Origin of the sequence: Flagellimonas amoyensis (assembly GCF_003058265.1) — a bacterium.
Classification (GTDB): Bacteria; Bacteroidota; Bacteroidia; order Flavobacteriales; family Flavobacteriaceae; genus Flagellimonas; species Flagellimonas amoyensis.
Genome location: NZ_QBUK01000006.1, coordinates 115,343 through 173,013 on the forward strand (window position 1 = coordinate 115,343; position 57,671 = coordinate 173,013).

57 protein-coding genes and 1 tRNA gene (2 of these 58 running past the window's edge) are annotated in these 57,671 nt (G+C 46.6%); 28 read left to right on the forward strand and 30 right to left on the reverse strand.

Annotated features, from left to right (window positions below; genetic code table 11):
* The 6 genes in view from nqrF to DB398_RS09970 are tightly spaced (at most 11 nt apart) and all read right to left on the reverse strand, a layout consistent with a single transcriptional unit that may run on beyond the window.
* Positions 1-1,263, reverse strand: the 5' portion of a protein-coding gene (gene nqrF / locus DB398_RS09945; RefSeq protein WP_108424241.1) for an NADH:ubiquinone reductase (Na(+)-transporting) subunit F. The gene continues 48 nt to the left of window position 1, outside the view; the window shows 1,263 of its 1,311 coding nt (coding positions 1-1,263); it begins with the start codon at positions 1,261-1,263; the stop codon falls past the left edge of the window.
* 2 nt (positions 1,264-1,265) lie between these two features.
* The gene (gene nqrE / locus DB398_RS09950) at positions 1,266-2,006 is read right to left on the reverse strand and encodes an NADH:ubiquinone reductase (Na(+)-transporting) subunit E (RefSeq protein ID WP_108424242.1); all 741 of its coding nucleotides are present in this window, start codon (positions 2,004-2,006) and stop codon (positions 1,266-1,268) included.
* An 11-nt stretch (positions 2,007-2,017) separates the two neighbouring features.
* A complete protein-coding gene (locus DB398_RS09955; protein ID WP_108424243.1) occupies positions 2,018-2,665 on the reverse strand; it encodes an NADH:ubiquinone reductase (Na(+)-transporting) subunit D in 648 nt (215 codons plus the stop codon).
* A 1-nt stretch (position 2,666) separates the two neighbouring features.
* Entirely contained in the window at positions 2,667-3,416 is a 750-nt protein-coding gene (locus tag DB398_RS09960; protein ID WP_108424244.1) for a Na(+)-translocating NADH-quinone reductase subunit C, read from the reverse strand.
* A 5-nt stretch (positions 3,417-3,421) separates the two neighbouring features.
* Complete coding sequence (locus DB398_RS09965; RefSeq protein ID WP_108424245.1) at positions 3,422-4,678, reverse strand: NADH:ubiquinone reductase (Na(+)-transporting) subunit B; 1,257 nt, start codon at positions 4,676-4,678, stop codon at positions 3,422-3,424.
* Position 4,679: 1 nt separating this feature from the next.
* On the reverse strand, positions 4,680-6,032 hold the full coding sequence (locus DB398_RS09970; RefSeq protein ID WP_108424246.1) for a Na(+)-translocating NADH-quinone reductase subunit A: 1,353 nt from the start codon (positions 6,030-6,032) through the stop codon (positions 4,680-4,682).
* 151 nt (positions 6,033-6,183) lie between these two features.
* Between DB398_RS09970 and DB398_RS09975 the strand changes: the two genes are divergently transcribed.
* From DB398_RS09975 to DB398_RS18630, 6 genes are all read left to right on the forward strand, one after another.
* Complete coding sequence (locus DB398_RS09975; RefSeq protein ID WP_108424247.1) at positions 6,184-7,428, forward strand: type IX secretion system plug protein; 1,245 nt, start codon at positions 6,184-6,186, stop codon at positions 7,426-7,428.
* 36 nt (positions 7,429-7,464) lie between these two features.
* Entirely contained in the window at positions 7,465-8,715 is a 1,251-nt protein-coding gene (locus DB398_RS09980) for a DUF3667 domain-containing protein (protein WP_108424248.1), read from the forward strand.
* 3 nt (positions 8,716-8,718) lie between these two features.
* Positions 8,719-9,105: a Co2+/Mg2+ efflux protein ApaG gene (apaG, locus tag DB398_RS09985; RefSeq protein ID WP_108424249.1), complete on the forward strand. Its 387-nt coding sequence runs from the start codon at positions 8,719-8,721 to the stop codon at positions 9,103-9,105.
* A gap of 87 nt (positions 9,106-9,192) precedes the next feature.
* Positions 9,193-10,821 carry an L-glutamate gamma-semialdehyde dehydrogenase gene (pruA, locus tag DB398_RS09990; protein ID WP_108424250.1) on the forward strand — a complete coding sequence of 543 codons (1,629 nt, stop codon included), beginning with the start codon at positions 9,193-9,195 and terminating at the stop codon, positions 10,819-10,821.
* 276 nt (positions 10,822-11,097) lie between these two features.
* Positions 11,098-11,862, forward strand: coding sequence for a creatininase family protein (locus DB398_RS09995; RefSeq protein WP_108424251.1), 765 nt, complete (start codon positions 11,098-11,100; stop codon positions 11,860-11,862).
* Positions 11,863-11,986: 124 nt separating this feature from the next.
* Complete coding sequence (locus tag DB398_RS18630; protein ID WP_262497742.1) at positions 11,987-12,109, forward strand: hypothetical protein; 123 nt, start codon at positions 11,987-11,989, stop codon at positions 12,107-12,109.
* Here DB398_RS18630 and rsmG read toward each other — a convergent pair.
* Complete coding sequence (rsmG, locus tag DB398_RS10000) at positions 12,106-12,747, reverse strand: 16S rRNA (guanine(527)-N(7))-methyltransferase RsmG (RefSeq protein ID WP_108424252.1); 642 nt, start codon at positions 12,745-12,747, stop codon at positions 12,106-12,108. The two genes, DB398_RS18630 and rsmG, sit on opposite strands and share 4 nt — an antisense overlap.
* Positions 12,748-12,862: 115 nt before the next feature.
* On the opposite strand from rsmG, the gene DB398_RS10005 reads away from it, so the two are divergent.
* Positions 12,863-13,966 carry a fatty acid desaturase family protein gene (locus DB398_RS10005; protein WP_108424253.1) on the forward strand — a complete coding sequence of 368 codons (1,104 nt, stop codon included), beginning with the start codon at positions 12,863-12,865 and terminating at the stop codon, positions 13,964-13,966.
* A gap of 14 nt (positions 13,967-13,980) precedes the next feature.
* Entirely contained in the window at positions 13,981-15,168 is a 1,188-nt protein-coding gene (locus DB398_RS10010; RefSeq protein ID WP_108424254.1) for a pyridoxal phosphate-dependent aminotransferase, read from the forward strand.
* A 153-nt stretch (positions 15,169-15,321) separates the two neighbouring features.
* Here DB398_RS10010 and DB398_RS10015 read toward each other — a convergent pair whose 3' ends face one another.
* Positions 15,322-16,812 (reverse strand): TrkH family potassium uptake protein, encoded by a 1,491-nt coding sequence (locus tag DB398_RS10015; RefSeq protein ID WP_108424255.1) that lies wholly within the window; start codon positions 16,810-16,812, stop codon positions 15,322-15,324.
* Positions 16,812-18,161, reverse strand: a complete 1,350-nt coding sequence (trkA, locus tag DB398_RS10020) for a Trk system potassium transporter TrkA (protein WP_108424256.1) — start codon at positions 18,159-18,161, stop codon at positions 16,812-16,814. Before trkA ends, DB398_RS10015 begins: the two co-directional genes overlap by 1 nt.
* Before the next feature lie 185 nt (positions 18,162-18,346).
* On the opposite strand from trkA, the gene ubiE reads away from it, so the two are divergent.
* Together ubiE and porT are read left to right on the forward strand one after the other, a co-directional pair.
* On the forward strand, positions 18,347-19,075 hold the full coding sequence (gene ubiE, locus DB398_RS10025; protein ID WP_108424392.1) for a bifunctional demethylmenaquinone methyltransferase/2-methoxy-6-polyprenyl-1,4-benzoquinol methylase UbiE: 729 nt from the start codon (positions 18,347-18,349) through the stop codon (positions 19,073-19,075).
* A gap of 4 nt (positions 19,076-19,079) precedes the next feature.
* Complete coding sequence (gene porT, locus DB398_RS10030) at positions 19,080-19,778, forward strand: type IX secretion/gliding motility protein PorT/SprT (RefSeq protein ID WP_108424393.1); 699 nt, start codon at positions 19,080-19,082, stop codon at positions 19,776-19,778.
* 65 nt (positions 19,779-19,843) lie between these two features.
* On the opposite strand, the gene DB398_RS10035 is transcribed toward porT, so the two are convergent.
* On the reverse strand, positions 19,844-20,560 hold the full coding sequence (locus DB398_RS10035; RefSeq protein ID WP_108424257.1) for a TrmH family RNA methyltransferase: 717 nt from the start codon (positions 20,558-20,560) through the stop codon (positions 19,844-19,846).
* A 24-nt stretch (positions 20,561-20,584) separates the two neighbouring features.
* Between DB398_RS10035 and tamL the strand changes: the two genes are divergently transcribed.
* The 10 genes from tamL to DB398_RS10090 all read left to right on the forward strand — a co-directional run bounded on the left by tamL (position 20,585) and on the right by DB398_RS10090 (position 31,853).
* Positions 20,585-23,173 carry a translocation and assembly module lipoprotein TamL gene (tamL, locus tag DB398_RS10040; protein WP_108424258.1) on the forward strand — a complete coding sequence of 863 codons (2,589 nt, stop codon included), beginning with the start codon at positions 20,585-20,587 and terminating at the stop codon, positions 23,171-23,173.
* A 54-nt stretch (positions 23,174-23,227) separates the two neighbouring features.
* Complete coding sequence (gene fbaA, locus DB398_RS10045) at positions 23,228-24,295, forward strand: class II fructose-bisphosphate aldolase (RefSeq protein WP_108424259.1); 1,068 nt, start codon at positions 23,228-23,230, stop codon at positions 24,293-24,295.
* Positions 24,296-24,319: 24 nt separating this feature from the next.
* Entirely contained in the window at positions 24,320-25,180 is an 861-nt protein-coding gene (gene accD / locus DB398_RS10050) for an acetyl-CoA carboxylase, carboxyltransferase subunit beta (protein ID WP_108424260.1), read from the forward strand.
* Positions 25,181-25,277: 97 nt separating this feature from the next.
* Positions 25,278-25,547 (forward strand): 30S ribosomal protein S15, encoded by a 270-nt coding sequence (rpsO, locus tag DB398_RS10055; protein WP_108424261.1) that lies wholly within the window; start codon positions 25,278-25,280, stop codon positions 25,545-25,547.
* 219 nt (positions 25,548-25,766) lie between these two features.
* A complete protein-coding gene (locus tag DB398_RS10065; RefSeq protein WP_108424263.1) occupies positions 25,767-28,019 on the forward strand; it encodes a polyribonucleotide nucleotidyltransferase in 2,253 nt (750 codons plus the stop codon).
* 166 nt (positions 28,020-28,185) lie between these two features.
* Entirely contained in the window at positions 28,186-29,049 is an 864-nt protein-coding gene (locus tag DB398_RS10070) for a sigma-70 family RNA polymerase sigma factor (RefSeq protein WP_072878578.1), read from the forward strand.
* A gap of 187 nt (positions 29,050-29,236) precedes the next feature.
* Entirely contained in the window at positions 29,237-29,896 is a 660-nt protein-coding gene (gene rpe, locus DB398_RS10075; protein WP_108424264.1) for a ribulose-phosphate 3-epimerase, read from the forward strand.
* A complete protein-coding gene (locus DB398_RS10080; protein ID WP_108424265.1) occupies positions 29,896-30,870 on the forward strand; it encodes a YpdA family putative bacillithiol disulfide reductase in 975 nt (324 codons plus the stop codon). The genes rpe and DB398_RS10080 overlap by 1 nt, the downstream gene beginning before the upstream one ends.
* A gap of 152 nt (positions 30,871-31,022) precedes the next feature.
* Positions 31,023-31,400, forward strand: coding sequence for a nuclear transport factor 2 family protein (locus tag DB398_RS10085; protein WP_108424394.1), 378 nt, complete (start codon positions 31,023-31,025; stop codon positions 31,398-31,400).
* An 84-nt stretch (positions 31,401-31,484) separates the two neighbouring features.
* Complete coding sequence (locus tag DB398_RS10090; protein ID WP_108424266.1) at positions 31,485-31,853, forward strand: DMT family protein; 369 nt, start codon at positions 31,485-31,487, stop codon at positions 31,851-31,853.
* A gap of 10 nt (positions 31,854-31,863) precedes the next feature.
* Here the strand turns inward: DB398_RS10090 and DB398_RS10095 are convergent, their stop codons facing one another.
* From DB398_RS10095 to DB398_RS10115, 5 genes are all read right to left on the reverse strand, one after another.
* A complete protein-coding gene (locus tag DB398_RS10095; RefSeq protein WP_108424267.1) occupies positions 31,864-32,907 on the reverse strand; it encodes an ATP-grasp domain-containing protein in 1,044 nt (347 codons plus the stop codon).
* Between the two features lie 3 nt (positions 32,908-32,910).
* On the reverse strand, positions 32,911-33,630 hold the full coding sequence (locus DB398_RS10100; RefSeq protein ID WP_108424268.1) for an NRDE family protein: 720 nt from the start codon (positions 33,628-33,630) through the stop codon (positions 32,911-32,913).
* Positions 33,618-34,103 carry a hypothetical protein gene (locus DB398_RS10105; protein WP_108424269.1) on the reverse strand — a complete coding sequence of 162 codons (486 nt, stop codon included), beginning with the start codon at positions 34,101-34,103 and terminating at the stop codon, positions 33,618-33,620. The genes DB398_RS10100 and DB398_RS10105 overlap by 13 nt, the downstream gene beginning before the upstream one ends.
* A 2-nt stretch (positions 34,104-34,105) precedes the next feature.
* On the reverse strand, positions 34,106-34,759 hold the full coding sequence (locus DB398_RS10110; protein ID WP_108424270.1) for a LysE family transporter: 654 nt from the start codon (positions 34,757-34,759) through the stop codon (positions 34,106-34,108).
* A gap of 85 nt (positions 34,760-34,844) precedes the next feature.
* Complete coding sequence (locus DB398_RS10115) at positions 34,845-35,291, reverse strand: YHS domain-containing (seleno)protein (protein WP_108424271.1); 447 nt, start codon at positions 35,289-35,291, stop codon at positions 34,845-34,847.
* A 320-nt stretch (positions 35,292-35,611) separates the two neighbouring features.
* Here DB398_RS10115 and DB398_RS18450 point away from each other — a divergent pair, with 320 nt between their 5' ends.
* From DB398_RS18450 to DB398_RS10140, 4 genes are all read left to right on the forward strand, one after another.
* Positions 35,612-36,199, forward strand: coding sequence for a hypothetical protein (locus DB398_RS18450; RefSeq protein WP_199913381.1), 588 nt, complete (start codon positions 35,612-35,614; stop codon positions 36,197-36,199).
* Positions 36,200-36,441: 242 nt separating this feature from the next.
* Positions 36,442-37,182, forward strand: coding sequence for a collagen-like protein (locus tag DB398_RS10130; protein ID WP_108424274.1), 741 nt, complete (start codon positions 36,442-36,444; stop codon positions 37,180-37,182).
* Positions 37,183-37,332: 150 nt separating this feature from the next.
* Positions 37,333-37,911, forward strand: a complete 579-nt coding sequence (locus DB398_RS10135) for a collagen-like protein (RefSeq protein WP_108424275.1) — start codon at positions 37,333-37,335, stop codon at positions 37,909-37,911.
* Positions 37,912-37,987: 76 nt separating this feature from the next.
* The gene (locus DB398_RS10140; protein WP_108424276.1) at positions 37,988-38,563 is read left to right on the forward strand and encodes a collagen-like protein; all 576 of its coding nucleotides are present in this window, start codon (positions 37,988-37,990) and stop codon (positions 38,561-38,563) included.
* A 128-nt stretch (positions 38,564-38,691) separates the two neighbouring features.
* Here the strand turns inward: DB398_RS10140 and DB398_RS10145 are convergent.
* The 15 genes from DB398_RS10145 to mraZ all read right to left on the reverse strand — a co-directional run bounded on the left by DB398_RS10145 (position 38,692) and on the right by mraZ (position 54,811).
* Positions 38,692-38,765, reverse strand: a tRNA-Arg gene (locus tag DB398_RS10145).
* An 11-nt stretch (positions 38,766-38,776) separates the two neighbouring features.
* Positions 38,777-39,229, reverse strand: a complete 453-nt coding sequence (locus DB398_RS10150; protein WP_108424395.1) for a GatB/YqeY domain-containing protein — start codon at positions 39,227-39,229, stop codon at positions 38,777-38,779.
* Positions 39,230-39,330: 101 nt separating this feature from the next.
* The gene (gene ftsZ, locus DB398_RS10155) at positions 39,331-41,313 is read right to left on the reverse strand and encodes a cell division protein FtsZ (protein ID WP_108424277.1); all 1,983 of its coding nucleotides are present in this window, start codon (positions 41,311-41,313) and stop codon (positions 39,331-39,333) included.
* 29 nt (positions 41,314-41,342) lie between these two features.
* Positions 41,343-42,677 carry a cell division protein FtsA gene (gene ftsA, locus DB398_RS10160; protein WP_108424278.1) on the reverse strand — a complete coding sequence of 445 codons (1,335 nt, stop codon included), beginning with the start codon at positions 42,675-42,677 and terminating at the stop codon, positions 41,343-41,345.
* 3 nt (positions 42,678-42,680) lie between these two features.
* Positions 42,681-43,400 carry a cell division protein FtsQ/DivIB gene (locus DB398_RS10165; protein ID WP_108424279.1) on the reverse strand — a complete coding sequence of 240 codons (720 nt, stop codon included), beginning with the start codon at positions 43,398-43,400 and terminating at the stop codon, positions 42,681-42,683.
* Entirely contained in the window at positions 43,390-44,739 is a 1,350-nt protein-coding gene (gene murC, locus DB398_RS10170) for a UDP-N-acetylmuramate--L-alanine ligase (protein WP_108424280.1), read from the reverse strand. Before murC ends, DB398_RS10165 begins: the two co-directional genes overlap by 11 nt.
* Positions 44,736-45,824 (reverse strand): undecaprenyldiphospho-muramoylpentapeptide beta-N-acetylglucosaminyltransferase, encoded by a 1,089-nt coding sequence (gene murG / locus DB398_RS10175; RefSeq protein ID WP_108424281.1) that lies wholly within the window; start codon positions 45,822-45,824, stop codon positions 44,736-44,738. Before murG ends, murC begins: the two co-directional genes overlap by 4 nt.
* Positions 45,811-47,016 carry an FtsW/RodA/SpoVE family cell cycle protein gene (locus tag DB398_RS10180; protein ID WP_108424282.1) on the reverse strand — a complete coding sequence of 402 codons (1,206 nt, stop codon included), beginning with the start codon at positions 47,014-47,016 and terminating at the stop codon, positions 45,811-45,813. Before DB398_RS10180 ends, murG begins: the two co-directional genes overlap by 14 nt.
* A gap of 3 nt (positions 47,017-47,019) precedes the next feature.
* On the reverse strand, positions 47,020-48,357 hold the full coding sequence (murD, locus tag DB398_RS10185) for a UDP-N-acetylmuramoyl-L-alanine--D-glutamate ligase (RefSeq protein ID WP_108424283.1): 1,338 nt from the start codon (positions 48,355-48,357) through the stop codon (positions 47,020-47,022).
* Entirely contained in the window at positions 48,358-49,578 is a 1,221-nt protein-coding gene (gene mraY, locus DB398_RS10190; RefSeq protein WP_108424284.1) for a phospho-N-acetylmuramoyl-pentapeptide-transferase, read from the reverse strand.
* Positions 49,579-49,668: 90 nt separating this feature from the next.
* Positions 49,669-51,132 (reverse strand): UDP-N-acetylmuramoyl-L-alanyl-D-glutamate--2,6-diaminopimelate ligase, encoded by a 1,464-nt coding sequence (locus DB398_RS10195; protein WP_108424285.1) that lies wholly within the window; start codon positions 51,130-51,132, stop codon positions 49,669-49,671.
* A complete protein-coding gene (locus DB398_RS10200; protein ID WP_108424286.1) occupies positions 51,129-53,138 on the reverse strand; it encodes a penicillin-binding protein in 2,010 nt (669 codons plus the stop codon). The genes DB398_RS10195 and DB398_RS10200 overlap by 4 nt, the downstream gene beginning before the upstream one ends.
* Complete coding sequence (locus DB398_RS10205; protein WP_108424287.1) at positions 53,138-53,455, reverse strand: FtsL-like putative cell division protein; 318 nt, start codon at positions 53,453-53,455, stop codon at positions 53,138-53,140. The genes DB398_RS10200 and DB398_RS10205 overlap by 1 nt, the downstream gene beginning before the upstream one ends.
* A gap of 5 nt (positions 53,456-53,460) precedes the next feature.
* Positions 53,461-54,363, reverse strand: coding sequence for a 16S rRNA (cytosine(1402)-N(4))-methyltransferase RsmH (rsmH, locus tag DB398_RS10210; RefSeq protein ID WP_108424288.1), 903 nt, complete (start codon positions 54,361-54,363; stop codon positions 53,461-53,463).
* Positions 54,356-54,811: a division/cell wall cluster transcriptional repressor MraZ gene (gene mraZ, locus DB398_RS10215; RefSeq protein ID WP_108424289.1), complete on the reverse strand. Its 456-nt coding sequence runs from the start codon at positions 54,809-54,811 to the stop codon at positions 54,356-54,358. The genes rsmH and mraZ overlap by 8 nt, the downstream gene beginning before the upstream one ends.
* Before the next feature lie 266 nt (positions 54,812-55,077).
* On the opposite strand from mraZ, the gene DB398_RS10220 reads away from it, so the two are divergent.
* The 4 genes from DB398_RS10220 to DB398_RS10235 form a co-directional block, all read left to right on the forward strand.
* Positions 55,078-55,842, forward strand: a complete 765-nt coding sequence (locus DB398_RS10220; protein ID WP_108424290.1) for an alpha/beta fold hydrolase — start codon at positions 55,078-55,080, stop codon at positions 55,840-55,842.
* Between the two features lie 106 nt (positions 55,843-55,948).
* The gene (gene yihA, locus DB398_RS10225) at positions 55,949-56,560 is read left to right on the forward strand and encodes a ribosome biogenesis GTP-binding protein YihA/YsxC (RefSeq protein WP_108424291.1); all 612 of its coding nucleotides are present in this window, start codon (positions 55,949-55,951) and stop codon (positions 56,558-56,560) included.
* Positions 56,561-56,621: 61 nt separating this feature from the next.
* On the forward strand, positions 56,622-57,488 hold the full coding sequence (locus DB398_RS10230; RefSeq protein WP_108424292.1) for an AraC family transcriptional regulator: 867 nt from the start codon (positions 56,622-56,624) through the stop codon (positions 57,486-57,488).
* An 89-nt stretch (positions 57,489-57,577) separates the two neighbouring features.
* A protein-coding gene (locus tag DB398_RS10235; protein ID WP_108424293.1) for a pirin family protein crosses the window boundary here: on the forward strand, positions 57,578-57,671 show its start. 635 nt of this gene lie beyond the right edge of the window; the window shows 94 of its 729 coding nt (coding positions 1-94); its start codon is at positions 57,578-57,580; its stop codon lies beyond the right edge, outside the window.

Here is a 57,671-nt window from a genome sequence, read left to right on the forward strand (position 1 = left end):
ATCCTGGCCCATTTTCTCTACTGCCTTGTTCATCAAGGGTGGTCCACAGAAATAAAGCTCAATATCCTCAGGAGCATCGTGGTGGTTCAAATAATTCTCGATAACACAATTGTGGATGAACCCAACGAAACCGTCCCCTGATTCATCATTGATATCTTTCTTCACTTTCCAATTGTCTTCTGGAAGTGGTTCAGAAAGTGCCAAATAAAACTTGAAGTTAGGGAATTCCTTTTCCAATTGCTTGAAGTGATCCAAATAGAACAACTCCCTCTTGGAACGTCCACCGTACCAATAGGTCACCTTTCTGTTGGTCCGTAGGGTCTTGAACAAGTGGTACAAATGCGAACGCATCGGGGCCATACCTGCACCCCCACCTACATAAAGCATTTCAGCTTCGGATTCGTTGATGAAGAATTCACCGAACGGACCTGAAATCACTACAGGGTCACCTGGCTTCAGGCCAAAGATATAAGAGGAAGCAATCCCAGGATTGACATCCATCCATCCATTTTTGGAACGGTCCCATGGTGGCGTCGCGATACGCACGTTCAACATGATCTCCCTTCCTTCGGCAGGGTAAGAGGCCATGGAATAGGCACGCTCCACCGTTTCAGGGTTTTTCATGACCAAGGGCCATAGGTTGAACTTGTCCCATTCGTTCTTGAACTTGTCCGGCGTTTCGTGTTCCTCTGGGTGGGCGGTAATATCGATGTCTGAATATTTCACTTCACATGGAGGTATCTCAATTTGGATATAGCCCCCTGCTTTGTAGTTCATTTCTTCAGGAATCTCTACCACAAACTCCTTGATGAAAGAGGCCACGTTGTAGTTCCTGACCACTGTGGCATTCCATTTCTTGATCCCGAACACCTCTTCAGGAATGGTAATTTCCATATCCTGTTTCACCTTCACCTGACAGGCCAATCTGGCCCCATGCTGCAATTCTCTTTTGGAGAAATGGGGAGTTTCGGTAGGCAATGCCTCACCTCCGCCCGATAGCACATGGCATTCACATTGGATACAGGTTCCACCACCTCCACAAGCGGAAGGCAGGAATATTTTTTGGTTACCCAAAGTGGACAGAAGCGAACTTCCAGAACCTACTTCCACTTTTTTCTCACCGTTGATCGTAATGGTAACAGGACCTGAAGGAGACAATTTTTCCTTTGTAAAAAGCAACAATGCCACCAACAACAACAACAAAACCAAAAAGGCTACTACGGTAATCAGAATGGTACCTCCGGTACTTGCGGCTAAAATCATCTTTACTTGTTTATAACTTCGTTATAGGAGACTGTTTTTTCCTTGTCCTCCAGTTCCTTTTTAATCTCTTTTTCCTCTTTGGCCACGGTAGTGGTAGCGGTCGGCTCCTCAGGTGGCTCATTGTCACCGGTGAGCATCCCACCAAAACTCTGGAAACCGATACCCATCAAACCTGTGATGATAAAAGTGATCCCTAGACCGCGCAATGGTGCCGGCACATTGGAATACCTGATCTTTTCACGGATAGCGGCAATCGCCAAAATGGCCAAGAACCATCCTATCCCTGAACTTACGCCATAATTCAGCGCCAATCCCAAGTTAGGGATCTCACGGGCCTGCATGAACAGGGAACCTCCCAAAATGGCACAGTTCACAGCGATCAGAGGCAAGAAAATACCCAATGAGTTGTATAGGGAAGGTGAAAATTTTTCGACCACGATCTCCACCAATTGCACCATAGTGGCAATGGTAGCGATGAACAGGATGAACGAAAGGAAGCTGAGATTGTAATCTGCATACTCAGGACCCAACCAAACCAAGGCCCCATCCTTCAGTAAATATTGGTCCAACAACCAGTTGAGCGGCACGGTAACACCCAAAACGAATATTACGGCTGCACCCAAACCTACGGCAGTGGACACTTTTTTGGATACGGCCAAATAGGAACACATTCCCAAAAAGACCGCGAACACCATATTGTCTATGAAGATCGACTTAAAAAAAAGTTCTAAATGCTCTATCATGCTTCCTCAGTTTATGCTTCTTCTATTAATGACCTGTTTCTGGAACGTTGTACCCAGATGATGATTCCCACCACAATCAATGCCGCCGGAGGGATGATCATGAAACCATTGTTCTCGTAACCGATGGAGTAAAGGCCCGTTTTGGTCACAGGGTCTCCGAGTACCTTGAACCCGAATAGGGTCCCGGAACCCAAAAGTTCCCTGAAAAAACCGACAATGACCAATATAATCCCGTATCCTGCCGCGTTTCCTATACCATCCAAGAAGGATTTCCAAGGTCCGTTACCCAAGGCAAAGGCCTCGAAACGCCCCATAATGATACAGTTGGTGATGATCAATCCCACAAAGACCGATAGGGTCTTGCTGAGTTCGTAGGCAAAGGCTTTGAGCACTTGGTCCACAATGATCACCAAGGTGGCCACGACCACCAATTGCACAATGATCCTGATCTTTGACGGGATAACGTTCCGCAAAAGCGAAATCGCCACATTTCCCATGGCAAGGACAAACATTACGGATACTGCCATTACCACGGACGCCTTTAGCTCGGCGGTAATTGCCAAAGCGGAGCAGATACCCAATACCTGAATGGTAATGGGGTTATTGTCCGCCAAGGGATCCAATATCAGGTTCGTATCTTTTTTTGATAGTAGCGCCATATTACTTGGTTCTAATAGTTTCTAAATAAGGTTTGTAAAGCTTCAGGCTTTCTTTGATCATGGCGGTGACCCCATTTCCTGTAATGGTGGCCCCGGCCAAAGCATCCACTTGGTTGTCCTCTTTGTCGTTGTTCAAAGGGTCGTTGTTTCCTTTTGCAACGGTCACACCTACATAGCTGTTTCCATCCAAAATGGTTTCCCCTTCAAAATCGTCCATAAAGAAGCGCTGCTTGATATTGGCACCCAACCCTGGCGTCTCACCCTTGTGGTCAAAGTACACTCCTTGCACCTTCATGCTCGAGTCCAAGGATATATAACCCCAGATGGCATCCCAAAGTCCTTTACCGTACATGGGGATGATGTAGTATTCCTTACCATCTTTTTCCCCAACAAGCAAGGGCAATTCGGCACTTTGGCCGCTTTTTACCTTGGCAAGTTCTTTACGAACATCGATCAAGTAGGCATTCTCCTTTTCCTTTGCTTCGGAACCTACTACGACCAATTGTTTTTTGATATACTTGGCAAACTCCGCCTCCACTTCGGTGGTGGGGATAAAATCCACGCTGCCTTCTCCTTCATTGTTATTGACACCCATGGCATACAGGATGTTCTGCTGCTTTTCAAAACGCACATTCTTGTCGATGTTCGGTTTAAGACCCGATGCGAAAAAAGCCAGGACAGAACCCACAATGATTACCATGATCACCGCGAAAATCACGGTATAGCTATTTTTTTCTGTGTTGATGGCCATAATACTTAAGCTGTTTCCGTTTTTAATGAATCAACCTCATCCGAATTTTTTGGATATATGGTGGCTGTCTTCAACCTTTTCAATCTCTTTTTGATGTTACCCCTTACCACATAGTGGTCAATGGTCGGCGCGAACACGTTCATCAGCAAGATGGCCAAGAAAACACCTTCTGGATATCCTGGGTTGAACACCCTGATCATTACGGACAATAGCCCGATAAAGAATCCATAGAACCATTTGCCCCTATTGGTCTGTGAGCCGGTCACGGGATCCGTGGCCATGAACACGATACCGAAGGCCAATCCGCCCACCAATAGATGTTTCCAGAAGTCAAAGCTCATCAATTCGTAGAACTTACTGTATTCGGGCAACCAACCTGCTTCCACAACACCATTGAAAATCAATCCCATGGTCAAGGCCCCTATTACGGCACTTACCATGATACGCCATGATGCTATTTTTGAAAAGATCAGGAACAAGGCACCCAAAAGGATCAACAGTTTGGAGGTTTCCCCAACAGACCCAGGAATGAATCCATAGAACATATCCGATAGGGTATAGCTGATCTCCGAAGCGTTTCCTTGCGCCAAGAAGCCCAATACGGTCTCCCCGGAAATGGCATCAGCCGTACCGGCCCTATCCACAGCTCCGTGCACCCAAACCTTGTCCCCACTCATCCATGTTGGATAGGCAAAGAACAAAAAGGCACGAATGGTCAATGCCGGGTTGAGGATGTTCATCCCTGTACCCCCGAACACTTCTTTTCCGATGACCACACCGAATGCAACGGCAATGGCCAGCATCCAAAGTGGGGTATCCACAGGTACGATCAATGGCACCAACATTCCGGTCACCAAATATCCCTCTTCCACTTCGTGGCCCTTGATCACCGCGAACAAGAACTCAATGGCAAGACCCACACCATAGGATACGATCACCAAAGGAAGTACGGTGACCAATCCCAACCAGAAGTTGTCCCAGGTCAAGAAATGCTCAAAAAGGTCAAAATTTTCCGGAAATCCGTTGATGGCCGAGTAATGCTGGTATCCTGCATTGAACATACCGAACAACAAACAGGGCACCAAGGCCATGATCACGGTATTCATGGTACGTTTCAAATCGTCGGCCGCCCTTACGTGTCCACCACTGTGCGTGGTGTCGTTCGGCGTATAAAGAAAGGTATGCAAGGCGTTGAAGGCAGGAGCCATCTTTTTGCCCTGATACTTTAACTTAAGCTGATGTAATTTTTCTTTCATGCCCATATTATCCAAGTTCTTTTTGCAACAAATCCAAGCCTTCCCTGATTATTTGTTGGTGCGGTTGTTTTGATATGCAGATAAATTCGGTCAACGAGAAATCTTCGGGAGCCACTTCATAGAGGCCCAATTGTTCCATCTCGTCCAGATCCTTCACCATACAGGCCTTTAGCAGTTGAAGCGGGTAGATATCCATAGGGAACACCTCTTCATACTGGCCTGTTACCACAAAAGCCCTGTGCTCACCATTGGTATTGGTGTTCAGGTCGTATTTCTTTTTGGGCATCAACCAAGAAAAAGTCAAGGCCCTAGTGGTAGAAACTTTATTGAAAATTGGCTTGTTCCAACCAAATAGGTCGTAATCATCACCCTCAGGAATCGCCGTCACGGTATTGTTATAAAAGCCCAAATGACCTTCTGTGTGGGTCTTGGTCCCGGTCAGCACATCTCCATTGATCAACCTGAAGCGATCTTCTTTCACACCACTTGCATACAAAAAGGTGGAAATCTCAGCACCTATCTTGGTCGTGTAGTATTTAGGGGATTTGATGATAGATCCTGCAAGGGCGATGGTCCTTTCGGCATTGAACTTCCCGGTCAAGAGCAGTTCACCCAAGATCAAAAGGTCTTGGGGAGATATGGTCCATACCACCTCTCCTTTGTTCACGGGGTCGATCTGGTTGATCTGCGTACCCACCAATCCAGCAGGATGGGGACCCGAAACCTTGTGAAGTTCTATTCCTTTGATATCCACAAAAGGAGATCTGCTGGACCTTCCTATGGATACATGTATCTTACCCGGTGTCAACTTGCCCAAGGCAGTGATCGCCACCTGTAGTTCCTGCTCCTTATCCTTCAGCACATAATCCACATCTGCAGCCAAAGGGGCCGTAGCGTGGGCAGAGATAAAGATGGCCTTGGGGGTCACGTCCGGATCAGCAATGACGTCATAGGGACGCTGCTTGATGAACGGCCAACCACCACATTGCAACAAAAAATTCTTGATTGCAGGAGCCTCGGCAGTGTCCAGATCGGGCACTTTGTTGATCACATAATCCTGCGTTTTGTCCGCAAGGATCTTGAGGGTTAAAATCTTTCTTCTTGCACCACGTACAATCTCCACCAATTCACCGCTCACAGGGGACACAAAGTGCATTTCCTCTTTGTTCTTGTTGTAAAAGAGGGGCTCGCCCGCTTTCACTTCTTCCCCTTGTTTCAACAACATTTTTGGCGTGATTCCGTGGAAATCATCTAGGTTTAGGGCATAAACGTTACTGGTAACGGCTTTGGAAGTAGTCTGCTCTGCTGCCCCGATGAGGTTGATATCCAACCCCTTTCTAATCCGGATGTCTTTAGACATATTGTTGTAGACCTTTTGTTATCAAAATCGGTCGCAAATTTAGCACTTAAAGGATTGTTTTCATAATAATTGTCCATAAAAATGGGATTATATCGACCTAAATTCCTTAGACCCACTTTTTGTTTAACTTTGCCACAAATACGAGCCCTAAATGCGCATTTTGTCCAGACTGTTTTTCCTGCTTTTTTTGGTAGACGGCATTTTTGCCCAAGTGCAGGAAGAGGTAAATCCTCCAGAGAACATCAAGACCATCATTTTCAAGGGTCCCACGGAGGATCAGTTTCCCATTATACAATTAGGGGAATCCATGACCTTGGAGTTTGATGACCTGACCGCCAGCGAACAGGACTATTACTACACCATCATACACTGCGATTACGATTGGACCCCTTCCCAATTATTGAAATCGCAATACCTGTCGGGGGCCGACAACCAGCGCATCATCGACTACGAGAACAGCTACACGACCCTGCAGCCCTACTCCAACTACCGATTGACCATTCCCAATGAGAATGTGGACCTGAAGGTAACCGGCAATTATGTGCTGGAGATCCACAATAGCTATGGGGAACTCCAGTTTTCACGAAGGTTCGTGGTGTACCGCGATGCCGTTACCGTGGCAGGCGTGGTCAAACGCTCCAGGGACTTTAACTATTTGAACGAAAAACAAGTGGTACAGTTCACCATCAACACGGGAAGCTTTCCTGTGGTGAACCCCAAAAACGAAGTAAAGGTGGCCATTCTCCAAAACCATTTTTGGCCCACGGCCCTCTTCAACATAAAGCCCCAATTTACCATTGGTACGGAGCTGGTCTATAAATATGACAAGGAAACCGCTTTTTTTGGCGGGAACGAGTTCCTGAACTTTGACACAAAAGACCTTCGCTCCCCCACTTTTGCCATATCAAGGATAGAAATGGGACAGGTCTACAACCACTACCTGTTCACGAACGAATACCGCCACGACAGACCTTACACCTATTTCCCCGACATCAACGGCGATTTTGTGGTGCGCACCTTGCAGGGCGAGGATGTTTCCAGGGAGGCCGAATATTCCAAGGTGCATTTCAGCCTGCCCTACTCCAACCAAATTGGACTGGACAATGTGTATGTGACCGGAAAGTTCAACAACTATGCCCTCGAAGAGGAAAACAAAATGACCTACAACGAGGAAAGTGGGAAGTTTGAGCTTACACTGATGATGAAACAGGGGTTTTACAATTTCAGGTACGAGGTGGAACGCCAGGACGGTACCGTGGAACCCAACTTTGTGGACGGAAACTTCCACTTTACGGAGAACAATTACCTGATCTTGGTCTATTACAGGGATTTTGGCGATATGTATGACAGTATAATAGGTATAGGCTCCGTCAATTCTGCAACTATCAGCAATTAATTATCTTTAGACCCATAACCCAACCAAAAACCACCCATGGGAAAAAAAGGCAGCTTGATCAGCAAAGGCCGTTATGAACTCAGGTTCCGGGGCGTTGAATGCCTCAACTGTGGCCACCCATTGGACATGAGCGATAGGTACTGCCCCAGCTGCTCACAGGCCAACAGCACCAAAAAACTGACCTTGAGGGATTTTTTTGACGAGTTCATGTCCAGCTTGTTCAATTACGATTCCAAGCTGTTCAAAACCCTTTCCATACTGCTATTGAGGCCCGGTGACATCACCAGGGACTATATCGAAGGAAAAAGGATCACCTACACCAACCCTTTTCGGTTTTTGCTGAGCTTGGCCTTCATCTACTTTTTGATGTTCACTTTCAACAATGAATTTTCAGACCTCGATAAGGCCGCCCGATCTTTCGATGGGAACATCAACGGAAACTCACCTGTTTCCTACAACATAAAGTCAGGGGACGTGACGGTGGACAGTGTGAAATTGAAACAGCAGGCCGAGACCGTTTTGAAATCCCTCGACTCCATTGAGCAGTCCAACTCCAATATTTCTTTTGGCCTGAAAAAGTACGATTCGATACGGAACTCCGACCCTGAATTGGCACGCTCTTTCAGCATGTTGGACTCCCTCTCCCACTTGAAGAACCAAAAACCAAAGGTGAACAAGGATTCGTTGATGGAGGCTAACCCTACCCAATATTTTGACAGCATCAGCAATCCAAAGGGCGTGAATGCCTTTTCGGACAAGGTGGAATTTTTTGTGCACATGATCAAAAAGGACACCCTGTTCTCCTTTGACCAAGCCAAGGAGAAGTACACCATTGAAAGTACGATGTCCAACAAAATGGCCTTCAATGCCTCGAATAATTTTTTGACCATCTTACAACGGCCCAGCATCTTCTTGAAGAACACCATTTCCAAGCTGCCGTTTGTCATTTTCTTCTTCATGCCGCTGTTCACCGTCTTCATTTGGCTGGTGTACATCAGAAAAAAATACACCTACACCGATCATCTTATTTTTAGCTTCCACAATCAGTCTTTGTTGTTTATCTTGCTCATCCTTAGCCTGCTGATCGACATGGCTTTTAACATATCGAGTGCATGGTTCTTTGTATTGGTTTTCAGTATTTACCTCTACAAGGCAATGCGTCGGTTTTATGGGCAGGGAAGGTTTAAAACCATTGTGAAATATCTCTTTCTGAACACTACATTCATGATATTGGCATTCTTCATGGCGCTGTTGTTGTTCACGGGAAGCGTTTTTATCTATAACTAACTTATGTTCACTCAAGTCACCAAAGGGATAAAGGTATCTGTGCAGACCAGTTTTGAGGGCACTTTCTTCAAAAATTACAGGATGCACTATGCCTTCGGATACACCATTACCATAGAAAACCTAAGTAAGGACACGGTGCAGCTCACCGCAAGGCACTGGGACATTTTTGATGCCCTGAAGGATCTCGAAACGGTGGATGGTGAAGGTGTGATCGGCAGAAAGCCGGTCATCAAACCCGGAAAATCCCACACCTATAGTTCAGGGTGCTTGCTGGCATCGCCCATTGGGGCCATGAAGGGCCACTATCATATGGTGAATTTCACCAATTCCCAAGAGTTTGAGGTGGAGATTCCCACGTTCAAGTTCGCTGCCCCCTTCGCCATAAACTAGGCCGCACTTCCTTTCCAAATCGATTTTGCTTTTAGTAACTTTGTTGCCACTGTGTAATAAATATTCTAACAAAAATTAAAAGCAAACATGGGAAAAGGATTTTTTCAAGTTCCAACCGCAGTCAACGAGCCGGTAAAAAGTTACGCCCCGGGTAGTCCGGAGCGCGAAGAAGTATTAAAACAGTACGAGACCTATTACAATGGAAAGGTTGAGGTTCCTCTTTATATTGGCAGTGAAGAGATCAAGACCGGAAACACCAGACCCATGTCCCCTCCGCACGAGCACAAACATGTTGTGGGCCACTATCACCTGGCTGAGAAAAAACATGTGGAACAGGCCATCGCCAATTGTATGGAGTCCAGAAAGGCCTGGGCAGACCTTACCTGGGAACAGCGTGCCGCCATTTTCCTGAAGGCAGCCGAACTCATCGCAGGCCCTTATCGCGCCAAGATGAACGCCGCGACCATGCTGGCCCAATCAAAGAACATCTATCAAGCAGAAATTGATTCCGCTTGCGAAATTGTGGACTTCTTGAGGTTCAACGTGGAATACATGGCGCAGATCTATTCCGAGCAGCCCGAATCGTCCGAAGGGATATGGAACCGTGTGGAATATAGGCCACTGGAAGGCTTTGTGTACGCCATTACCCCGTTCAACTTTACCGCCATTGCCGGAAACCTTCCGGCCAGTGCCGCGATGATGGGCAACGTAGTGGTCTGGAAACCCAGCGACAGCCAAGTGTTTTCCGCCAAGGTCATTGTTGACGTTTTCAAGGAAGCGGGATTGCCCGATGGGGTCATCAATGTGATCTATGGCGATCCGGTGATGATTTCCGACACCTTGTTGGCCAGTCCAGATTTTGCAGGAATCCATTTTACGGGATCCACCCATGTCTTCAAAGAACTTTGGAAACAGATCGGGAACAACATCCACACCTATAAAACGTACCCTAGGATCGTTGGTGAGACCGGAGGAAAGGACTTCATCATAGCACACCCTACCGCCAAGCCCCAACAAGTGGCCACGGCCATTACAAGGGGTGCCTTTGAGTTTCAGGGACAAAAATGTAGTGCGGCCTCCAGGGTCTATCTCCCCAAATCCACAGCAAACGAAATCTTGGATTTGGTGAAAGCGGATGTGAATTCTTTCAACAAACCCGGCTCTCCTGCCGATATGAGCAATTTCATCACCGCGGTGATCCACGAGGGCTCTTTTGACAAACTGGCGAAGTACATCGATCAGGCCAAGGCCGATAAGGATGCCGAGATCGTTGTGGGCGGCGGGTACGACAAATCTGTGGGATACTTTGTGGAACCTACCGTGATCTTGACCACCAATCCAAAGTATGAGACCATGTACACCGAACTTTTCGGACCTGTTGTGACCGTTTATGTGTATGAGGACAAGGATTGGAGCAAAACATTGGAATTGGTGGACGGCACATCCGAATACGGGTTGACCGGTGCCGTGTTAGCCAAAGACCGCTACGCAATTGACGAGGCCACAAAAGCATTGCAGAATGCTGCAGGTAACTTCTACATCAACGATAAGCCTACTGGGGCCGTTGTGGGCCAACAGCCATTTGGTGGCGCAAGGGCATCAGGAACCAATGACAAGGCCGGTTCCATGCAGAACCTGCTTCGTTGGGTTTCCCCTAGGTTGATCAAGGAGACCTTTGTGACACCGGAAAATTATCGTTATCCTTTTTTGGGATAATTAATTTTGCAGTAGATTTTGATGATTGAAGACAAAGGACCGTCAGTTCGAGTTTTTTCACTTTTGAAAAAGTATCGAGAACCAGGTCCGACTCAGTGAAATTTTGATTCTCGACCTGCCTGCCGGCAGGCAGGTACAATTTTTCTTTGCCCTGCCCAGAAAAATCACTCGAATTGACAAATTTCCATCAAAATAAACTTTGCATTTTATTGATTAAATTCATGGCCATTATTCCTTTGGAATAGTGGCTTTTTTTCATCCTTTAAACCCTACAAAATGCCGAGACCCTATATGTTGGCCGAGACCAATTGGAAACATTTGAAAGACGAATCCTTTGATTTGGCCGTCCTTCCTTGGGCCGCCACGGAAGCGCACAACTACCACCTCCCCTATGCCACGGACACCATTGAAGGCACGGCAATCGCCGAGGAATCGGCAAGACTGGCCTGGGAACATGGCAGCAAGGTCGTGGTGCTCCCCACCATTCCTTTTGGGGTGAACACGGGACAATCCGATATTTATTTGGACATGAACCTCAACCCAAGCACCCAATTGGCCATCTTGAAGGACATCGTCAGTGTTTTGGACAGACAGGGCATCCATAAATTCATGATTCTCAACAGTCATGGCGGCAACAATTGGGAGGCACTGGTACGGGAATTGGGGCTTCTCTTCCCCAAAATGTTCATCTGCGTGACCAATTGGTTCAAAATGGTGGAAAAAAAGGACATTTTTGAAAACACCGGTGACCATGCCGATGAAATGGAAACCAGCCTTATCCTTCATTTAGCTCCGGAACTGGTACTTCCCAAAGAGGATTGGGGGGATGGAAAAGAACTCAAAAACAAAATCAAGGCTTTTTCCGAAGGTTGGGCCTGGACCGAACGCCCTTGGTCCAAAATAAGCGCCGATACGGGCGTCGGCGACCCATCCAAAGCGACCGCCGAGAAGGGAAAAATGTTTTTTGACGCCATTTGCACAAAAATGGCCAAGCTGTTCATTGATATTGCCACAGCGGACATGGAAAATCTATATGAATGATTGCTCAATGGGCGCTATTCCACTAAAAACCATCAACCTACCCACAATTTAAATGTAAAATTAACGTTAAGTAATTGTTACTTGAATGTAACTTTAGTAATTTAACGGTTTAAATCATTTAGTCATGAAAGAACGAATCAATGCATGGGGAAATTTGATGATCAAGAAATATGACCGTATGTGGCAATATGCCAAGGACTATTCAAGAAAGTGCAAACGTGTCTACGAACGGATGTACAGCATCTAATGACTTCCCTTGAATTTTTGCGGTAGATAGACCACCTTCTTGGTCTCAAAAAAATCCTCTTCGAAATACTCCTTCAGATCAAAGGTCTGAATGGTGGTGTAATCTTTTAGCTCTTCAGTAAGGTCCCCGCCTTTGAGGTAAAGTATGCCATTTTTCCGCTCGTGCGATGAATCCTTTTTGATCTTGCCTTTGGTCCAGTGCACAAAAGTGGGCATTGCTGCCACGGCCCTGCTCACAATAAAATCATATTGGCCCGGCAAATCTTCTACCCTGGTATGGACGGCAGTAACGTTCTGGAGTTTCAGCCCATCAACTACTTCCTGCACTACTTTCACCTTTTTTCCAATAGCGTCCACCAAGGTGAACTCCACATTGGGGAACAAAATGGCCAACGGTATCCCAGGAAATCCCCCACCGGTCCCTACATCCAATATCTGACTGCCCTCATTGAAGGTCTGGATACGGGCAATACCCAAAGAATGGAGCACATGGCGAAGGTACAGCTCGTCAATGTCCTTTCGGGAAACCACATTGATCTTGGTGTTCCAATCCTTGTACAAAACCTCCAACTCCTTGAAATGCTCCTTTTGCTGATCGGTGAGCGTCGTAAAATATTTGAAAACCAGGTCCGCATTCATATCCCTACTGTTAATTTTGGCAAAATTAATACTTTTAAAGACCTTAACACCGTTCTAACAGGTAGTTGTTGACCTTAAAAGGTCAATATTGGTTACCTTTGTAAAAATTTTTTTTATGGATAAGAATACCGTCCGGTTTTCAAGAAAGGATTCTGCACAGTTTTTTAAGACACTGAACAAAAGAGTGAACGAATACTTCAATGAAAATGACCTCAAAAAAACCGGAAACTGGAAACTTCACCTCAAGACCATAGTGATGTTTGCCGTTTTTTTGACCCCCTACTTTTTAATGTTGACCTTGAACCTCCCTTTTTGGGGCTATCTTTTACTTTCCATCACCATGGGGGTAGGTATGGCCGGTGTGGGCATGAACGTGATGCACGATGGCAACCACGGCTCCTACTCCAACAAGAAATGGGTGAACAAGATTATGGGAAGCAGCATCTATATCTTGGCAGGTAACGTCTACAACTGGCAAGTACAGCACAATGTACTTCACCATACCTACACCAACATCCACGAACACGATGAGGACATGGAAGCGGGTAGGATCCTAAGGTTCTCCAAACATGCCGAGTGGCAAAAGCACCACAGGTTCCAACACTATTACTCCATCTTCCTATATGGGCTGCTTACCTTCAACTGGGCCATCACTACGGATTTTCAACAGATGTACCGCTACATGAAGCGCAAGCTCAGTTATGGAAAACTTCCCAATCCGGTCGTTAACTGGAGTACTTTGGTAATCACCAAGATCATTTATTTGACCATATGGATCGTACTTCCCCTTATTTTTGTGGAAATCGCTTGGTGGCAAGTACTTCTTGGGTTCTTCATTATGCACTACGTGGCCGGTGTGATCCTGAGCGTCGTATTCCAATTGGCACACATTGTGGACCATGCGGACACCCCTCTCCCTGACGAGGAGGGCAACATGAAGAACACTTGGGCCATCCATCAGTTGTTCACCACCGTAAACTTCGGCACCAAGAACAGGATAGTGAACTGGTTCACGGGAGGATTGAACCACCAAGTGGAGCATCACATTTTCCCGAACATCAGCCATATCCACTACACAAAAATTTCCAAAATTGTGAAACAGACGGCCAAGGAGTTTAATTTGCCCTACAACGAATATAAAACTACCAGAAAAGCTATAATTTCGCACTTCAAACATTTGAAGGAACTGGGCAAAAACCCAGCACTTCAGTACCAGTAAAACAAGCATATCACATGAGCAACCATCTATCTGACAGGATCCAGAACATGTCCACGTCAGCAACTTTGGCCATGGCGGCCAAGGCAAGGGAGTTACGAAATGAAGGCAAGGATATTATAGGGTTGAGCTTGGGAGAGCCCGACTTCAACATCCCCGATTTCATAAAAGAGGCCGCAAAGCAGGCCATTGATGAAAATTATAGCAGCTATACCCCAGTGGATGGGTATCCCGAGCTAAAGAAGGCCATCACCCTCAAATTCAAAAGGGACAATGGCTTGGACTATGGACCCAACCAGATCGTGGTTTCCACAGGGGCAAAACAATCCCTCTACAATGTGGCCATGGTGGTGTTGAACCCTGGGGACGAAGTGATTCTTCCTGCGCCGTATTGGGTAAGCTATAGCGATATCGTGAAATTGGCAGAAGGTGTCCCCGTTGAAGTCCCAACCGGCATTGAAACGGATTTCAAAATGACCCCAGAGCAACTGGAAGCCGCCATTACCCCAAAGACCCGCATGTTTTGGTTCAGTTCACCTTGCAACCCCAGTGGTTCGGTGTACAGCAAAGCGGAGTTGGAAGGTTTGGCCGAGGTCCTGAAAAAATACCCGGACATCTATGTGGTATCCGATGAAATCTACGAACATATCAATTTCACCAAAGGTGGACACGTCAGTATTGCCGGAATCGACGGAATGTATGATAGAACCGTGACCGTGAACGGTGTTTCCAAGGCCTTCGCGATGACCGGATGGCGAATTGGATATATTGGAGCTCCAGAGTGGATTGCCAAGGGCTGCAACAAACTACAGGGACAGGTGACCAGTGGTGCAAATTCCATTGCACAGCGCGCCGTGATCACCGCTTTGGAAGCGCCCGTGAGCAAAATCCAGTTTATGATCGATGAGTTCCACAAGCGAAGAGATCTTGTCCTCGAATTGTTGGGCGAAATCGATGGGTTCAAACTCAATGTCCCCGAGGGCGCTTTCTATGTGTTCCCCGATATTTCCGCATTCTTCGGAAAAACATTGAAAGGGACCACCATCAACAGCGCTGAGGATTTTGCGTTGTATTTGTTGGAACATGCCAATGTGGCCACGGTAACTGGCGAAGCATTCGGAAACCCCAACTGCATCCGTATTTCCTATGCGGCTTCGGAAAAAGAATTAAGGGAAGCCATTGCCCGTATCAAGGCTGTGGTGTAATTATAGGGATTTATGCTGAACTCGGTTCAGCATCCTTTCCTTGTTTTGGAAAAATTGAAAATGAAATCCTGAAAACCAGTCCAGGAAAAAAGTTTCGACCAAAACCGAACTTAGTGCAGAAACTTCTTGACAACCTCAAGAGGTTTTTTGTTTTTAGGTCTTTTTCCAGAAATATGGGGTAAGGACAATGAGCACGGTGAACAGTTCCAAACGCCCCAACAACATCAAAAAGCCACACCACCATTTTCCTGCCGAGGGAAGGCTATTGTAATTGCTCACAGGGTTCAGGTCACCGAAGGCCGGGCCCACGTTGCCCAACGAAGAGGCAGCACCTCCAACTGCGGAGATAAAATCAAGGCCCAAAAATCCGAGTACCAAGGAGCCTATGATAAAAAGCAACATATACAGCACGAAGAAGGCGATCACGTTGTACACGATATGCTCGGTAACCGTCTTTTCATTGTAGCGCACAGGAATGATCGCATTGGGGTGCAAGGTCCGTTTGAACTCCAAAATGCCATTTTTGATAATGATCAGGTGGCGCATCACCTTGATGCCCCCTGCCGTAGATCCTGCTGAGCCTCCGAGGAACATCAACCCAAAAAAGAAAACGGTCAAAAAGGGTGTCCATGCGGTAAAATCGGCAGTCACAAAACCTGTTGTGGTGATCACGGCCACTACCTGAAAAAGGGCGTGCCTAAAGGCACTCTCCGCCTCGCCCCAGACCATGGGGTGAAATTCGGACACGGCAACATCAGCCTTAAAATAGACCCCCAATGCCGCCAAAATACTAAAAATCAACACAAAACCCAGGTAATATTTAAACTCCTCATCCTTCAAAATGCGCTGCACCCTTCCCGTGAATGCAAAATAGCTCAATACAAAATTGCTACCCGCCAAAAACATGAAAAGGATGGTGATGTACTGTATGATGGGTTGGTTGTTCCAATAGGCCAAACTGGCATTTTTGGTGGAAAACCCTCCTGTGGACATGGTCGCCAAAGAATGGTTGATGGCATCAAAAAAGGTCATCCCCGCCAGTTTCAACAACAGGGTCTCCAATACAGTATAACCGAAATAGATAAGCCAAAGTCGTTTGGCCGTGTCCGTGATTCTAGGGTGCAGTTTGTCACCGCCCGGACCAGGGGCCTCAGCAGCGAACAACTGCATGCCCCCTATGCCCAACAAGGGCAATATGGCAATCGCCAGCACAATGATCCCCATTCCGCCGATCCAGTGGGTAAGGCTCCGCCAAAGCAAGATTCCTTCGGGGAGGGCCTCAATATCGTCCAAAATGGAGGACCCTGTAGTGGTATAACCTGAAATGGTCTCAAAAAAAGCATCGGTAATGGAAGGGATCGACGCTGAAAAAAGATAGGGCAACATCCCAGAAATGGACATCACGATCCACCCGAAGGTCACCACGATATAGCCCTCTTTTCGTTTCACCTCTTTCTTATGCCCCCTGGTATAGAACATGGCCATGATCCCAAAAAGCATGGTGACAATGGCGGCAAGGGCAATGTCCAAGGTGGCACCATCCTTATATATGGCACTGGCAAAAGCGGCCAAAAGCATGAAAGAGCCGTTACAAAGGAGCAAAAGCCCCATAATATGGATAATGATTCGTGTGTTCAGCCTCATTATAGGAACAGCTTTTCTATCTTGGGTATGGCCTTGGGCAGGCAGCAGACCACCACTTTGTCCCCTTGGGCTATCCTAAAATCACCCAGGGCGATGATGCCCTCTCCATTTCGGATCACCCCTCCTATGCTCGCTTCTCGTGGAAAGTTCAGTTCTTTGATGATCTCCCCGTTCACCAGTGAGGTCGCTTTTACCTCAAACTCCAATATTTCCGCATTGAGGTTGTTGAGGCGGGTCAACGCCAGCACTTCCCCTTTTCGAATGTACCGAAAAATGCTGTTGGCGGCCAACAGTTTTTTATTGATGAGCGTATCCACACCAATGGAATGCGACAACTGGAAATAATCCATGTTCTCCACCAGGGCAATGGTCTTTTTTATCTTTTTGTTCTTGGCCACCAGACAGGACATGATGTTGGTCTCCGAATTTCCGGTGACGGCGATGAAGGCATCCATGGACTCAAGGCTCTCCTCTTCCAAAAGCTCCACATTTCTTCCATCCCCGTTGATGACCAACGCATGGGGAAGTTCATCGGCAATGTCGAACGCCTTTTCCTTGCTCTTCTCTATCAGTTTTACATTGAATTTTTTACTGCACAGGTCCCGTGCGGTCTTGAAACCAACCTTGCTCCCGCCTAAGATCATCACGTTCTTGATCTCCTGTTTCTGCATGCCGGTGAGTTTGTACAGTTCCTCCACCCCTTTGTCCGAAGTGATGAAATAGACCTGATCTCCCTCCTTGAAAACGGTATCCCCACGCGGAATGAGGGTGAATTGGGTGCCCATACGTTGCAACGCAATGGGCATGAAGTGCAGTTCCGGGAAAATACGGGCAGCCTCCTTGACCATTTTACCCACAAAGGGTGCGGTCTTGGGCAGGATAACACCAAACATGGTCAACAGACCCCCTTCAAATTCATAGGTATCGTTAAAGGCCGACTGGTTCAGCATCAACTGTATTTCCATGGCGGCAAGGCGTTCGGGCGAGATAAGCTCATCGATCCCCAACTCCTCAAACTTGAGAATGTCCCGATTGTCCATGAATTCCGTATTGGATATTCGGGCCATGGTCCTTTTGCAACCCAATTGTTTGGCCAACAGGCAAAGGGTAAGGTTCGTGGTTTCCGAGGCCGTGACCCCGATCACCAAATCTGAACCATCCACATCGGCATCCTGCAACACTTGGATGGAAGTGGCATCCCCCCTCAGGACACGAATGTCCAAATGGTTGTCCGCATAGGACAGTTTCTCCTTGTCCGTGTCGATCAATGTAATATCTTGGGCCTCATAGGACAAAAGTTTTGCCAAATGAAAGCCTACCTCACCAGCTCCTGCAATAATGATCCTCATTGATTAGAATAAGATGTGTTTCCAAATAATTCCAACTTGTACGCCACAAAATGGTGATTGAAGTCTAAATGACATACTGTTAACATAATACGGAAAAGTTTCCGCTATTCCTCGGCAAAATTACACAAATATTTTTGTCTTCCTCCCAGATGGCTAAGTTGTATATTTGCCAGCAAATGAAAGCCATGTCAGAAAAAGTGACCCCTTATAAAGAATCCGGTCTTGGAAAAAAAGAGCAGGTAAGGCAAATGTTCGACAACATTTCCGAAGATTATGATGGACTCAACAGGGTGATTTCCTTTGGCACCGATATCAAATGGCGCAAGCGCATTGTCTCCTATTTAAAGGAAAAATCCCCTAAAACCATTCTGGACATCGCAACCGGGACCGGTGACCTTGCCATAGCCCTGGCCCCAACGGGTGCCGAGAAAATCATTGGCCTGGACCTCTCCCCCGGGATGCTGGAAGTGGGCAAGGAAAAGGTTTCGAGAAAAAAACTACAGGACACCATCGAGATGGTGGTGGGCGACAGCGAGAACCTTCCTTTTGAGGACAATTCCTTTGATGCCGTGACGGTGGCCTTCGGGGTCCGAAACTTTGAAAACCTCGAAAAAGGACTGGAAGAAATACGAAGGGTCCTGAAAAAAGGGGGAAACTTGGTCATATTGGAGACTTCGGTACCCACAAAGACCCCGTTCAAGCAAGGATACCGCATCTACACCAAATACATCATGCCCACCATTGGCAAGATCTTCTCCAAAGACCGTTCGGCCTACACCTACCTGAGCGAATCGGCATCAGTTTTTCCACATGGGCAGGCCTTCAACAATATTTTGGCCAAAATTGGGTTTATAGGAATAGAGAACAAACCCCAGACATTGGGAGTAGCCTCCATCTATGTCGCCACAAAATAGTTTGATGAAAAACGTCCTTATCCTGTTTGGGCTGCTGATCCTGGCAAGTCCAAAATCCAATGCACAATTTGGGGAAGACCCCATTCTCAACCTTCAGAACGAGGACAAGAGATTTTTGAACTGGGGGTATTATCTGGGTTTCAACCAATATGATTTTCAGTTCGAGTACAAGGACGATGTGGGCCGGGATGTCTTGGTCGACAAGAGTTTTGGTTTCAATGTAGGTCTGATCGGCGAGTTGCGGATCAACGAATTTCTGGATGCCCGCTTTGAGCCGGGCCTTCTGTATACCGCACGTACCCTAGGATTCCCTGGCTTTACCTCACAGGCCGATGCCATCCGCGAAGTACGCTCCACTTACATCCGCTTTCCCCTTTTGCTGAAGGCCAGTACCAAAAGGATCGGCAACTGGAAACCCTTTATCGTGGGCGGTGTCTACACTTCGATGAACCTTGGGAGCAAAGAAGACAGTCTGGACGACAACAGCAGTGGGGAGTTCCGTATGAAGAAAAACGTCTATGGCTATGAATTGGGCTTCGGCATTGATTTTTACACGGAATATTTCAAGTTCTCGCCTTCCATCAGGGGCGTTTTTGCACTTACAGACGAACTTGTGCCCGACAACGACCCCAACAGTCCATGGACAGGCAACATCAATGCCATGCGGACGCGGGGCATCTTCATCAACTTCACGTTTGAATAAATCTGGATTATTGAATATTATTTAGACTTCAGCAAGTCAAACAATCCAACCATTTAAAAATCCAGCTACCTCCTTATCTCATTCAGAAGTATCGCGGTAGCCGTGGCCACATTCAAGCTTTCGGCAGTGTCGCCACCAAACTGCGGAATGGAAATGCGCTCTGTGACCAACGCACCCACTTCATCGGAAATGCCATTGGCCTCATTGCCCATCACCAAAATACCTTTGGAAGGAAGTGATTTCCCATACACTGGTTCACCATCCATAAAAGCACCAAGAACAGGTTGATCGGCACTTTTTAAAAATTCATGAAGCGGAGTATAAACGATGTTTACCCTTGCTATGGAACCCATAGTGGCCTGAAGCACCTTCGGGTTGTAACAATCCACCGTGTCCTCCGAACATACCAATTGTCCGATCCCAAACCAGTCGCACAAGCGTATGATGGTCCCCAAGTTGCCCGGATCGCGCACGGCATCTAAGGCCACTACCCAGTCCGACACTTCAATTTTTAAGGGTTTGGGCATATGAAAGACCCCCAGCACCCCATTGGGCTGTTTCAAACTGCTCATCTGTTTCAGAATGGCCCCGGAAACAAGTTCCGTTTCCCCAAGTCCACTCCCCTTCCATGTCCCGTCCACAAAAATTTTGAACGGTGCCACGCCTGCCTGTAGCAACTCTTTCACCAACTTTTCCCCTTCCACCACAAATAGGGCGTGTTGAGATCGGTACTTTTTTTGCTTTAGGTTTACAACTAGTTTAATTTGGTTTTTTGTAACCATCTAAATCGTGTATTTTTGACGTCTATGAGGGGTTCTTTAGGTCTAATGGGCAACCGGGCAAAAATAGGACTATTGTTGCTTATGTTGAGCACGATGGGTTGCAATACGCTCAAAAAGGTGGGGGAAGATGAATTATTGCTTACCAAAAACTCCATTTATGTGAACGAGGAGAAAGTCTCCACAAGTGAGATCAAGGGCCTCATCTCCCAAAAACCCAATAGCAGTGTCCTTGGCTACCCCCTTCGGCTGAACCTATACAACCTTGCCAAGGAAAATCCCGATTCTTCCTTCCAAGACTGGTTGCACAGAACGGAAAAAAGGGAAAAACGCCTGAACAATTTCCTGTCCCAAAAGCAGGTGAGCCGATTGCAGGAATCCTTCATCGTAAAAGGTGCGAGTGAATTTCTGGAGCGGGTCGGCGAGCCTCCCGTGGTGATCGACACCGCACTGACCCGAAAGTCGGTTGAGCGGTTGGAGGCCTACTACAACAGCAAGGGGTATTTCAACAACAATGGTTCCTACGAGATCGTGGAGGGCAAAAAAAAGAAAAGGGCCGAAGTGGAGTACAACATGACCCTGAACAAGCCCTACATCATCGATACCGTCCAGAAAAATATCACCTCGCCCGAACTGGACTCCATTTATGACGTTTCCGCCCGACGGAGCTTCGTAAAGAAAGGCGAGCAGTTCGATTTGGACAACTTTACCTTGGAGCGGGAACGACTGACCACCCTTTTCAGGAATTCAGGGGTCTACAATTTTCAGGAAAGCTCCATCAACTATGATATTTTGAGGGATACCATCAAAAGTGCCGATGACCAGCTCATGGACGTACAACTGAACATCAAAAAGTTCAGGAGCACCACCGACAGTTCCGACACCAATGCGCCCTACAGGATAGCCCGCCTCAAAAAAATCAACATCTATGCGGATTATTCCATCAATGGCGACCCGGATTCCTTAAAAACGTTGGATTACGAAAATTATACCATCCATTACAATGACAAACTCAGGTACAGGCCCAAAGCACTCACCGATGCCATTTTCTTTCAAAAAGACAGCATCTACAGGGATTTGGATCGGATCAGGACCTACAGACAGATCACCAACCTGAACACCTTTAAGTATCCCAACATCGAATTCATTGCAGATTCTACCCAAACGGAACTGGTCTCCAATATCTATTTGGCCGCAAAACCCAAATTCTCGTTGAACCTGAATTTTGACGTTACGCATTCCAACATCCAACAAGTGGGAACGGCTTTCAGTACATCGGTGATCACTCGGAATGTATTTGGTGGCGCAGAGACCTTGAACATTTCGGCAAGGGGTTCTATCGGCCTATTGAGCGATGCATCGCTCTCCAACGAGACCTTCACTTCGGAACTTGGTGGGGACATCAACATCACCTTCCCCAGAATCTGGTTCCCTTTCAATACGGAAAAAATAATCCCCGGCTACATGCTGCCGCAGAGCAGGCTATTGGCAGGTACCAATTTCCAGCGGAACATTGGGTTGGACAAACAATCGCTGAATTCCATATTGTCGTACAACTGGTCCCCGACGGACAGGTTGAAGAACAACCTTGAACTATTGAATGTCGAATTTGTGCGCAATGTGAACCCGGACAACTTTTTCAATGTGTACCGCAACACTTTTTCCAACCTCGATAACATTGCGGACGATTTTCAGGACGACCCCCAATACGCTTCCTTCTATGAAACGGTCAACAATGCCAGCGATTCACTCCGCCTGACCATTCCCGAAGGTGCCAACGGATTTGTAAGGGCCGTGCTCGACAATGAAATACCCGTTACTGAAGACCAATTGGACGAGGTGAACAGTATCGCCGAACGCAGAAGACGATTGACGGACAACAACCTCATTTTTGCCAGCAATTTCACCCATACCAAGAATAGCAAATCAGGCATCAACGACAACGATTTTTACCAATACCGCATAAAATTTGAGAGTGCCGGCGCCATGCTATCGCTCATGTCCAACTTCGTCCCCTACAACAAAAATGACAATGGACAGCTATTGGTGTTCGGGGTTCCGTTTTCCCAATACATCAAGTCTGAGTTTGATTATATCCGACATTGGGAGATCGGCGATTCCCAAGTGATCGCGTTCAGGAGCTTTTTGGGGATGGCGGTCCCCTACGGAAATTCGGACAACATCCCTTTTGTACGGAGTTATTTTGCAGGAGGTTCCAATGACAACAGGGCATGGAACGCATACGAATTGGGTCCTGGAAAGACCAGCAACATCAACGATTTCAATGAGGCCAACCTGAAAATGGCCTTTAATGTGGAGTACAGGTTTCCCATAGCCGGGGATGTAAAAGGGGCTTTCTTTGCGGATGCAGGCAACATCTGGAACGTTTTTGACAATGAAAGCAATCCCGATGCCATATTCCAAGGAATCTCGTCATTGGCAGATATCGCGCTGGGCACAGGACTGGGCCTTCGCTATGACTTTACCTATTTTGTGTTCCGTTTGGATGTCGGGTTCAAGACCTATAATCCTGCAAGAGTGGGGTCCGATCGTTGGTTCAACGAATATAACTTCAGAAATGCGGTCCTCAATATCGGGATCAATTATCCTTTCTAGAGCAAATAATTTATTACTTTTGTTCCCTATTTTAACTCGAAACCATCTAAAACTATGTCCCATAACATTAAACCGGGCGTTGCTACCGGTGATGAAGTACAGGCAATTTTTAAACACGCAAAAGAAAACGGTTACGCACTTCCTGCTATCAATGTAGTTGGCTCCAGCACCATTAATTCCGTATTGGAGACCGCGGCCACACTGAACTCCCCCGTCATCATCCAGTTTTCGAACGGTGGTGCACAGTTCAATGCTGGAAAAGGACTTTCCAATGATGGCCAGAAATCGGCCATCCTCGGAGGAGTGGCAGGTGCCAAGCACGTACACCAATTGGCGGAAGCCTATGGGGCAACGGTCATCCTTCACACCGACCACTGTGCCAAGAAATTGTTGCCATGGATCGATGGGCTTTTGGATGCCAGCGAAGAACATTTCAAGGCCACAGGGAAACCTTTGTACAGCTCACACATGATCGATCTTTCCGAAGAACCTTTGGAAGAGAACATCGGACTGTGCAAGGAATACCTGAAGCGAATGAGCAAAATGGGCATGACCTTGGAAATCGAATTGGGGATCACCGGTGGTGAAGAAGACGGAGTGGACAATTCCGATGTTGACGATTCCAAACTCTACACCCAGCCCGAAGAAGTGGCCTATGCCTATGAAGAGCTTTCAAAAATCAGCCATAGGTTCACCATAGCAGCAGCTTTCGGTAACGTTCACGGGGTCTACAAGCCAGGAAACGTGAAACTGACTCCAAAAATCCTGAGAAACTCCCAAGAATACATTTCGGAAAAATACGGTGTGGGACACAACCATATCGATTTTGTTTTCCACGGTGGATCAGGTTCCACTTTGGAAGAGATCAGGGAAGCCATCGGATATGGGGTCATCAAAATGAACATCGATACCGACCTTCAATATGCCTTTTTGGAAGGAGTTAGGGATTATGTACAGAACAAATCGGCCTACCTTCAAGGGCAAATTGGAAACCCCGAAGGAGATGACCAGCCCAATAAAAAATACTACGACCCTAGGGTTTGGTTGAGAGAAGGTGAAAAGACCTTCATCGCCCGCCTGAAAAAAGCTTTTGAAGACCTGAACAACGTGAACACGCTGTAGGTCATCTAACTAAATATTGATTACATGTCGTCTTGGTTTAAAAGAAAGGAAAAAGGAATACAGACCTTAACGGAGGAGAAAAAGGACACCCCAAAGGGGCTTTGGTACAAGTCTCCCACGGGTAAAATTGTTGAATCTGAAGACCTTGCCAAAAACTTCTATGTCAGTCCCGAGGACGATTACCACGTTAGGATCGGCAGCAAGGAATATTTTGAGATCCTTTTTGATGACAACAAGTTCAAGGAACTGGATGCCAACCTAAAGTCGAAGGACCCCCTAAAGTTCGTGGACACCAAAAAATATTCCGAACGCCTGAAGGCCGCGGAGCAAAAGACCGGTTTGAACGATGCCGTCAGGAGTGCCGTGGGCAAATCTATGGGCAAGGAATTGGTGGTTTCCTGTATGGACTTTGCCTTTATCGGGGGCTCCATGGGCAGTGTGGTAGGTGAAAAGATCTCCCGCGCCATTGACGTGGCCATGAAGAAGAAGATCCCGTTCCTGATGATTTCGAAATCCGGAGGTGCCCGTATGATGGAAGCTGCGCTTTCCCTTATGCAGTTGGCAAAGACATCCGCCAAATTGGCCCAGTTGGCCGAGGCCAAGATACCTTACATTTCCTTGTGCACAGACCCTACCACGGGTGGGACCACGGCCTCCTATGCAATGCTGGGGGACATCAACATCTCCGAGCCCGGTGCCTTGATCGGATTTGCAGGACCAAGGGTGGTCAAGGATACCACGGGAAAAGACCTTCCGGATGGTTTCCAGACCGCTGAATTTTTGAAGGAGCATGGATTTTTGGATTTCATCACACACCGTAGAGATTTGAAGAAAAACATCAACCTGTACATTGATTTGATTTCCAATCAACCCATCAGGTCGTAAACGTTCCCATTAAAGTTTCATAGTCCAAAAAAAGAATTATCTTTGCGCGCTGATCGAAAGTCGATCGATACATAAAAATCATTTAAATAATATTGGAATGTATTTAACCAAAGAAGTAAAAGCCGACATTTTCAAGAAACACGGCGGCTCTGAGAGCAACACCGGTTCTACGGAAGGACAGATTGCACTGTTCACGCACCGTATCAACCACTTGACAGAACACCTTAAAAGGAACCACAAGGATTACAACACCGAGCGTTCCTTGGTAAGACTGGTAGGTAAAAGACGTAGTCTTTTGGATTACCTGAAGAAAAAAGATATTGAAAAGTACCGTACTCTTATCAAAGAGTTGGGTATCAGAAAATAAAAATGGAAGGGGAGGCCTTGGCTTCCCCTTTTTATTTTACTGGATTTGCTCCAGTTTTTAAAAGTCCCGACCCAAAAATCGGGCAAACACAAAAAGCTGCTTATAGTTTTTCATTGGTCAGTGCCCTTGGCACACAACAACAACACAACCCGACCGCCCGGACGGCGGTAGACCAAATGTTTAACGCCCAGATCATCAAGATCGGGTAAGATTATTTGTATGATTCCAAAAACTTTTAAAGAGGTCATTGACCTTGGTGACGGTAGGGAGATTTCCATCGAAACCGGAAAATTGGCAAAACAGGCCCACGGTTCTGTAGTTGTCCAATCAGGCAAATGTATGCTGCTATGTACAGTTGTCTCCAATTATCAAGCTTCGGATGTGGACTTTTTGCCACTTACCGTAGATTATCGTGAAAAATTTGCCGCTGCGGGACGTTACCCAGGCGGTTTCTTCAAGCGTGAAGCAAGGCCCAGCGATGGCGAAGTGCTTACCATGCGTTTGGTGGACAGGGTATTGCGCCCATTGTTCCCGAAAGATTACCACTCAGAGACCCAGGTCATGATCCAATTGATGTCCCATGACGAGGACGTTATGCCGGACGCCATGGCTGGATTGGCCGCTTCTGCAGCCATCCAATTGTCCGACATTCCTTTTGAATGTCCCATTTCCGAGGTTCGTGTAGGTAGGATAAACGGTGAGCTCATCATCAACCCTACCATGGCTCAACTGAAGGATTCCGACATTGACATGGTCATCGGAGCTTCCGAAGATTCCGTAATGATGGTGGAAGGTGAAATGGGTGAGATCTCCGAAGAGGAAATGGTCGAAGCCATCAAGTTTGCCCACGAGGCCATCAAGGTACAATGTGCCGCCCAGGTAAAATTGGCCGAGGCCGTTGGCAAAAAAGAGACCAGGGAGTACGAACCCGAAGCTGAGAACGAAAATCTTCAGAAGAAAGTCCACAGCATGGCCTATGACAAGGTCTATGAAGTGGCCAAGGCCGGTTCTTCCAAAAAAGAGCGAAGCGAGTCCTTTGCCACTATCAAGGAAGAGATCAAAGCCTCTTTTTCCGAAGAAGAATTGGAAGAATTTGGTGGATTGGTTTCCAAATACTACCATAAGACCGAAAAAGAAGCCGTTAGGAACCTTACTTTGGAAGAAGGTCTCCGTTTGGACGGAAGGAAAACCACCGACATTCGCCCCATTTGGTGCGAGGTGGATTACTTGCCCTCGGTACACGGTTCATCCATCTTTACCAGAGGGGAAACACAGGCTTTGGCCACGGTGACCTTGGGAACTTCCAGGGAAGCCAACCAAATAGACATGCCATCCTACGAAGGTGAGGAGACATTCTACTTGCACTATAACTTCCCTCCTTTCTCAACAGGAGAGGCAAGACCTATCCGCGGTACATCCCGAAGAGAGGTCGGACACGGTAACTTGGCACAACGCGCACTCAAAGGAATGATCCCTGCGGATTGCCCTTACACCGTTCGTGTGGTTTCCGAAGTATTGGAGTCCAATGGTTCCTCTTCCATGGCCACCGTTTGTTCGGGCACCATGGCGTTGATGGATGCTGGTATTCAGTTGAAAAAACCCGTTTCCGGTATCGCAATGGGATTGATCACCGATACCGAAAGTGGCAAGTATGCCGTTCTTTCGGACATCTTGGGTGATGAGGACCACTTGGGCGATATGGACTTTAAAGTCACCGGTACGGCAGATGGTATCACTGCCTGCCAAATGGACATTAAAGTAAAGGGGCTTTCCTATGAAATCTTGGTAAAGGCATTGATCCAGGCGAAGGATGGTAGGTTGCACATTCTAAAAGAATTGACCGACACCATTGCCGAGCCAAGACCAGAGGTGAAATCCTACGCTCCAAAAATCGTTACCCGAATCATTCCTGGTGAGTTCATCGGTGCACTGATCGGTAAAGGTGGAGAGGTGATCCAAGATCTACAGAAAAGATCCAAGACCACGATTGTTATCAACGAAGATCCCGAAACCGAAGAAGGTATCGTGGAAATTCTGGGTACCGACCAAGATGGCATCGACATGGTATTGGCCAAGATCGATTCGTTGTTGTTCAAACCGGAAGTGGGCAGCGTTTACGAAGTGAAGGTCATCAAAATGTTGGAATTTGGTGCCGTGGTGGAATATACCGAAGCCCCTGGCAACGAAGTATTGCTCCACGTATCCGAATTGGCTTGGGAACGCACTGAGAATGTTGCCGATGCGGTGAGCATGGGAGACGTGTTTGACGTGAAATACTTTGGTATCGACCCAAGGACCAAAAAGGAAAAAGTTTCCAGAAAGGCCTTGTTGCCAAAACCAGAAGGTTACAAAGAAAGACCTCCAAGAGACGATCGTGGTGGTGACCGTGGTGACCGAAGAGGTGGTGGCGACCGCAGAGGTGGTGGTGACCGCAGAGGCGGTGATCGTGACAGAAAGCCCAGAAGGGACTAAGTCCAACTTCCAAATCAGAAAACAAACCCTGGGAAACATTCCCGGGGTTTTTCTTTTTTAGAAAACTTTCACAAAGAAATTTTACCAAATTGTAACTTTTTAAATTTTTCAACGTATAATCTAATGAGCCTCTGCTCACAAACTTAATTTGAAGGGAATTTTTTAGATGAGACAGTTAAAGATTACAAAACAGGTTACCAATAGGGAAACCGCATCGTTGGACAAATATTTGCAGGAAATCGGCAAGGTGGACTTGATCACTGCCGATGAGGAAGTGGAGCTAGCACAACGGATAAAGGCGGGAGATCAGGTAGCCTTGGAAAAATTGACCAAAGCCAACCTCAGGTTCGTCGTTTCCGTGGCCAAACAATACCAAAACCAAGGACTCACCCTTCCCGATTTGATCAATGAAGGGAACTTGGGATTGATCAAGGCCGCACAGCGTTTTGACGAGACCCGTGGATTTAAATTTATTTCATATGCCGTTTGGTGGATCCGTCAGTCCATTCTTCAGGCCTTGGCGGAACAATCCAGGATTGTACGTCTGCCCTTGAACAAAATTGGCTCCATCAACAAGATCAACAAGACCTTTGCTTTCTTGGAGCAAGCGCACGAACGTACCCCATCTGCCGAGGAAATTGCCAAAGAATTGGACATGACCGTGGAAGATGTGAAGCAATCCTTGAAGAATTCGGGTCGTCACGTATCCATGGACGCCCCTCTGATCGATGGTGAGGATTCCAACCTATACGATGTATTGCGAAGTGGGGAGTCCCCTAACCCGGACAAGGAACTTTTGCATGAATCCTTGCGTACGGAAATCGAGCGTGCACTGGAGACCTTGACCCCCAGGGAGGCCGATGTTATCAGGCTTTACTTTGGTTTGGCCGGACAACATTCCATGACCTTGGAAGAGATCGGAGAAACTTTTGACCTCACTAGGGAAAGGGTCCGACAGATCAAGGAAAAGGCCATCCGAAGGCTAAAACACACCTCCAGAAGTAAGATTTTAAAGACATATCTGGGATAAAGTGCTAAAAAAACACAATAAATTACAGTTAAACATACCTTAAATTGTTTTTTTGGCAGGAAAGTTGTAATTTGTGTACCTACAACAGTTAATCATGACTGTTCGTTTTTTGATTGATGAATAAACTCCGGCTGATTACCGGAGTTTTTTCATTTATAGGAACCTTGTAATTGGCTAACTTTGCACCATGGACAAGACAATAATCGCCCCTTCGTTACTAGCCTCTGATTTTGCCAATCTGCAACGCGATATCGAAATGGTGAACCAAAGTGAGGCCGATTGGTTTCATTTGGACATCATGGACGGGATGTTCGTTCCCAATATCTCTTTTGGGATGCCCGTGGTGGAAGCCATTGCCAAGCATGCCAAAAAACCATTGGACACCCATTTGATGATCATGGACCCCGACCGCTATATCAAAACCTTTGCGGAACTGGGTGTGGCACATCTTACTGTGCATTATGAGGTTTGCCCCCATTTGCACAGGACCTTGCAGGCCATAAAGGCAGAGGGCATGAAGGCCGGCGTGGCCATCAACCCACACACGTCCATCAACCTGTTGGAAGATACCATCCAAGATATCGATATTGTGATCGTGATGAGCGTAAACCCCGGTTTTGGGGGACAATCGTTCATTGAGAACACCTATCAAAAGGTGAAAGACCTGAAAAATCTGATCCAACGAAAAAATGCAAATACCCTGATTGAGATCGATGGGGGCGTCAATGCGGCCAACGCCAAGAAATTGGTGGAACACGGTGCCGATGTTTTGGTGGCCGGCAGTTTTGTGTTCAAAAGTGAACATCCGACAGAAACCATCAAAGATCTAAAAGAAAGGACACTATAATGCAGGAGTTTGATGTTGTAATCATTGGGGGCGGCCCCATTGGCATTGCCTGTGGACTGGAGGCCAAAAAGAGAGGCCTCAGCTATATCATCATTGAAAAAGGACCCATTGTCAACTCGCTGTTCAACTACCCCATCAACATGCAGTTTTTTTCTTCTTCGGAAAAACTGGAAATAGATGGTATCCCCTTTATCAGCAAGGAGGCCAAGCCCAAGCGCAATGAGGCCTTGGAATATTACCGAAGGATCGTGACCTCCAATGATCTGGACATCCACCTTTTTGAAAAGGTCAATTCTGTTGAAAAAGAGGGGGATTGGTTCCATTTGAATACCGACAAAGACCAATATAAGGCCAAAAATGTGGTCGTGGCCACTGGTTTTTATGACCTGCCCAACCGCATCAACGTTCCGGGCGAAGACTTGCCCAAGGTATCCCATTATTATAAGGATCCCCATTTTTATGCCAGTCAGAAATTGGCCGTGATCGGGGCCAGCAACTCGGCCATCGATGCCGCTTTGGAATGCTGGCGAAAGGGCGCAGAGGTTACCCTGATCATCCGAGGTCCTGAAGTAGGCCCAAGGGTAAAATATTGGGTGCGTCCGGACATCATCAACCGAATCGAGGAAGGCAGCATCAAGGCCTATTACAACAGCAGTGTTAAAGAAATAACGCCAAGGGAAATCATCATTGACACCCCAGAGGGCGAGATTTCCTTGGAAAACGATTTTGTCCTTGCACTGACCGGCTACATGCCCAATTTCACCTTTTTGGAAAAGCTGGGCATTGCCCTTTCCGACGATGAGAAGCGTCTTCCCTCCTATGATCCCGAGACGATGGAGACGAACATTCCGGGATTGTTCTTGGCCGGGGTGATCTGTGGCGGAATGGAGACCCATAAATGGTTCATCGAAAACTCACGTATCCATGCCCCCATCATCATGGATGCCATTACAAAGAAGACCGCATCTGCTTAACCCATCAATCATGTTGCCATACGCTAAGGTTGTCTACTCTTTTCCAAAGGAAAAGAACGACCCTACATTACCCAAAATGAACCATTAGCGTGTAAAACTGTATTCCTTCAGCATTTTTATCTTTGTTGATACACAACTCCAAAAGTTTTGATATGACCAAGATCATCATTGCGTCCGATTGCGGAAATTCACCGAAAAGAGAATTCCTGAAAAAACTGAACATTGCCTTTGCCAAGGGAGATGTGGCCTACTTGGGCAACTGTGTGACCGAAAGCATCCGCTGGAAAATCATTGGGGACAAGACCTTGGAAGGAAAGGAAGAATTCTTGAAGGAATTGGACACCATGAAAGCCTCCATCGCCTCGGAACTTGTCCTTGACAAAATACTGACCCACGGGAAGGAAGGGGCCGTGAACGGCATCATCAAAATGCAGGATGGCAAGGAATATGCCTTTTCGGACTTCTATGAATTCAACAGTGGTAGGGAGGCCAAAGTGAAGTCCATCACCTCCTATGTAATCAAAATTTAATCCCTGTGTAGTTTCAGGGTATTCAAAAATCAGGGGGATGACTTAACTTTAGCGCCAATAACTCCATCAACTTTGAATACTTTTATGAAAGCACTTGCCACCATCGGGCTTTTGGTTTTGAGCAATACCTTTATGGTGGTTGCTTGGTATGGCCACCTCAAATTCCACGAATGGAAGTGGTTCAACAAACTGGGACTGATCTCCATTGTACTCATCAGTTGGGGAATTGCCCTTTTTGAATACATGTTCCAAGTGCCCGCGAACAAAATTGGGTTTCGGGAAAACGGTGGACCGTTCAGCCTGATTCAATTAAAGGTGATCCAAGAAGTCATCACCCTTGTGGTGTTCGCCATCTTCACCTTGGTGGTCTTCAAGACCGAGACCTTTCGAACCAATCACATCATCTCCTTTATTTTTCTGGTCATGGCTGTGTATTTTATGTTCAAGAAGTAAATTAGCCCATTTAGAGGGTTTCCAGCTGTGCCTGCAATGCTCCATTTTCCCGAAGCATGGCCCTTCCATCCCTGAAACTCAAATAGGAATGCCCTTTTTGGTGGTTGAGCATGCTCACCTCGCACATCATGCCCCAATGCCTCGTGATTTCTTTCCATGCAAACCATAGCGAATGCCCAGGGTCGTAGATATGGGTGGCCTCCCCCCCTGCTCCATTGATTTCTATGGCGCAAAAATTCTTGCCCTCGCAAAGCTCCTCAAAGGTATTGTAGAGGACATCCAACCTACCGTAATGAAAATCCTCCATGGGAACGCAGACCTCATTTATGGTCTTGGTGAGCGCATCGTTCAACCTATGGCTGATGTCCACGAACTTGGCGCCTCTGGTGTGGCTTCCGTAGGGAACCAGGATATGCTCCTGCCCCTTTTCCAAAACAGTGTTTAATTGCTCTCCCAACTTTTCCCTCAATCTGTGCAATTGCAGATGGCTTCTCGGGTTTTTCTTGATGAGTTCCAATACGGTGCTTTTTCCGTCACCAACAACGGATAGAAATTCCTTGGAAACAATTCCCGTTACCTTCCCAAGGGCTTCTCCTGGTTTTCGGATATAAAAAATACCCACTTCCTTAGTATAGGGAATCAGTTCTTGCGCCAAGTAGTGGGAAGGGGTTTTCCTCACATACTCCCTGAACTGCTGCTCATCGTATATTTTTTCCACCCCGAAGGATTTCATACCAATATCGGGCTTGGCAATAAAAGGAAAAGATATGCCCGAAGCCTGTATCCGCCCCAAGGCCACATCGGGCGGTTCATCCTTGGCAAGGAACACCGTATTGGGAATATATTGCCGGGGTATGAGCCCGTAAATGGACATTTTGGATTCCATGGCCATTCCCCCATTTTTCATGCTGGGATTGGCGGCATTGAAAAAGAAAAAGGAGCCTGCCTTTAGGGAATAGTAGAGCCAAACCGGAAACAGTGGATAATAAATGGCCCACAACGGCCAATATTCCCAGTGGGTGAGCTTGTGCCACTTCAATTTTAGGGAAGCCATTCTTTAAACGGTGAGTTGGTTCGATGAAAAAGAGACCTCAAACACCTTATCGTTCAGCAGGTCGATGTGCTTCAGCAAATTTTGTCCTTCCTGTTCCAGTATGGCCTGGGTGACACTGAAGGTCTTTAGTCCAGTTTCACGGTCTATCACAAATCCATTCTCAAAATCCTGGTGGTTGTTGGTATGGAAATCCACCACATCCGAAGCTTCAATAGGGTGGGTCTTTTTTACAAATCCATCGAACAACGAAGCCCGGTGTCCGATAACGGCATCATCATACAAGGTAACAGACGACCAGATATGGCTTTTGGTCTTGTCCAGCGGTCTAAAATATTTTTGTCCACCGTCCCACCTGAATTCCAATAAATGGAAATGGAACAGCACCAAGGTGAAGGGCTCTATATTATGAAGATCCATTTCCGAAAGCAGGGCCACGGGATCTTCGGCACCAATGATGTCCAAAAGGACCAACCCCCGACTTTTTTCATAATCGCCCAAGGGCCTGTGTTTGACAAAGGCTCCGTTCAGCAACACGGCAATGGCCCCATTGTCATTAAGGGCAAACCAAGTGCCCCCGGCCTTGGGATCTTTGGGAAAGAGCACTTTCACGGAACCTAGGGTCTCTTCCTTGGGTTCGTGGGCCAACGGTCGGGAGATATGCTCGTCCCTATTGGAGGTAATGATATACTTATCCCCGGAAGGAACAAAACTTACTGTGCACATGCTTTTCTAAATTGTATGGTAGATGGTGCCACCCCGAAAGATTCAGGGAGCTGCTTTTCCGTAAAATGCTGGATGCCCACTTTGATGAGCGCATGATGGTGAATGGTATGTTCAAGGTTGTACATCACCTCCCTGTGGTAATTGGATTCCAAACAGATATCCTCCCCGCCCAGTTCATAATTGACCTTGATAGGCTTGTTCGGGCGCTCCAACCGGGCCTGGATCCAACTGAGCTGTTCAATGGCAAAGGGTAGTTCCTCTGCAATTTTTAGATTGCGCTCCCGCCGATCATAGGAAACATCGGCGGCCTCATAACCATTGATCAAACAAAGGTACAGCTCAATGATATGGCGGGTATGTTGGCCAATACTGGAGTCGGAGAGTACACTACATGACTGTGCATAGCAGTCCTTCGGCAATCCCAAAAGGATGTGCTTAAACTGCTCAAGGGTATCCAAAGAAGATTTGAACATACTTACTCGATTTTAGGATGAATTCGTTTTTTGATGAATAGGAACATAAGGTAGAAAGAAAATCCAAGGTACAACAACCCCATCAACAGATTTGTAATGGTATGATAGTGGCCATAGTTGCCAAAAAGAAACTTACCCGCAACGATAAAAATCCCCAGCCCGATGAGGGTCCCCAAACCAATGCCCAACATGTAGGGCACATAATGGCTGTTCGAATGCTTTAGGATTCCTTTGTGGTCCAGTGTTTTGTTCCAAGTCAACCAAAAAGGAAACTGCAAGGGGTTCAGTGCGCTCAGCAACAGCCCCAATGCAAAGGTTGATTTTATATGGGAAAAAAAATCCGCTTTGGAACCGGTCACTGGGACACTGCCCATATCCATAAAACTGACCAAGGACAGATAGAGCAAAAAAACTATCCCAAACGGAAGGATATACTTCAGCGCCTTTTCTCCCAAGTGTAACCTTTCATTCCCATAAAGCGTGATCCTGACCACTGAAAGTTCCGCCAAAACCACGGCCACGGCAAACCAAACCGCAGAGACTGGACCTTGAGATGCCGCAATGTCAAAAGCGGTAAGGTTGAGCGTTCCAAAGGGCAAGGCCCCAACGAAGCTGATCAACAAACCATAAAAACAAACTTTTGCGTAATTGGGCATATAGAGGATTGGTTGTCAATGGCGTTCCAAATGCATGGACAGCACAGGAGCAATTTGCTCATTAGACTTGGATTTCTTAGGAATGTTACGGATTCTTGATTTTTTTCCAGTTCTCGTCCGCCTTGGTTCTCAGGTCATTTGGAGATTCATCAAGCCATAAATCCAATGTATTGGTATGGCCCGCGTTGTAGAAGAGGTAAAGTTTTCCTTGCCGGACCTCAAAAGTTTCCGGGTTCACCCTTACCTTTTTTCCAGATACGGCCACCGCATAGGCACAATAACCTCCATATTCAGGTAGATATCTTGTAGGCTCGGCCATGAACGTTTCCAAATGGGATTGGTTCTCAAACTTATATTTAACCCCATCATACTCGGTCGTGAATTGTTTTAGACCTTCCTTGGCCTTGCCTGAAAAATAGGAAACCACGTCATATCCATTGGCGGCATAGCCCTTTTGGGTATTGTAGTCAACGGTCTGTGCTTGGACCAAAGCCCCGATGGTCAAAAAGAGGGTGAAGAATGCTTTTTTCATGTGTGCTTGTCTTTAGTTCCGTAAGCCAATAGGAGAAAATCCAGTGGTTTGGAATTGGGTTAGTCAGAAGGTTTTTTTATTCCTTTCACGGATTTGGGATAAATTCCAAACTGACCAGCTAGATTTCCAAGCTTTGGCACCATCAAAATAGGAATCATTTTTCCACAGGAAATCATTTCCCCTTCTTCAAACCGCCCATCCGTCAACCCAAAACAAGCATCCGTCAATTGAGCCAAAATTCCTCAGGACCATTTGCTAATTTGAAGGTCAAAAAGATTGGTTTTTGATTAAAAATCAATAGCATAACTAACATTCATTTTATGAAAACAACACTCTTGAACATATCAAAAATGTCCCTCCTACTTTTCTTGGGGCTTGGCACTATCCTGATTTCCTGCACTGGTGAAGATGGTAAAGATGGGATCAACGGCGAAATGGGACCTGCTGGTCAGGATGGGAACGCCAATGTAATCGTTTCCGATTGGATGCATATCTCATGGGGTACTGTAAACAGCGATGTACCTCCAACATCTGGACGAATGTATTTCCAAGAAATCCCAGGTATAGACAACATTGAGGATTTCGTGAAAACCGGAGGGGTCATTCTCGTCTATTTAAAACATGGAATTATCCCAAACGGTGGCCTTGTCCATATATCTCTGCTTCCATATCAAGACGGTTCCGATCACTTATATGCCTATATCTCAACAACTACAGCGCCACAAATTTACGTAACTGGGTTGGTTGTGCGTGCAGAATCAAGCGATGTGACCCACTTTGAAAACAATGATGATTTTATGGTCAAATATGTAGTAGTACCCGCCAACATTGCACAAAACAGTGGCATGACCAGTCAAACTGCGAAGGACTTTGACGAGGTTATCACTTTACTTGGGTTGAATCAATAGGTTCAGTGGAATTGTTGTTCAGCATTTTTAAAAAAAAAAGGGGGGTTTTTACCTATCCACAATCACTTCCACTTCTTCAAACCGCCCATCCGTCAACCCAAAACGTGCATCCGTCAATTGGTCCAAAATTACTCAGCACCAGTTTCTAATTTTGGTTTCAGAAATGTATCGTCACAAATCCCAATGCTGATTTTTAAACCAATCTTTCCATTATTATACATACAAACTATATCCATTATATTATGAAAAAAACACTTATACATCTTTCAAAAATGTCCCTTCTCCTTTTGTTGGGGATGGGCATATTCATCGTTTCCTGTTCGGGCGAAGATGGCACAGATGGAATCAACGGAGAAATGGGCATCCAAGGAACTCAAGGTCCACAAGGTGAACCTGGAACGCAAGGAGCACAGGGAGAACCCGGAACCCAAGGAGAACAAGGTCCCCAGGGAGAGCAGGGGGCTCAAGGTGAACAGGGGCCGCAAGGTGAGCAAGGAGCACAAGGCGAACCAGGAGCGCAAGGAGATCCTGGACAAGATGGGAGTGCCAATGTCATTGTTTCCGATTGGATGCACATCGTTTGGGATAATGTAGACAATTCTGTTCCTCCTACCTGGGGAGAAATGATTATCGAGGAGATTCCCGGCATCGATGACATCACTGCTTTTTTGGATACCGGGGGAGTCGTTCTTTTTTATTTAAGACGTGATATCGGCCTCGCCACCTTTACAACACCACTCCCGCACCAAGATGGTTCTGAACACATCTTTTCATATGCTGTTACCTCTACCGATCCCAATATTTTTGTGCCTGGATTGGTCATACGAGGTGAATCAACCAATGTTTCCTCTATGGAAAACAGCAATAATTATTTGATAAAGTATGTGATTGTCCCTGCCAACATTGCCCAAGCCAGCGGTCTGGCCAACAACATGCCCAAAAGTTTTGGTGAGGCAGCTACTTTGCTTGGATTGCAGCAATGAGTTTGTATTCAGGCAGAAAAGATTGGATTTGTCATTTTGAAATTAATTGATTGCACTTCCCAATTTTCGCACAAAAAAAGGGGGCAACAGAACCCCAATACTTTAACCGTAAACACCAATATCATACACGCTTAACCAACCAATTAATTTATGAGAACTACTCTTCTAAATCTATCAAAATTGGTGCTTTTCCTTTTATTAGGGCTTGGCACTACCTTTATTTCATGCTCTGGAGAAGATGGCAAAGATGGAATTAATGGGAACATTGGACCCCAAGGACCTGCTGGACAGGATGGAAAAGATGGTATTTCCAACATTATGACATCAGATTGGTTTATAATAAATTGGACGACTGCCGAACCCACATACAGCACAATGCAGGTTGAAGTGCCTGAAGTGGACATAGAAACATTCATCGCTGACGGTGGAGTAGTATTGATATACCTTAAAATAATAGATGACTACCCCACGTCTTATATACTGCCATTTGAGTTTAACAATGTCAACCTTTATTATGGGATAACAAATATTCCAGATGGGTTTAAAGGTATCCTAATTACGTTGAGAGATACCGATAATAATGGAGCTTACTTAGAAGTCCAAAATAACCCTGATTACATGCTCCGCTATGTGCTAATACCTGTCAACATGATACAGGGCAGTGACTTGGTCAACAAAATGCCTGAGAGTTTTGATGTCGCAGCTGTGTTACTTGGATTGGACAATTGATGCATCACTATCAAACACAGCCCTTTATTAATTTTTAATTCAATTTATGAAAACAATTCTTTTAAATCTATCAAAAATGGCCCTTTACGCTTTTTTTGGGCTTAGCATCACCTTGGTTTCCTGTTCCGGAGAAGATGGCAAGGACGGGGCCAATGGTGAAATGGGAGCCCAAGGAGACGCTGGTAAAGACGGCCAAGACGGCCAAGATGGGAATGCGAATGTTATCGTATCCGATTGGACGCAAATTGTTTGGGACAATGTAAACAACAATGTCCCTCCTACTTTTGGACAAATGCTTATTGAGGAAATACCGGGAATAACAGATATTCAAGCCTTCTTGGAAACTGGCGGTGTAATCCTAGTTTACTTAAAGCTTGATTTTGGTTTGGGCTCAATTACTGTATTGCTTCCATATCAAGATGGTTCCGATAACATCTACACATACATCGCAACCTCCGAAAACCCTAATTTTCATACAGCAGCATTGGTCATCGCCGGTGAATCAGACGATGTGAGCCAACTTGAGAACAGTGACACCTATTTGATAAGGTATGTGATTGTCCCTGCCAACATTGCTCAAGCCACTGATTTGGTCAACCACATGCCCGAAAGTTTTGGTGAGGCAACCACTTTGCTCGGATTGGAGCAATAAGCCATCAACTCATTTTTTTCATTCATGCCCGGCGGACGTTCCCATACCATACCATCTTTGTCCGTCGGGTAATTTTTTTAGGCCATTATAAAAAAAGCAGGCATTTTGCCTGCTTTTTGATGTATTTGTGACCGCGGGAGGATTCGAACCCCCAACCCTCAGAGCCGAAATCTGATATTCTATCCAGTTGAACTACGCGGCCATTATCTTATGTTACGAACTTAATTTTGCCTTTACGATGTTGGAAATGGTCTTTCCATCGGCCTGACCTGCCAATTCCTTGGAAACGATGCCCATCACCTTGCCCATATCCTGCATTCCCGAAGCACCAACTGATTCAATGGTTTTGAGCACCACTTTTTCAACTTCTTCCTCCGACAATTGTTCGGGCAAGAATTTCTCGATCACCGCGACTTGTGCAAGCTCTGGACCTGCCAAGTCTTCCCTTCCTTGTTGTTGGAAGATTGCAGCACTGTCCTTTCGCTGTTTTACCAGCTTCTGGATCAATTTCACTTCTTCCTCCTCCGAAAGTTCGGCACCAGCACCTGTTTCCGTCTTTGCCAACAAAATGGCCGACTTGATGGCACGCAATGATTCCAAGGCAACAGTATCCTTTGCCTTCATGGCCACCTTCATTTCTGTCATTACCTTTTCCTGCAAACCCATTTCCATCTATTTTGGGCTGCGAAGATAAAAAATAAACCCGAAAGTATCTCAACTTTCGGGTTCATGCTTCCATTAAAAAATGGATGTCAATTTAAACACTACTAATCAACATTATCGTGTAAAAATGAGTTGTTGGAACGCAACTGTAGATCATCGTTGCTATCCTCGCCCAATGTGGTCCTGGAAACCTTCTGTTCCTTGGGAACATCGTTCAGGTCCACACCTTGGCGCTTGTATGCCGGTTGTTTCTCGATTTCGTCTATGCTGTTCCTGTTGTTCTGGAACTTATAGTTGAAATTTTTCAGTTTTCTTCGTCGTTCGTCCGCCCTATCCTTTAGAAGATCGCTGATGGAACTGTTGAAGGGATCCATACTGTCCGTGGTCTCCTCTTGTTGATGGGAGGCCTCCATTTTCAAGGTCTTTTTCTCGAAAACGAGTTCGTTTTCCACCAATTTGGGCTCGTGGGTCTCCGCCATGGACTTGGCACCGGTCAACTTGGTCTCCAGTTCCATGTACTCTTCCAGATTGTAGCGGGTCTCTCCCTGCTTATTGTACTCCAGAACAGGTTTTACCTCCACATATTCATTCACCCTCACATCTCCAATACCATCATCCAGGTTGAATGTGACCGTGTGCTCCCTTTCATCCTCTTCTTCCTCTACTTCATTGTGGAGGGGCATGTCAAAGCTCAAGGTAAATTGATCTTCCTGGGACTTGGGAGCAACCACTTCGGGTTCCACTACTTCTATATTGTTGATGATATTTTTGGCCTCAATGATGATAAAGTCGTCTTCCACATATTCAGGGACCACTTCTTCATAAAAAACATTGAAATTGCGGATATAGCTTGTGGTGGGCACCAAATCTGGTTCTTGTGTCTTGGCCTTGGGTGCAACGCGCTGCTCCACTTCCTCTTCCTTCATTTCCAAAGTATGCTTCACCACGGTAGGTTCCGGCTCTGGTTCCACCACGGGAGCCTTTTCTACCTTAACCTCCTGTACCGCTGTGGCCTCGGGAGTCAAATCTTGTTGTGCGGTCTGCTCGTCCTCCAATGTATAGAATACCTTTTTGGATTCTGTGTTCACAATATTGTCCTGCTGGTCCACATTGAAACCAGTGGCGATCACGGTCACAGCAATGGCCTCGCCCAGGTTCTCGTCCTCACCCACACCCATAATGATGTTGGCGCCATGTCCGGCCTCTATCTGGATATGGTCATTGATTTCTCCGATTTCATCAATGGTGATTTCCTGCGAACCGGAAACAATCAGCAACAGTACATTTTTGGCACCATTGATCTTATTGTCGTTCAGCAATGGGGAATCCAGTGCCTTCATGATGGCCTCTGTGGCCCTTGCAGAACCTGATGCCACGGCAGATCCCATAATGGCCGTTCCACTGTTGGAAAGTACAGTCTTGGCATCCCTAAGGTCAATGTTCTGTGTATAGTGGTGCGTGATGACTTCTGCGATACCCCTTGCCGCAGTGGCCAACACTTCGTCCGCTTTTGAGAAGCCGGCCTTAAACCCAAGATTGCCGTACACTTCACGAAGTTTGTTGTTGTTGATCACGATGAGCGAATCCACATTCGCCCTCAATTTTTCTATCCCCAATTGTGCTTGCTTGTTACGCATGGCCCCTTCAAACTGGAACGGAATGGTAACGATGCCCACAGTAAGGATGTCCAGTTCCTTGGCCAGTTTGGCCAAAATGGGTGCGGCCCCGGTACCGGTTCCCCCTCCCATACCTGCAGTGATAAAGGCCATTTTGGTATTGTGTCCCAACATACCCTTGATCTCTTCCATACTCTCCAAGGCAGCCTGTTCCCCTACATCGGGGTTGGCCCCTGCGCCTAGACCTTCGGTCAGGGAGACCCCTAACTGGATCTTGTTGGGCACAGAGCTGTTCTGCAAAGCTTGGGCATCGGTGTTGCAGATCACGAAATCCACTCCATTGATGCCTGCCTGGAACATGTGGTTGATGGCGTTGCTACCGCCGCCTCCTACTCCTATTACCTTTATTACGTTGCTCTTGTTCTTGGGCAAATCAAAAGCGATGTTGTCAAATTCAGTGTTCTTACTCATGACAGTTGTGTTTCGTTAATGGGGTTATATTATTCTGCGTTGTCCAAAAAGTCCTTCAGCTTCTCGGACCATTTGTCAAAAATGGATTTTCTGTCCTTGTGTGAGGTGGTCATGGTGGCCTCCGCCCCTACATGCTCCTGCTCCACCAATACCTTTTCCTCTTCTTTTGGCGCTTCTTGCTGATCTACCACTTTGCCCATTGTTTTGGACTCCAAGGCGTTCATCAACAGTCCTACCGCTGTCGCATACAACGGACTGGCAATTTCCTCATCGGAATCGCCCGCCAAATGTTCGTTGGGATAACCGATTCGGGTATCCATCCCGGTGATGTACTCCACCAATTGTTTCAAGTGCTTCAATTGGCTTCCGCCACCGGTCAATACGATTCCGGCGATCAATTTTTTCTTCTGGTCCTCATGACCGTAGTTCTTGATCTCCACATAGACCTGCTCTATGATCTCCACCACTCTTGCGTGGATGATCTTGGAAAGGTTCTTCAAGGTGATTTCCTTGGGCTCCCTTCCCCTCAGACCTGGAATGGAGACAATCTCGTTGTCCTTGTTCTCACCCGGCCATGCGGAACCGAATTTGATTTTCAACAGTTCTGCCTGCTTTTCAATGATGGAACAGCCTTCTTTGATGTCTTCAGTGATCACGTTGCCCCCAAAAGGGATAACGGAGGTATGGCGAATGATCCCATCCTTGAAAATGGCAAGGTCCGTGGTTCCACCACCTATATCGATAAGGGCAACGCCCGCTTCTTTTTCTTCTTGGCTCAGAACGGCTTCTGCAGAGGCCAAAGGCTCCAAGGTGATGTTGCCCAGGTCCAGTCCGGCACTTTTGATGCACCTTCCTATGTTCTTGATGGATGATACTTGGCCGACCACTACATGGAAATTGGCCTCCAAACGGCCACCATACATTCCTTTTGGTTCTTTGATTTCGGACTGGCCGTCCACTTTGTATTCCTGTGGCAGTACATGGATGATTTCCTCACCGGGAAGCATGACCAGTTTGTAAACTTGGTTGCAAAGCCTGTCCAGATCGTCATTGTTGATGACTTCCTCGGAATTAGGCCTGGTGATGTAGTCACTGTGCTGAAGGCTGCGTATGTGCTGTCCGGCAATGCCCACAACAACGGAACCTATTTTTAGACCAGAGTTCAGTTCTGCCTGCTCCACTGCTTGCTGAATGGAGGAGATGGTCTGCGTGATGTTGTTCACCACCCCTCTGTGCACGCCCAGACTTTTGGACTTGCCCATGCCCAGAACCTCAATTTTTCCATACTCGTTCTCCCTACCAATGATCGCTACGATCTTGGTGGTTCCAATATCCAACCCAACTGAATAATTACCCTGTTCCATATCTTATATTTTGGTGCAAACCACTTGATTGTTGAACTCCAAACTCACTATTGCATAATCTTCCAAGGAATTGTCCTTGGCCGCCTTAGCATAGAAAGCCATGAAATTCTTGAACTTTGTATTTAGATTGTCCACTCCCCCCAAATTCACCACAAAGTTCTCCATGCGGAATTTGAGCTGGTAGTTTCCTTCTTCTTCAATGTGTATCCCGATGACATTTTTCCTAAGAAAATCATCTTCGTTGATATAGTTGAGGATCACATACGCGTCCTCAAGGGTCTTGCCCGTAATTTTACCGGTGATAATGGGCACCCTTGCCGAATGTTGCTTGGACAAAGGCATGCGTTCTCCCATATCATCCAAATAAAATTTGGAGACCCCTTCTACTCTTCCAATCGGTTTACGCTGAACAATCTTTGAGATAAGTTCCCCGTTTACAGTAAGATAGACTTGGGCATTTTTCACCATATCGTTGGACAGAATTACCTCCTCTATGGTATTCAAAACTAATTGTTCTTTCTCCCTATTTTTTACGGGGCCGTAATTTTGTATTAACAATTTATTAACCGCATCCTCAGTCAAGTACAAGTTGTTGTCGCCCACAAATTTAACCGAGAGATCGTTCACCTTTTTCTTTTTGCTCCGCTGATCGGCAAAACCGTAAAGTGCAATTACGGCAACCGACAGAAAAGCCAATTTGATGTAATTCCAATTAACCCGCATAAGCCAATTCTTTTTTTATTTTGGGTACTTCAAGCCCTATATCCCCTGCGCCAAGGACCACTAAAACCCCTGTTTTACAGTTACTCACTTCTTTGATCAGTTCCGCTTTGGGAACCAGTTTTTTATTGGGGTTGTCTATTTTTCCCAGCAGCCAAGTCGATGTGATGCCCTCCATGGGTTCTTCCCGTGCCGGGTAGATCTCCAAAAGAATGATTTCATCGAACTGGGAAAGACTTCGGCCAAAATCGTCCGCAAAATCCTTCGTCCTTGAAAACAGGTGGGGCTGAAATATTGCCGTCACCTTTTCCCCAGGGTGCATCTCTCGTATAGCCTGGTGCACCGCATCAATTTCAGCGGGATGGTGCGCATAGTCATCAATAAAAACGAAATCCTTTTCCTTGATCTGGTACGAAAACCTACGCTGTACGCCCTTGAACGTGGCCAAAGCTTCGGCAAGGCGGTGGGGTGGGCAACCCGTTTGCACCGCCATCGCAAAAGCAGCTAATCCATTGAGCAAATTGTGCCTACCAGGTTTACCAAAACGGACTTGTTTCAGTACCTCGGAAGGCGTAACAATATCAAATATGTAGGTTCCATGTTCAATGTCAATATGTTCAATACAAAAGTCGGAGCCGTCCTCTATGCCAAAGGTGGTGCCCTCCATGGGCAATCCTTTTCGGACGAACAGCTTGCCGCCTGGTTTTATCTTTCCTGCAAAATCCCGAAAGGACTGCTGCAACTCTTCATGGGTGCCATAGATGTCCAAGTGGTCGGCATCCATGCTTGTGATACAGGCCACCGTGGGGAACAATCTCAAAAAGGAACGATCGAACTCATCGGCCTCCACCACGGAATACTCAGTGCCCTCCAACACAAAATTGCTGTTGAAATCTTCCGACACCCCTCCCAAAAATGCAGTGAAGGGAAGCCCACATTCCTTCAGCAGGTGTGCCAAGATGCATGAGGTGGTCGTTTTTCCATGTGTGCCCGCCACGGCCAAGCAATAGGAGTCTTTGGTGATGATACCCAATACCTCCGAACGTTTCTTGATGTCGAAACCATTCGTTTTATAGAAATTGAGCTCACCATGGGATGCAGGGACCGCAGGTGTATAGACCACCAAGGTGCCCGGCTGCTTGAACGTGTCCGGCACCGAAGTTATATCATCCTCAAAATGGACCTGGATTCCCTTTTCCTGAAGACCATCGGTAATGGGCGTTGGGGTCTTGTCGTACCCCGCAACCGGCTTTCCGATAAAATCGAAATAACGGGCCAGAGCGGACATACCTATGCCCCCTATACCAATAAAATAAACGCTATGTATATCCTTCAGGTTCACTTCAGCAATTTTTCAATTTCATCCACTATATGTTCCGTGGCCTTGGGCATGGCCATTTTTTTGATATTCGTTCCCAGACGCTCTTGCATCGCTGTGGAAGCCATCATCTCTGTAAACTTTTTTTCAAATTCGGCATCCAGTTCGCTTTCCTTTAGCATAATGGCAGCTTCCTTGGACACCAGGGCATTTGCATTTTGGGTCTGATGGTCTTCGGCCACATTGGGTGATGGGATAAAGATCACCGGTTTTCCCACCAGACATAACTCCGAAACCGAACCGGCCCCGGCCCTTGAAATCACCACATCCGCGGCGGCATAGGCCAAGTCCATCCTATTGACGAAGGCCAATACCTTAACCGAATCCGAATCGTATGTTTTGTATTCCTCCACATAGAGCTTGCCACACTGCCAAAGCACTTGAAGCCCCTGCCCTTCAAAAAATTTCAATTCTTTCTGGACCAATTGGTTGATGCGTCTGGCACCCAGACTTCCTCCCAAGATCAGAACGGTCTTCTTGTTTGCATCCAAGCCAAAGAAACCGAGAGCCTCTTCCTTGCCCGATTTCTGGTCCACCAAATCCATGCGGACGGGGTTTCCAGTCTTTACGACCTTTTCCTTTGGAAAAAACCGCTCCATTCCATCATAGGCCACACATATTTTCTCGGCCTTTCCTGCCAATAGTTTGTTCGTGATGCCCGCAAAGGAATTCTGCTCCTGTAGCACACAGGGAATGCCCGCACTGGCCGCCATGCGCAACAATGGTCCGCTGGCAAAGCCTCCCGTGCCTATGGCTACATGGGGCTTGAACTGCTTCACTATTTTTCTGGCCTCCAACAAACTGCTTATCACTTTAAAGGGAAACATGAGATTTTTCAATGTCAGTTTCCGTTGTATTCCACTTATCCACAAGCCCTTGATCTCATATCCGGCCTGTGGCACTTTTTCCATCTCCATTTTATCCTTGGCCCCCACGAACAGGAACTTGGCATCGGGATGCCTTTTCTTCAGCTCGTTGGCTATGGCCACTGCGGGATAGATATGTCCTCCCGTGCCTCCTCCAGAAAGTATGAACCTATAACTGCCCACTCAATACTTCTAAAGGGTTGGTCTCATCTATATCATAGGATTGCTCCTCCAAATTCTCTGTTTTGTTGCTCGCACTCAACACAATGCCAATGGCCAAGCAGGTCATCCAAATGGACGTACCCCCCATACTGATCAGTGGCAATGGCTGGCCCGTTACAGGAAACAACTGCACCACTACGGCCATATTGATGAATGCCTGGAACACAATGGGCAGCCCGACCCCGATCACCAACAATTTTGAAAACACTGTTTTGGCCGAGTGTGCCACCACGACTATCCGGAACAACAACAAGAGGTAAAAGAACAACAAGGCTCCTCCACCCAACAATCCATATTCTTCAATTATGATCGCAAAGATGAAATCCGAGGTACTTTGCGACAACATATTTTTCATGACGCTCTTTCCGGCCCCTTTGCCTACCACACCGCCTTCGGCTATGGCTATCTGGGCCAGGGTCAGCTGGTGCAAATCGTCCTTGTCCGCCTGTTCGGGATGGAGAAAGGTTTCTATCCTGGATTTCCATGTACCCGCCCTATTTGGCAATACCTCGGGCGCCTTGAAGAGCACGAACATGAACATACCGCCCAGTACGATTCCCGTGCCCACCATGGCAAACAGGTATTTCAGCGGATATCCACCCAAAAAGCACAGCACCAACACCATAAAACAGATGATGGCCGCCGTTGAAAAGTTCTCGGGCAAAATGAGCACCACCACCAAGGCCGTTGGAAGCCAAAGTGGCAAAATACTTTCCTTGAATGTGATCTTTACATCCTTGATCTTGGTCAAATACCGGGCAATCCATATCATCAATACCACAGCGGCCAAAGTGGATGTCTGGAAATTGACCCCTACCAAAGGAATCTTGATCCAACGGTTTGCCGTGACCCCTCCAATGCGGGTCTCCACCGTTAGCGTATAAGCCAACAGAATCAACACAATGGGAAGGGCAATGATGGAAAGTCCCTTAAAGTAATGGGTGGGGATCTTATGGATGGCATAAATGATCCCAAAGCCCAAGAACAAGAGGACGGCATGTTTCACCAAGTGCCCGAACGTGGTCCCGTCATCATTCACAAACACCAAATTGGTACTTGCGCTATAGACAGGCAAAAATGAGAAAAGGGCCAAAAGGGCCACTACGCCCCAGATGGCTTTATCACCTTTCAGATTTTTGAATATGGCCAACACGTTCTACAAATTTTTGATTGCTGCTTTAAATTGATCTCCCCTATCCTCATAGTTCTTGAAAAGGTCAAAACTGGCACAGGCCGGCGACAAAAGGACGGCATCGCCCCGCTCCGAAACCTTGTAGGCCACTTTTACCGCTTCCTCCATGGAATAGGTCTCCACCATTAGGTCTATCACATTGCCAAAAGACTCCTTCAACTTGGTATTGTCCACACCCAAACAGATAATGGCCTTCACCTTCTCGCGCACCAAGGGCATCAACTCTGCATAGTCGTTTCCTTTGTCCACTCCACCCGCTATCCAAACAATGGGCTTTTTGATACCGTCCAGTGCATAGAATGTGGCATTGACATTGGTTGCCTTGGAATCGTTGATGTACTCCACATGATTGATCTTCAACACTTTTTCCAGCCTATGGGGCACTCCCTGAAAGGACTGGATGCTCTGGCGGATGGTCTCTTTCCTGACCTTCACCAAGAGGGCGGCCATACTTGCGGCCATAGTGTTCTTTACGTTGTGCTGCCCTTCCAAGGCCAAAATATCTGTACTCATTTCCAAGGTATTATTATGTTCCAATTTTATTTTTATCGTTTTATCCTCCAACCAAGCTCCTTCTTCCAACTTTTTTTTGACTGAAAAAGGGACCAATTTGGATTGAACAGGGTTTTTCTTTAACCAACTTTCCATTACTTCATCATCGGCGTCATAGATCAGGTAATCGTTTTCATCCTGGTTCATGGCGATGCGGAACTTGGAGGCGATATAGTTTTCAAACTTGTACTCATATCGGTCCAAATGGTCCGGGGTGATGTTGGTGATCACGGCAATGTGCGGTTTGAAATCCACGATACCGTCCAGTTGAAAACTGCTGATCTCCAACACATACTGATCCATATCTTTCTCGGCCACCATTTTGGCAAAGCTGTCACCAATGTTTCCTGCCATGCCCGCATTCAATCCACCTTCCTTCAAAAGATGATGGGTCATCATCGTGGTCGTGGTCTTCCCGTTACTTCCCGTTATGCCAATAAGCGTAGCGTCGGTATATGTTGATGCAAACTCTATTTCCGAAATGACCGGAACGCCTTTGGCAACAAGTGCCTTGACCAATGGTGCCTTATCGGGAATGCCCGGGCTTTTCATCACCACATCGGCATTCAGGATCTTGGCCTCCGTGTGGTCGCCAGACTCCCATTCAATCTCAAAATGTTCAAGAACTTCTTTGTATTTCTCTTTGATCTCTCCTTTGTCCGAAACAAAGACTTCAAATCCTTTTTGCTGCCCCAAAATGGCGGTTCCCACACCACTTTCTCCTCCTCCAAGTATCACCAAGCGGCCCATCTATCTAATTTTAAGTGTGACAATGCTGATGATGGCCAATAAGATCCCAATGATCCAGAACCGTGTCACTATCTTGCTCTCGTGATATAATTTTTTTTGGTAATGATGGTGCAAGGGAGCCATCAAGAATATGCGTTTCCCTTCGCCATATTTCTTTTTCGTATGCTTGAAATATCCCACTTGCAGCATCACGGATAGGGACTCTGCAAAAAAGATCCCGCAGAGCACGGGGAGCAACAGTTCCTTTCTGACCATAATGGCAATCACCGCAATGACACCTCCAATGGTAAGACTTCCCGTATCTCCCATAAACACTTGGGCCGGAAAGGTATTGTACCATAGGAATCCGACCAACGCCCCTACAAAAGCGGCAATGAACACCACCAATTCCCCTACTCTGGGCAGGTAGAAAATATCCAGATAGTTTGAAAACTGGATATTCCCTGAAACCCATGCAAAAATGCCCAGGGTCAGCACGATGATTGCTGAGGAACCAGCCGCCAATCCATCAATTCCATCCGTTAGGTTGGCCCCGTTGGAAACTGCGGTGACGATCAAAATGACCGCAGGGATGAAAATGAGCCACGCATAGTCCTCAACCCCTTCGCCCATCCATGAAATAAAATCGGCATAGTCCAACTCATTGTTCTTGAAAAAGGGCACATTGGTCCGGACCGCCTTGGTCTCTTCGCCAAAAACCTTTTCCACTTTGAAATCCTCCGTGATGGTCGTGGTATCTTTCTCCTTGATGGTCACCATGGGATGAAAATAGAGCGTGATGCCTACGATCAGTCCGAGGCCCACTTGCCCCATGACCTTGAACTTTCCTTTCAGTCCCTTTTTATCCTTTTTAAAGATCTTGATGTAATCGTCCACAAAACCAATGACACCCATCCAAATGGTGGTGACGATCAACAAAATGACATAGATGTTTTTGATGTCGGCAAACAAGATCACGGGCAACAGGGTGGATATGATGATGATCAACCCGCCCATGGTGGGTGTTCCCGCTTTTTGCTGCTGGCCTTCCAGGCCAAGATCACGGATGCTTTCCCCAATCTGCTTTTTTTGCAGGAAGAGAATGATCCGCTTTCCGTATACCATTGCTATCAGAAGAGACAACATCACGGCCATGGCCGCCCTAAAGGTCAAAAACCGAAAAAGGCCCGCACCTGGCAGTTGGTATTGTTTCTCCAAAAATTCGAACAAGTAGTATAACATATTCAGATATAAGACTTAAGATGTAAGACACAAGACAGAAATTGCTTCAAACCATATTCCTTGGCCTTGCTTCTTATTACCTTCATTCAATTACTTATTTAGGCTCTCCAGAGCTTCTTTCACTTCTTTAAAATCATCAAAATCCACCCGGACGCCATTGGTTTCCTGATAGGTTTCATGTCCTTTTCCCGCCACCAAGATGATATCATTGGCCAAGGCCAATTTGCAAGCCGCCTTTATGGCCTGTTTTCTGTTCTCGATGGACAATACTTTTTTGGTGTTCTGGGCCTCCACTCCTTTTTCCATTTCCTCAATGATGGTTGCCGGGAGCTCCGTCCTGGGGTTGTCGGATGTGAATATGGCCTGGTCACTCATTTCGGAAGCGATATGACCCATAACCGGACGCTTAGACTTATCGCGGTCACCACCACACCCCACTACGGTGATGACCTTTTCATTTCCAGTCCTCAATGCATTGATGGTGATCAATACATTTTTTAGTGCGTCCGGCGTATGGGCATAATCAACTATTGCCGTTATTTTTTCTTTGGATATATAGTATTGGAACCTGCCGTCCACGGTCTCCAACTCGCTCATCAGCCTCAGGGTCTCCATTTTTTCCAGCCCTAAAAGGTCCGCCACCGCATAGATTGCCAACAGATTATAGGCGTTGAAATCCCCTATGAGTTTGGACCACAGTTCATTGTCATCCAATTTCAACAACTGTCCGTTGAACTGCTTCTCCAATATCTGGGCCCTGTAATCCGCATAGGATTTTAGGGCATAGGTATATTTTTTGGCTTTGGTGTTCTGCAACATCACCATGCCATTCTTGTCATCGATGTTGACCAAGGCAAAAGCCGTCTTGGGCAAAGTATCGAACAATTTTTTCTTCGTATCGCGGTATTCTGCAAAAGTTTTGTGATAGTCCAGGTGATCGTGGGATAGATTGGTAAAGACCGCCCCCGCAAAGTGTAATCCTTCGGATCTTTTCTGATGGATACCGTGCGAACTCACCTCCATGAAACAGCATTCCACCCCTTCCGCACTCATCTTTGCCAAATAATTGTTGATGGTCATGACATCCGGCGTGGTGTGGCTCGCTGGATATTCCTTATCGCCCACCATTACCTTAATCGTAGAAAGCAGACCTGCTTTGTAACCCGCCTTCATATAAAGGTTATACAACAAGGTGGCTACCGTAGTCTTTCCATTGGTCCCTGTAATTCCGACCAGTTTTAGGTTTTTTGACGGGTTTCCATAAAAATTGGAAGCCATCACGGCAAGGGCACTGTTGCAATCCGGCACCTTCAAATAGGTGACACCATTGACCAACAGTTCGGGCAATTCTTCACAGACCACTGCTTTGGCGCCAAAGTCCACCGCTTTTTGAATGTATATGTGCCCGTCAGTAATGGTACCCCGAACAGCCACGAACACATCGTCCATCTCCACTTTTCTGGAATCGAAATGGATATGGTTCACCACGACATGGGTATCCCCACTCACCGCAGTAAGGCTAACACCATATAATATGTCCTTCAACAACTTCATGAAAGCTCCAGTACTATTTTCTTTACTTGTTTGATATCCGTTCCTTGATCTATGGACTGCTTCTTCACTTTTCCATTTCCATGCACTTCCACTTCCAGCCCCAGATTTTCCAATAGGGACACCGCATCCATTCCACTCATTCCCTTCACATTGGGCACAGTCCCAAATTTTTTCTGGGCCATGGCAAAGTATTGCTCATATGCCTTGTCCAAATCTGGGTCGTCGAACTGCTTGCTCTCCACTTCATCCACCAAAGGTGAAATGGCATGTATCTTTTGTGCCATGGATTTGAAGACCGGACCTGACACATCGGCTCCATAATACCCTTCGCTCTTGTCCGGCTCATGGATGATCACGATACAGGAATACTTGGGGTTGTCCGCTGGAAAATATCCTGCAAAAGAGGAGATATAGGCCAATTTGTCCGGGTCCTTCTCCACATAGTTCTTCTGGGTGGTCCCAGTTTTACCTGCCATGGAAAAGTTCTTGGAGTACAGCCCGTGACCGGTACCGTATTTTTTCTCCACCACGTCCTTCATGAGTTGCCTCACCTTATCCACAGTCTCTTTGGAGCAGATGGATGGGTTCAGCACCTGTTTGTCAAAACGTTTTACCACTTTACTGCCTTCCCTCACCTCTTTGATCAATCGAGGTTTTACCAACTCCCCGTCATTGGCAATGGCATTGTAAAAGGCCAAGGTCTGCATGGGCGTCAATGACACCTCATAGCCGTGGGACATCCATCCAAGGGAAATGCCCGACCAACCCTTGTCTCCCGGATAGCGGATCACGGGATCTCCTTCACCGATGATGGGCAGATCCAATTTTTTGTGCAGCCCCATGTTCATCAAACGGTTCACGAACTTGGCTGGCTGTTCCTTATAATTTTCATTGATGATCTTGGCAAAAGCAGTGTTCGAGGAAACCGCAAAGGCCCTTGCCGTGGAAATCTTCCCGTATCCGCCCCACTTGGAATCCTTTACAACACCATCGTATATCTGGTACCGTCCTTTTTCGGTATCGATGACCGTACTGGTGTCCACCACCTTATCTTCCAAAGCGGCCACTAGGGACATCAACTTAAAGGTAGAACCTGGTTCGTGCGACTCCCCCACGGCATAGTTCAACTTTTCATAGTATTTCCCATCGGAGGTACGCCCCAGATTGGAGATGGCCTTCACTTCTCCGGTCTTGGTCTCCATGACCACCACACAACCATGATCGGCCTTATATTTTTCGAGCTGCTTCAACAATTCGTGGTGGGCAATGTCCTGAATGTTCACATCGATGGTGGACACCACATCCAATCCATCCTGCGGTTCCACAATATTATCCAAGCCCACAGGTTTCCATTGACCCTTTGCTATTTTTTGCTTCAGACGTTTTCCTTCCCTGCCCCTCAAATAGGTCTCACCAAAGGCACCATCCAAACCTACACGGGTATAGTATCCGTTTTCATCCACTTTTTCATAACCAATGCTCCTGGCCGCCATCTTACCCAAAGGGTATTCCCTCACCACGCGATGGGTCTCAATGAATCCGCCTTTATACGGACCTAGGTTGAAAAGAGGAAATTGCTTGATGCGGACATAACTCAGGTAATCCACATTGCGTGCCACCAGCTCATACCTGCTCCCATTGGCCCTCGCCTTTCTGAACAGTTGCCTGTAATAGGAAGAAGGCCGATTGAAAAGAATCCCCAACGAATCGGACAGTGCGCCAACATGGTTTTGGAAATTTGTTTCGGATACCGTTTGGGCATCGAACCTGATTTCATATTTGGAAACGGATGCTGCCAAAAGACTGCCATCCTCGGAATACAGATTGCCCCGATTGGGTTCTATGGTGAACATTCTTTCGGTCTTGCTCAGGGCAAGTTCCTTGTATTTTTCACCTTCCACCATCTGGATATCCACCAGCTTCACCACCACGGCAATGGCCATGACCAGAAGTCCACCTGCAACGAGGTAGAGCCTATTCATGATATTTTTTTCGGTGATTGCCACTATTCCGCTGATTTAACCACTATTTTCTTCGGTGGGTTTTCCGAAGGAACAAGTCCCTTGTCCGCCACTTCTTTTCGCAGAGTGGATTCCAGCTTGAGCTGTTGCACATTGGACCTTCCTTGAAAAAACTCACTTTTCAATTTTCTCACCTCCTCGTTCAAGGCGGCTATTTCCATTACTTTTTTATCGGCATTGTGACTACTGGAAATCATCAATGCGGCCAAGAAGGAGGCATACAACAAAAACATCCAGTTCTTGGGAGCATCCCCGCTCACCAAAAACTTTCCTTTTAATATGTCCAGCAATCCTTTTCTCATTTTTTCTATATGCGTTCCGCAATGCGGAGTTTTGCACTTCTTGCCCTATTGTTTCGGGCCACTTCTTCTGCGGATGGCACTATGAGGCCTCCCACTTTTTTCAAGGGAACATCAATGTTCCCATAAAAATCCTTTTCGGGTTCACCCTCGAACCGCCCGTCGCGTATGAAACGCTTTACCAAACGGTCTTCCAGGGAGTGGTAGCTTATCATGCTCAATCGCCCACCTTTTTCCAGAACCTCCGGCACTTGGAGCAAAAACTCCTTCAGCACCTCTATTTCTTGATTGACCTCTATCCGAATGGCCTGATAGATCTGGGCCAAGATCTTGTTCTCCTTCATCTTGGGCAAAAACTTGCCCAAGGTCTGTTTCAATTCTTCCGTGGTTTTGATCGGATTGACACCCCTCGCCTCTACAATGGTCTTGGCCATGGCATTTGCATTTCGCAGTTCTCCATATTGGAACAGCACCGAGGCCAGATCTTCTTGGGGGTAAGCGTTGATCACCTCATAGGCCGAAAGGGCACTGCCCCTGTTCATTCGCATATCGAGATCCGCATTGAACCTAGTGGAGAATCCACGGGCCGCTTCATCGAACTGGTGGGAGGAAACCCCGAAATCCGCCAAGATTCCATCGACTTTCCGAATACCATAGAACTTTAGATATTGCTTGAGGTAGCGAAAATTCTGGTTGATCAACTGGAACCTATCATCGTGCAATGCATTTTGCAGGGCATCCTCATCTTGATCAAATGCGAACAGCTTTCCGCCCTCGCCCAATCGTTTCAATATTTCACCGGAGTGCCCTCCACCACCAAAGGTGACATCCACATACACCCCATCTTTCTTTATGTCCAATCCGTCCACCGACTCTTGCAACAGCACCGGATTGTGATATGCATTACTCATCGTCATCAAAGATCTCTTCGGCCAAATCCGCATAATCCTTCTCCCCTTCGGCCAAGACTTTTTCATACTTGTCCTTGTCCCAGATCTCAATTTTGTCAAAGACCGCATTGAGCACCACTTCTTTATCGATCCCTGCGAAATCCACAAGGTTCTTGGGTATCTGCAGCCTTCCAGAATCCCCATCGATGGCGACTTCCTTCATCCCGGCCACAAAATTTCTCACAAAGGCATCATACTTGCGGTTGATCTTGCTCTTTTTCATCACCTTCTGCATCAATGCATCAAACTCCTGCTTGGGATAGAGCTCCAGACATTGCTGGAACACCGACCTCTTGATGACAAACCCTTCGTTCAGGACAGGCAACAGCTGATTCTTCAAGGAAATAGGCAGCAATACCCTTCCTTTTGAATCCGCTTTGCAATCATGTTGTCCTATGATATGGGTCACTAGAAATCAATTGGTTACTTAATACAACTCAAATATATAGATTTTATTTCCACATTTCTCCACTTAACACCACTTTTGTTAATAAATTCACCACTTTTAGACCAAAAACAAACTTTTGGACCTGGAAAATATTCCCCACCAAGAGGCCCTTTCTCTTCCGCAATCTTGGGGAAACCAAAAAAACTTGTTCCCTATGTGCCAAAAACCTGGATTCTTTGTAACATGAAATGCCTATATTTGCGCCTCTTACTACCAACTGACTATTAATGGAAGAGCATTTAATTGAGGATGGCAAATACAGATATATAGAAAAGGGCGAGGGAACCCCTATGATCATCCTGCATGGGCTGATGGGCGGACTGAGCAATTTCCAAGGCGTATCTGACTATTTCCCCTCCAAGGGCTACAAGGTCTTGATTCCCGAGCTCCCCATTTACGATATGCCCATCCTGAAGACGACCGTAAAGAACTTTGCCAAGTTCCTGGAAGGCTTCATAGAGGCCAAAGGATTGAACGAGGTCATTCTTCTGGGCAATTCCCTTGGCGGACACATTGGTCTTTTGCACACCAAAATGTTCCCCGAAATGGTGAAGGCATTGGTGATCACCGGAAGCTCCGGACTCTACGAAAGTGCCATGGGCGACGGCTATCCCAAGCGTGGCGATTATGAGTTCATCAAGAAAAAGGCGCAGGATGTCTTTTACGATCCCGAAGTGGCCACCAAGGAAATTGTGGACGAAGTGTTTGCCACGGTGAACGATAGGATGAAGTTGGTAAAGACCCTTGCCATCGCCAAAAGCGCCATTCGACACAACATGTCCAAGGACCTGCCACACATGAATACCCCCACATGCATCATTTGGGGCGAGAACGATACGGTGACCCCTCCCAATGTGGCCAAGGAGTTCCACGAACTTTTGCCGGATTCCGACCTATACTGGATCGAGAAATGCGGCCATGCCCCCATGATGGAGCACCCAGAGGACTTTAATCGCATTTTGGACGCTTGGTTGAAAAAGCGCAATTTTTAACATCAAAGACATAAGATAAAAGAACCAAGTGACAAGACCGAAATGAGCAAATAGGTCCCTTGTCGTAATTCTTGTATCTTGTTTACCATATATTATTCCGACACGCATGAAGATTTCTTCCGCCGAATTCATAATGAGCAATTCCAATGTGGCCAAATGCCCCAATGAACCGCTGCCGGAGTATGCCTTCATTGGGCGATCCAATGTGGGAAAATCGTCCCTCATCAATATGCTCGTGGACAGAAAGGGATTGGCCAAGACCTCTGGAAGACCAGGAAAAACCCAGCTCATCAACCATTTCAAGATCAACAACAATTGGTTTTTGGTGGATTTGCCGGGATATGGCTATGCCAGGGTATCCAAAAAGGACAAAAACACGTTTCAGAAATACATCACCGAATATTTTCAAAAACGAAAGCAATTGGTCTGCGGTTTTGTGCTTGTGGACATCCGGCACGACCCACAACCCATTGACCTTGAATTTATGGAATGGCTGGGGACCAATCAGGTGCCGTTTGCCATTATCTTCACCAAAGCGGACAAACTCAAACCCGGCACCATTGAAAAACAAGCGGAAGCCTATCTACAGAAATTAAAAGAAGGTGCATGGGAGGAGGCTCCCCCACATTTCACCACCTCATCCAGTAACCGGATGGGCAAGGATGAACTTTTGGAGTTCATAGATGGGATCAACCAACAATTTTTCTCCAATAACTGATCTCGGATAAATCCAAAGGATTTATTTTTTTAATGCGTATTTTCCATCCAATTTAGGGACCATGGATGTAGTGAAGACTTACCATAATGTGAACAAGGCTGATGGTTCGCTCAGTTTTGGCATTTCCAAGATGGAGGATATCCATAAAAAAAGGAACGGCCTGGCCGATGAGCCCCACCGACATGACTATTACACCATTCTTGTCGTCAAAAAAGGAAAGGGCGTCCATTTGGTCGATTTCAGGACGCACCCCGTTGTAGGAAACCAAGTTTTTTTCATCAGTCCCGGACAGGTCCATCAACTCAAGGAAGAAACGAGCTCGTTTGGCTATTCCATTGTTTTCTCCGCACAGTTCCTCGCCATGAACCATATTTTGGTGGATTTCATTGACGACATCAACCTGTTCAATGATTTTGGCAACACCCCGCCCCTGATGGTCAGCGAGCCGGAAATGGACCGAATCCTGTCCTTCGCCTCGGAAATGGAATTTTATTACCGGTCCCACGACACCTATAAGTTTGAGGCTATCGGCGCCCTGCTCAAATTGCTTTTGATCGCTTGCCACAACCTGTGTTCTTTGACCCAACTGGATTCCCAGACCATGGAAGTCGGTGCCGTTCTGGTGCGTAACTTCAAACAACTGGTGAACGAAAAGTTCAAGGTGTGGCACCATGCCTCTGCCTATGCCGATGCACTGCATATTACTCCCGACCACCTGAACCGTGTGGTGAAATCCCTCACCGGAAAGACCGCCAAGGAGCACATCCAAAGCAGGATCACCATAGCCGCCAAACGATTGCTGTATTTTTCGGCCCTGTCCCAAAAAGAGATCGCTTTTGAGCTTGGTTTTTCGGAGCCGGCCAATTTCAGTGCATTCTTCAAATCGTGTACGGGCATTTCCCCGAGCAAGTTCAAAGAATTGGCCTGATATCGGATTTTCATAAGTCCCTCCCGTGTTTTCATATCCCCAAAACCTCTTGCTTGCCCGACCTTTGTAGGGAACAAAAAATAAGACATATGAAGACCGTATTGCACAAAGCAGACACCAGAGGGCATGCCGACCATGGCTGGCTCAACAGTCACCATACATTCAGTTTCGCAGCCTATCAAA

Bases quoted from the DNA above. Each gene is read 5' to 3' on its own strand.
- nqrE (WP_108424242.1), bottom strand. From the start codon at position 2,006: ATGATAGAGCATTTAGAACTTTTTTTTAAGTCGATCTTCATAGACAAT.
- DB398_RS09955 (WP_108424243.1), bottom strand. From the start codon at position 2,665: ATGGCGCTACTATCAAAAAAAGATACGAACCTGATATTGGATCCCTTG.
- DB398_RS09960 (WP_108424244.1), bottom strand. From the start codon at position 3,416: ATGGCCATCAACACAGAAAAAAATAGCTATACCGTGATTTTCGCGGTG.
- DB398_RS09965 (WP_108424245.1), bottom strand. From the start codon at position 4,678: ATGGGCATGAAAGAAAAATTACATCAGCTTAAGTTAAAGTATCAGGGC.
- DB398_RS09970 (WP_108424246.1), bottom strand. From the start codon at position 6,032: ATGTCTAAAGACATCCGGATTAGAAAGGGGTTGGATATCAACCTCATC.
- DB398_RS09975 (WP_108424247.1), top strand. From the start codon at position 6,184: ATGCGCATTTTGTCCAGACTGTTTTTCCTGCTTTTTTTGGTAGACGGC.
- DB398_RS09980 (WP_108424248.1), top strand. From the start codon at position 7,465: ATGGGAAAAAAAGGCAGCTTGATCAGCAAAGGCCGTTATGAACTCAGG.
- apaG (WP_108424249.1), top strand. From the start codon at position 8,719: ATGTTCACTCAAGTCACCAAAGGGATAAAGGTATCTGTGCAGACCAGT.
- pruA (WP_108424250.1), top strand. From the start codon at position 9,193: ATGGGAAAAGGATTTTTTCAAGTTCCAACCGCAGTCAACGAGCCGGTA.
- DB398_RS09995 (WP_108424251.1), top strand. From the start codon at position 11,098: ATGCCGAGACCCTATATGTTGGCCGAGACCAATTGGAAACATTTGAAA.
- DB398_RS18630 (WP_262497742.1), top strand. From the start codon at position 11,987: ATGAAAGAACGAATCAATGCATGGGGAAATTTGATGATCAAGAAATAT.
- rsmG (WP_108424252.1), bottom strand. From the start codon at position 12,747: ATGAATGCGGACCTGGTTTTCAAATATTTTACGACGCTCACCGATCAG.
- DB398_RS10005 (WP_108424253.1), top strand. From the start codon at position 12,863: ATGGATAAGAATACCGTCCGGTTTTCAAGAAAGGATTCTGCACAGTTT.
- DB398_RS10010 (WP_108424254.1), top strand. From the start codon at position 13,981: ATGAGCAACCATCTATCTGACAGGATCCAGAACATGTCCACGTCAGCA.
- DB398_RS10015 (WP_108424255.1), bottom strand. From the start codon at position 16,812: ATGAGGCTGAACACACGAATCATTATCCATATTATGGGGCTTTTGCTC.
- trkA (WP_108424256.1), bottom strand. From the start codon at position 18,161: ATGAGGATCATTATTGCAGGAGCTGGTGAGGTAGGCTTTCATTTGGCA.
- ubiE (WP_108424392.1), top strand. From the start codon at position 18,347: ATGTCAGAAAAAGTGACCCCTTATAAAGAATCCGGTCTTGGAAAAAAA.
- porT (WP_108424393.1), top strand. From the start codon at position 19,080: ATGAAAAACGTCCTTATCCTGTTTGGGCTGCTGATCCTGGCAAGTCCA.
- DB398_RS10035 (WP_108424257.1), bottom strand. From the start codon at position 20,560: ATGGTTACAAAAAACCAAATTAAACTAGTTGTAAACCTAAAGCAAAAA.
- tamL (WP_108424258.1), top strand. From the start codon at position 20,585: ATGAGGGGTTCTTTAGGTCTAATGGGCAACCGGGCAAAAATAGGACTA.
- fbaA (WP_108424259.1), top strand. From the start codon at position 23,228: ATGTCCCATAACATTAAACCGGGCGTTGCTACCGGTGATGAAGTACAG.
- accD (WP_108424260.1), top strand. From the start codon at position 24,320: ATGTCGTCTTGGTTTAAAAGAAAGGAAAAAGGAATACAGACCTTAACG.
- rpsO (WP_108424261.1), top strand. From the start codon at position 25,278: ATGTATTTAACCAAAGAAGTAAAAGCCGACATTTTCAAGAAACACGGC.
- DB398_RS10065 (WP_108424263.1), top strand. From the start codon at position 25,767: ATGATTCCAAAAACTTTTAAAGAGGTCATTGACCTTGGTGACGGTAGG.
- DB398_RS10070 (WP_072878578.1), top strand. From the start codon at position 28,186: ATGAGACAGTTAAAGATTACAAAACAGGTTACCAATAGGGAAACCGCA.
- rpe (WP_108424264.1), top strand. From the start codon at position 29,237: ATGGACAAGACAATAATCGCCCCTTCGTTACTAGCCTCTGATTTTGCC.
- DB398_RS10080 (WP_108424265.1), top strand. From the start codon at position 29,896: ATGCAGGAGTTTGATGTTGTAATCATTGGGGGCGGCCCCATTGGCATT.
- DB398_RS10085 (WP_108424394.1), top strand. From the start codon at position 31,023: ATGACCAAGATCATCATTGCGTCCGATTGCGGAAATTCACCGAAAAGA.
- DB398_RS10090 (WP_108424266.1), top strand. From the start codon at position 31,485: ATGAAAGCACTTGCCACCATCGGGCTTTTGGTTTTGAGCAATACCTTT.
- DB398_RS10095 (WP_108424267.1), bottom strand. From the start codon at position 32,907: ATGGCTTCCCTAAAATTGAAGTGGCACAAGCTCACCCACTGGGAATAT.
- DB398_RS10100 (WP_108424268.1), bottom strand. From the start codon at position 33,630: ATGTGCACAGTAAGTTTTGTTCCTTCCGGGGATAAGTATATCATTACC.
- DB398_RS10105 (WP_108424269.1), bottom strand. From the start codon at position 34,103: ATGTTCAAATCTTCTTTGGATACCCTTGAGCAGTTTAAGCACATCCTT.
- DB398_RS10110 (WP_108424270.1), bottom strand. From the start codon at position 34,759: ATGCCCAATTACGCAAAAGTTTGTTTTTATGGTTTGTTGATCAGCTTC.
- DB398_RS10115 (WP_108424271.1), bottom strand. From the start codon at position 35,291: ATGAAAAAAGCATTCTTCACCCTCTTTTTGACCATCGGGGCTTTGGTC.
- DB398_RS18450 (WP_199913381.1), top strand. From the start codon at position 35,612: ATGAAAACAACACTCTTGAACATATCAAAAATGTCCCTCCTACTTTTC.
- DB398_RS10130 (WP_108424274.1), top strand. From the start codon at position 36,442: ATGAAAAAAACACTTATACATCTTTCAAAAATGTCCCTTCTCCTTTTG.
- DB398_RS10135 (WP_108424275.1), top strand. From the start codon at position 37,333: ATGAGAACTACTCTTCTAAATCTATCAAAATTGGTGCTTTTCCTTTTA.
- DB398_RS10140 (WP_108424276.1), top strand. From the start codon at position 37,988: ATGGCCCTTTACGCTTTTTTTGGGCTTAGCATCACCTTGGTTTCCTGT.
- DB398_RS10150 (WP_108424395.1), bottom strand. From the start codon at position 39,229: ATGGGTTTGCAGGAAAAGGTAATGACAGAAATGAAGGTGGCCATGAAG.
- ftsZ (WP_108424277.1), bottom strand. From the start codon at position 41,313: ATGAGTAAGAACACTGAATTTGACAACATCGCTTTTGATTTGCCCAAG.
- ftsA (WP_108424278.1), bottom strand. From the start codon at position 42,677: ATGGAACAGGGTAATTATTCAGTTGGGTTGGATATTGGAACCACCAAG.
- DB398_RS10165 (WP_108424279.1), bottom strand. From the start codon at position 43,400: ATGCGGGTTAATTGGAATTACATCAAATTGGCTTTTCTGTCGGTTGCC.
- murD (WP_108424283.1), bottom strand. From the start codon at position 48,357: ATGGGCCGCTTGGTGATACTTGGAGGAGGAGAAAGTGGTGTGGGAACC.
- mraY (WP_108424284.1), bottom strand. From the start codon at position 49,578: ATGTTATACTACTTGTTCGAATTTTTGGAGAAACAATACCAACTGCCA.
- DB398_RS10195 (WP_108424285.1), bottom strand. From the start codon at position 51,132: ATGAAGTTGTTGAAGGACATATTATATGGTGTTAGCCTTACTGCGGTG.
- DB398_RS10205 (WP_108424287.1), bottom strand. From the start codon at position 53,455: ATGAGAAAAGGATTGCTGGACATATTAAAAGGAAAGTTTTTGGTGAGC.
- rsmH (WP_108424288.1), bottom strand. From the start codon at position 54,363: ATGAGTAATGCATATCACAATCCGGTGCTGTTGCAAGAGTCGGTGGAC.
- DB398_RS10220 (WP_108424290.1), top strand. From the start codon at position 55,078: ATGGAAGAGCATTTAATTGAGGATGGCAAATACAGATATATAGAAAAG.
- yihA (WP_108424291.1), top strand. From the start codon at position 55,949: ATGAAGATTTCTTCCGCCGAATTCATAATGAGCAATTCCAATGTGGCC.
- DB398_RS10230 (WP_108424292.1), top strand. From the start codon at position 56,622: ATGGATGTAGTGAAGACTTACCATAATGTGAACAAGGCTGATGGTTCG.